49 protein-coding genes, 1 tRNA gene and 2 pseudogenes (1 of these 52 running past the window's edge) are annotated in these 57,671 nt (G+C 45.3%); 38 read left to right on the top strand and 14 right to left on the bottom strand.

What is annotated here, in order from left to right; genetic code table 11:
• From AB4Z50_RS32635 to AB4Z50_RS32605, 7 genes are all read left to right on the top strand, one after another.
• Window positions 1-275: the 3' portion of a GtrA family protein gene (locus AB4Z50_RS32635; protein WP_339204032.1), read on the top strand. The gene continues 172 nt to the left of window position 1, outside the view; only the last 275 of its 447 coding nucleotides appear in the window; the start codon falls outside the window, past its left edge; its stop codon occupies window positions 273-275.
• A 16-nt stretch (window positions 276-291) separates the two neighbouring features.
• Window positions 292-963: a class D sortase gene (locus AB4Z50_RS32630; protein ID WP_441885974.1), complete on the top strand. Its 672-nt coding sequence runs from the start codon at window positions 292-294 to the stop codon at window positions 961-963.
• A gap of 125 nt (window positions 964-1,088) precedes the next feature.
• Window positions 1,089-1,313, top strand: coding sequence for a helix-turn-helix domain-containing protein (locus AB4Z50_RS32625; RefSeq protein WP_006040330.1), 225 nt, complete (start codon window positions 1,089-1,091; stop codon window positions 1,311-1,313).
• A 266-nt stretch (window positions 1,314-1,579) separates the two neighbouring features.
• Complete coding sequence (locus tag AB4Z50_RS32620) at window positions 1,580-1,828, top strand: hypothetical protein (RefSeq protein WP_441885970.1); 249 nt, start codon at window positions 1,580-1,582, stop codon at window positions 1,826-1,828.
• The gene (locus AB4Z50_RS32615) at window positions 1,825-2,217 is read left to right on the top strand and encodes an aspartyl protease family protein (protein ID WP_441885967.1); all 393 of its coding nucleotides are present in this window, start codon (window positions 1,825-1,827) and stop codon (window positions 2,215-2,217) included. Before AB4Z50_RS32620 ends, AB4Z50_RS32615 begins: the two co-directional genes overlap by 4 nt.
• Before the next feature lie 164 nt (window positions 2,218-2,381).
• On the top strand, window positions 2,382-3,971 hold the full coding sequence (locus tag AB4Z50_RS32610; protein ID WP_441885964.1) for a sensor domain-containing diguanylate cyclase: 1,590 nt from the start codon (window positions 2,382-2,384) through the stop codon (window positions 3,969-3,971).
• 62 nt (window positions 3,972-4,033) lie between these two features.
• Window positions 4,034-5,344 carry a GHKL domain-containing protein gene (locus AB4Z50_RS32605; RefSeq protein WP_441885961.1) on the top strand — a complete coding sequence of 437 codons (1,311 nt, stop codon included), beginning with the start codon at window positions 4,034-4,036 and terminating at the stop codon, window positions 5,342-5,344.
• A 53-nt stretch (window positions 5,345-5,397) separates the two neighbouring features.
• On the opposite strand, the gene ptsP is transcribed toward AB4Z50_RS32605, so the two are convergent.
• The 6 genes and pseudogenes from ptsP to AB4Z50_RS32575 form a co-directional block, all read right to left on the bottom strand.
• Window positions 5,398-7,128: a phosphoenolpyruvate--protein phosphotransferase gene (ptsP, locus tag AB4Z50_RS32600; RefSeq protein WP_441885958.1), complete on the bottom strand. Its 1,731-nt coding sequence runs from the start codon at window positions 7,126-7,128 to the stop codon at window positions 5,398-5,400.
• 3 nt (window positions 7,129-7,131) lie between these two features.
• Window positions 7,132-7,407 (bottom strand): HPr family phosphocarrier protein, encoded by a 276-nt coding sequence (locus tag AB4Z50_RS32595; RefSeq protein ID WP_076270216.1) that lies wholly within the window; start codon window positions 7,405-7,407, stop codon window positions 7,132-7,134.
• A gap of 27 nt (window positions 7,408-7,434) precedes the next feature.
• Window positions 7,435-8,886 carry an N-acetylglucosamine-specific PTS transporter subunit IIBC gene (gene nagE / locus AB4Z50_RS32590; protein WP_076270215.1) on the bottom strand — a complete coding sequence of 484 codons (1,452 nt, stop codon included), beginning with the start codon at window positions 8,884-8,886 and terminating at the stop codon, window positions 7,435-7,437.
• Between the two features lie 43 nt (window positions 8,887-8,929).
• The gene (locus AB4Z50_RS32585; protein ID WP_339204025.1) at window positions 8,930-9,430 is read right to left on the bottom strand and encodes a PTS sugar transporter subunit IIA; all 501 of its coding nucleotides are present in this window, start codon (window positions 9,428-9,430) and stop codon (window positions 8,930-8,932) included.
• 12 nt (window positions 9,431-9,442) lie between these two features.
• Window positions 9,443-10,003 carry a PRD domain-containing protein gene (locus AB4Z50_RS32580; protein WP_441885954.1) on the bottom strand — a complete coding sequence of 187 codons (561 nt, stop codon included), beginning with the start codon at window positions 10,001-10,003 and terminating at the stop codon, window positions 9,443-9,445.
• A gap of 264 nt (window positions 10,004-10,267) precedes the next feature.
• A pseudogene (locus tag AB4Z50_RS32575) lies at window positions 10,268-11,833 on the bottom strand (catalase); the annotation flags it as partial.
• Window positions 11,834-12,057: 224 nt separating this feature from the next.
• On the opposite strand from AB4Z50_RS32575, the gene AB4Z50_RS32570 reads away from it, so the two are divergent.
• From AB4Z50_RS32570 to AB4Z50_RS32520, 11 genes are all read left to right on the top strand, one after another.
• On the top strand, window positions 12,058-12,732 hold the full coding sequence (locus tag AB4Z50_RS32570; protein WP_441885951.1) for a tetratricopeptide repeat protein: 675 nt from the start codon (window positions 12,058-12,060) through the stop codon (window positions 12,730-12,732).
• A gap of 125 nt (window positions 12,733-12,857) precedes the next feature.
• Window positions 12,858-14,612: a sensor histidine kinase gene (locus AB4Z50_RS32565; RefSeq protein WP_441885948.1), complete on the top strand. Its 1,755-nt coding sequence runs from the start codon at window positions 12,858-12,860 to the stop codon at window positions 14,610-14,612.
• Window positions 14,613-14,783: 171 nt separating this feature from the next.
• Window positions 14,784-16,394 (top strand): SWIM zinc finger family protein, encoded by a 1,611-nt coding sequence (locus tag AB4Z50_RS32560; protein ID WP_441885945.1) that lies wholly within the window; start codon window positions 14,784-14,786, stop codon window positions 16,392-16,394.
• Complete coding sequence (locus tag AB4Z50_RS32555) at window positions 16,391-19,291, top strand: DEAD/DEAH box helicase (protein ID WP_441885942.1); 2,901 nt, start codon at window positions 16,391-16,393, stop codon at window positions 19,289-19,291. The genes AB4Z50_RS32560 and AB4Z50_RS32555 overlap by 4 nt, the downstream gene beginning before the upstream one ends.
• A gap of 9 nt (window positions 19,292-19,300) precedes the next feature.
• Window positions 19,301-19,492: a hypothetical protein gene (locus AB4Z50_RS32550; RefSeq protein WP_441885939.1), complete on the top strand. Its 192-nt coding sequence runs from the start codon at window positions 19,301-19,303 to the stop codon at window positions 19,490-19,492.
• Window positions 19,493-19,685: 193 nt separating this feature from the next.
• A complete protein-coding gene (locus AB4Z50_RS32545) occupies window positions 19,686-21,056 on the top strand; it encodes an extracellular solute-binding protein (RefSeq protein ID WP_076270207.1) in 1,371 nt (456 codons plus the stop codon).
• Between the two features lie 94 nt (window positions 21,057-21,150).
• Window positions 21,151-22,032: a carbohydrate ABC transporter permease gene (locus AB4Z50_RS32540; RefSeq protein ID WP_076270206.1), complete on the top strand. Its 882-nt coding sequence runs from the start codon at window positions 21,151-21,153 to the stop codon at window positions 22,030-22,032.
• Complete coding sequence (locus AB4Z50_RS32535; RefSeq protein ID WP_441885934.1) at window positions 22,032-22,877, top strand: carbohydrate ABC transporter permease; 846 nt, start codon at window positions 22,032-22,034, stop codon at window positions 22,875-22,877. Before AB4Z50_RS32540 ends, AB4Z50_RS32535 begins: the two co-directional genes overlap by 1 nt.
• A 19-nt stretch (window positions 22,878-22,896) precedes the next feature.
• Window positions 22,897-24,708, top strand: coding sequence for a cache domain-containing sensor histidine kinase (locus tag AB4Z50_RS32530; protein ID WP_339204018.1), 1,812 nt, complete (start codon window positions 22,897-22,899; stop codon window positions 24,706-24,708).
• The gene (locus AB4Z50_RS32525; RefSeq protein WP_441885931.1) at window positions 24,705-26,345 is read left to right on the top strand and encodes a response regulator transcription factor; all 1,641 of its coding nucleotides are present in this window, start codon (window positions 24,705-24,707) and stop codon (window positions 26,343-26,345) included. Before AB4Z50_RS32530 ends, AB4Z50_RS32525 begins: the two co-directional genes overlap by 4 nt.
• Before the next feature lie 31 nt (window positions 26,346-26,376).
• Window positions 26,377-27,993 (top strand): glycoside hydrolase family 3 protein, encoded by a 1,617-nt coding sequence (locus AB4Z50_RS32520; RefSeq protein WP_441885928.1) that lies wholly within the window; start codon window positions 26,377-26,379, stop codon window positions 27,991-27,993.
• A 55-nt stretch (window positions 27,994-28,048) separates the two neighbouring features.
• Here the strand turns inward: AB4Z50_RS32520 and AB4Z50_RS32515 are convergent, their stop codons facing one another.
• Window positions 28,049-29,191 carry a YfbR-like 5'-deoxynucleotidase gene (locus tag AB4Z50_RS32515; RefSeq protein ID WP_441885925.1) on the bottom strand — a complete coding sequence of 381 codons (1,143 nt, stop codon included), beginning with the start codon at window positions 29,189-29,191 and terminating at the stop codon, window positions 28,049-28,051.
• 115 nt (window positions 29,192-29,306) lie between these two features.
• On the opposite strand from AB4Z50_RS32515, the gene AB4Z50_RS32510 reads away from it, so the two are divergent.
• From AB4Z50_RS32510 to AB4Z50_RS32500, 3 genes are all read left to right on the top strand, one after another.
• Window positions 29,307-30,284 carry a bile acid:sodium symporter family protein gene (locus tag AB4Z50_RS32510; protein ID WP_441885922.1) on the top strand — a complete coding sequence of 326 codons (978 nt, stop codon included), beginning with the start codon at window positions 29,307-29,309 and terminating at the stop codon, window positions 30,282-30,284.
• A 38-nt stretch (window positions 30,285-30,322) separates the two neighbouring features.
• Window positions 30,323-32,098 (top strand): two-component system histidine kinase PnpS, encoded by a 1,776-nt coding sequence (gene pnpS / locus AB4Z50_RS32505; RefSeq protein ID WP_441885920.1) that lies wholly within the window; start codon window positions 30,323-30,325, stop codon window positions 32,096-32,098.
• 109 nt (window positions 32,099-32,207) lie between these two features.
• Entirely contained in the window at window positions 32,208-32,930 is a 723-nt protein-coding gene (locus AB4Z50_RS32500) for a response regulator transcription factor (RefSeq protein WP_076270199.1), read from the top strand.
• A gap of 103 nt (window positions 32,931-33,033) precedes the next feature.
• On the opposite strand, the gene AB4Z50_RS32495 is transcribed toward AB4Z50_RS32500, so the two are convergent.
• The gene (locus AB4Z50_RS32495; protein ID WP_339204013.1) at window positions 33,034-33,900 is read right to left on the bottom strand and encodes an AraC family transcriptional regulator; all 867 of its coding nucleotides are present in this window, start codon (window positions 33,898-33,900) and stop codon (window positions 33,034-33,036) included.
• 174 nt (window positions 33,901-34,074) lie between these two features.
• Here AB4Z50_RS32495 and AB4Z50_RS32490 point away from each other — a divergent pair, with 174 nt between their 5' ends.
• A complete protein-coding gene (locus tag AB4Z50_RS32490) occupies window positions 34,075-34,926 on the top strand; it encodes a lipoate--protein ligase family protein (RefSeq protein ID WP_441885915.1) in 852 nt (283 codons plus the stop codon).
• A gap of 6 nt (window positions 34,927-34,932) precedes the next feature.
• On the opposite strand, the gene AB4Z50_RS32485 is transcribed toward AB4Z50_RS32490, so the two are convergent.
• From AB4Z50_RS32485 to AB4Z50_RS32470, 4 genes are all read right to left on the bottom strand, one after another.
• Window positions 34,933-35,409, bottom strand: coding sequence for a threonine/serine exporter family protein (locus AB4Z50_RS32485; RefSeq protein WP_441885912.1), 477 nt, complete (start codon window positions 35,407-35,409; stop codon window positions 34,933-34,935).
• Window positions 35,410-35,485: 76 nt separating this feature from the next.
• Complete coding sequence (locus tag AB4Z50_RS32480; protein ID WP_441885909.1) at window positions 35,486-36,244, bottom strand: threonine/serine exporter family protein; 759 nt, start codon at window positions 36,242-36,244, stop codon at window positions 35,486-35,488.
• Window positions 36,245-36,291: 47 nt separating this feature from the next.
• The gene (locus AB4Z50_RS32475) at window positions 36,292-37,479 is read right to left on the bottom strand and encodes a M20 family metallopeptidase (protein WP_441885906.1); all 1,188 of its coding nucleotides are present in this window, start codon (window positions 37,477-37,479) and stop codon (window positions 36,292-36,294) included.
• A 939-nt stretch (window positions 37,480-38,418) separates the two neighbouring features.
• Window positions 38,419-39,267 (bottom strand): helix-turn-helix transcriptional regulator, encoded by an 849-nt coding sequence (locus AB4Z50_RS32470; protein WP_083682407.1) that lies wholly within the window; start codon window positions 39,265-39,267, stop codon window positions 38,419-38,421.
• 121 nt (window positions 39,268-39,388) lie between these two features.
• Between AB4Z50_RS32470 and AB4Z50_RS32465 the strand changes: the two genes are divergently transcribed.
• The 14 genes from AB4Z50_RS32465 (at window position 39,389) to AB4Z50_RS32400 (ending at window position 56,167) form a co-directional block, all read left to right on the top strand.
• Window positions 39,389-41,458 (top strand): beta-galactosidase, encoded by a 2,070-nt coding sequence (locus tag AB4Z50_RS32465; protein ID WP_441885902.1) that lies wholly within the window; start codon window positions 39,389-39,391, stop codon window positions 41,456-41,458.
• A 235-nt stretch (window positions 41,459-41,693) separates the two neighbouring features.
• Entirely contained in the window at window positions 41,694-42,947 is a 1,254-nt protein-coding gene (locus AB4Z50_RS32460; protein ID WP_441885899.1) for a methyl-accepting chemotaxis protein, read from the top strand.
• A 100-nt stretch (window positions 42,948-43,047) separates the two neighbouring features.
• The gene (locus tag AB4Z50_RS32455) at window positions 43,048-44,043 is read left to right on the top strand and encodes a PstS family phosphate ABC transporter substrate-binding protein (RefSeq protein ID WP_441885896.1); all 996 of its coding nucleotides are present in this window, start codon (window positions 43,048-43,050) and stop codon (window positions 44,041-44,043) included.
• Between the two features lie 189 nt (window positions 44,044-44,232).
• Window positions 44,233-45,096 carry a phosphate ABC transporter permease subunit PstC gene (pstC, locus tag AB4Z50_RS32450; protein WP_256711019.1) on the top strand — a complete coding sequence of 288 codons (864 nt, stop codon included), beginning with the start codon at window positions 44,233-44,235 and terminating at the stop codon, window positions 45,094-45,096.
• Between the two features lies 1 nt (window position 45,097).
• Window positions 45,098-45,973 (top strand): phosphate ABC transporter permease PstA, encoded by an 876-nt coding sequence (gene pstA, locus AB4Z50_RS32445; protein WP_076270190.1) that lies wholly within the window; start codon window positions 45,098-45,100, stop codon window positions 45,971-45,973.
• A gap of 12 nt (window positions 45,974-45,985) precedes the next feature.
• Window positions 45,986-46,741: a phosphate ABC transporter ATP-binding protein PstB gene (gene pstB / locus AB4Z50_RS32440; protein ID WP_308999341.1), complete on the top strand. Its 756-nt coding sequence runs from the start codon at window positions 45,986-45,988 to the stop codon at window positions 46,739-46,741.
• Window positions 46,742-46,849: 108 nt separating this feature from the next.
• Window positions 46,850-47,509 (top strand): phosphate signaling complex protein PhoU, encoded by a 660-nt coding sequence (gene phoU, locus AB4Z50_RS32435; protein WP_076270305.1) that lies wholly within the window; start codon window positions 46,850-46,852, stop codon window positions 47,507-47,509.
• A gap of 190 nt (window positions 47,510-47,699) precedes the next feature.
• Complete coding sequence (locus tag AB4Z50_RS32430; RefSeq protein ID WP_441885893.1) at window positions 47,700-49,238, top strand: GGDEF domain-containing protein; 1,539 nt, start codon at window positions 47,700-47,702, stop codon at window positions 49,236-49,238.
• Window positions 49,235-50,455, top strand: a complete 1,221-nt coding sequence (locus AB4Z50_RS32425) for an EAL domain-containing protein (RefSeq protein ID WP_441885891.1) — start codon at window positions 49,235-49,237, stop codon at window positions 50,453-50,455. The genes AB4Z50_RS32430 and AB4Z50_RS32425 overlap by 4 nt, the downstream gene beginning before the upstream one ends.
• Window positions 50,456-50,559: 104 nt before the next feature.
• The gene (gene polA / locus AB4Z50_RS32420) at window positions 50,560-53,238 is read left to right on the top strand and encodes a DNA polymerase I (protein ID WP_441885888.1); all 2,679 of its coding nucleotides are present in this window, start codon (window positions 50,560-50,562) and stop codon (window positions 53,236-53,238) included.
• Between the two features lie 48 nt (window positions 53,239-53,286).
• The gene (gene mutM, locus AB4Z50_RS32415; protein WP_441885885.1) at window positions 53,287-54,129 is read left to right on the top strand and encodes a DNA-formamidopyrimidine glycosylase; all 843 of its coding nucleotides are present in this window, start codon (window positions 53,287-53,289) and stop codon (window positions 54,127-54,129) included.
• A 140-nt stretch (window positions 54,130-54,269) separates the two neighbouring features.
• Complete coding sequence (locus AB4Z50_RS32410) at window positions 54,270-54,992, top strand: MntP/YtaF family protein (RefSeq protein WP_076270184.1); 723 nt, start codon at window positions 54,270-54,272, stop codon at window positions 54,990-54,992.
• A 15-nt stretch (window positions 54,993-55,007) separates the two neighbouring features.
• Entirely contained in the window at window positions 55,008-55,604 is a 597-nt protein-coding gene (gene coaE, locus AB4Z50_RS32405; protein ID WP_441885881.1) for a dephospho-CoA kinase, read from the top strand.
• Window positions 55,601-56,167, top strand: coding sequence for a lytic transglycosylase domain-containing protein (locus AB4Z50_RS32400; RefSeq protein ID WP_441885878.1), 567 nt, complete (start codon window positions 55,601-55,603; stop codon window positions 56,165-56,167). The genes coaE and AB4Z50_RS32400 overlap by 4 nt, the downstream gene beginning before the upstream one ends.
• 107 nt (window positions 56,168-56,274) lie before the next feature.
• On the opposite strand, the gene AB4Z50_RS32395 is transcribed toward AB4Z50_RS32400, so the two are convergent.
• Window positions 56,275-56,493: an alpha/beta-type small acid-soluble spore protein gene (locus AB4Z50_RS32395; protein WP_053377233.1), complete on the bottom strand. Its 219-nt coding sequence runs from the start codon at window positions 56,491-56,493 to the stop codon at window positions 56,275-56,277.
• A gap of 143 nt (window positions 56,494-56,636) precedes the next feature.
• Here AB4Z50_RS32395 and nrdR point away from each other — a divergent pair, with 143 nt between their 5' ends.
• Window positions 56,637-57,119, top strand: coding sequence for a transcriptional regulator NrdR (nrdR, locus tag AB4Z50_RS32390; RefSeq protein WP_053377232.1), 483 nt, complete (start codon window positions 56,637-56,639; stop codon window positions 57,117-57,119).
• A gap of 43 nt (window positions 57,120-57,162) precedes the next feature.
• A tRNA-Ala gene (locus AB4Z50_RS32385) sits at window positions 57,163-57,238 on the top strand.
• Window positions 57,239-57,549: 311 nt separating this feature from the next.
• Here the strand turns inward: AB4Z50_RS32385 and AB4Z50_RS32380 are convergent.
• Window positions 57,550-57,671: pseudogene (locus AB4Z50_RS32380) on the bottom strand (FMN-dependent NADH-azoreductase); the annotation flags it as partial.

The following is a 57,671-nucleotide window of genomic DNA, read 5'->3' as shown; positions in this document are numbered from 1 at the left end:
TTAACAGCTATGTGCTAAATAGCCGATATACTTTTAGGAAGAGGGAAAATGAAGCTTCAAGCCCGCAGCAGCTAAATAGAGGTATGAGATTCATCGTTTGGAACGGTATCATACTAGGTATTACTTTACTGCTGCTTATGGCCTTGAACGAGTGGTGGGGTTTGAATGAGGTCGTCTCAAAGCTGATTGTAACGGTGGTAACCGTTGCGCTTAACTTTTACGGAAGCAAGAAATGGGTTTTCGAGGCGAAAGGACCACAGACTGAGGCCAGCTAGCGGAAGGTGGGGAAAAATGAAAAGAATACTCTCTTATGCATTAGTGATTGTAGGTATTCTCATATTGCTCTATCCAAAAGCGAATGAATGGTACGAGAACCGTCAGCAGGATAAGCTGATGGCTACTTGGGATGAGGCGAGCTTTGATGTGAGCGCAGAGCAGCAAGCGCAGCAGCAATATGAGCAATTGACGGATCTCTTCAACGAGCAATCCGCAGCGACCGAGTCGCCGATTCAATCACCGACGGATGCAGCTACACCAGAAGCAACCCCTACAGAGGCGCCCAAAGCACAGAAGATTGCCCCCATTGCAACGATTAAGATTGACAAAATAAAGCTTAAGCTGCCTGTCGTTGAGGGAGCCACCCAGAAGAATATGAAATCGGCTACTGCTCACTTAAAGGAAACAACAGCAATAGGCAAAGTCGGCAACGCAGCTATAGCCGGCCATCGGATGCGCTCTAAGGGAAGGCTGTTTAATCGGCTTGGGGAAGTTGAGGTCGGAGATAAAATCGTCGTGGATACAAAAGATGAAAGCTTCACATACACCGTTTATAAAGTATCCATTGTAGATCCGACAGACGTATCTGTTCTTAATTACAACAATAAAGATAGGCTGCTGACTTTGATCACCTGTGATCCCATAGTAAACCCCACGCATCGGCTCATCATTCATGCAAAAATATAATGGGCAGCAGAGCCCATTTTCCCTTCATAACAGCACCAATGGTATCGCCCCTTCATAGTATAAGTTGACTGTATCCCTTAACCTTGTTAAACCATAAAAACCCGCGCAAGGAGGGGTGACAAACATTGAAGGGTAGCGACCATAAGAGCAAGTTTTTATTGACGCATCGTGAACGCGAGGTATTCGAGCTGTTAGTACAGGACAAGACAACAAGAGATATTGCACAACAACTATTCATCAGCGAGAAGACCGTCCGCAACCATATTTCTAATGTCATGCAAAAGCTGAACGTAAAAGGTCGTTCACAAGCGGTTGTCGAGCTAATCAAGCTTGGTGAATTACAAATCTAACATAGCAACCTAATCGGACGGCACTGTAACAAGGTGCTGTCTTATTTTTTGTTTTAATAGTTGCTGAGCATGGTGACAAACATTGAAGGGTAGCGACCAGAAGAGCAAGTTTTATGCACATAACTATTTGTCAGCGGGAAAAGTGTCCGCAACCACTTTACAAATGAGATATGTTTTGAAACACATAACGAGCTCAATGTTGTCCCATGGGAGATGATTTTTTATGCTAAAATAAATACATAAATGACAGTAGGAGGGATGTAACGATGAAATGGCAGGAAGTCAGAGAATTGTTTCCCGACCAATTTGTTTTGCTTTCCATACTTGAATACAAAATACAAGAAGATAAAAAAATCGTAACGGAAGTTGCGCCAATAAAGACGATTCCGACGGAAGATGCGAACAAAGCGTTTTTTAGCGCAGAGCCTGGAAGTATTGTTTATCACACATCGAATGAGGATTGTGTAATTCATTTGCGTAAGGACCCGCTATTGCGAGTGAGGCGCGGTTCATGAAGATGAATGATGACGGACAGCTCCTAACCACTACAATCACTCTTTGTTATCGTGGGAAAACGTTACAGATCAGCGACATTATTATTGATACAGGCTCATCACACACGGTTTTCAGCCCTGATATCTTGGATGCTATTGGAGTAACATATGAAAATGGAGACGCTGTTTATGAGGCATATGGCATTGGTGGGACCGTTCCTTTTTATACAAAAGTAATGGATTATATCCAGCTTGATAATCTTAAAGCAGAGCAAATAGAGGTAGATGTTGGTATGCTTCCCAACTCTCATCAGGGGTTGCTAGGACTGGATATTCTAAAAACACATGGTTTTATTATGGACATGGACAAGCTTGAGCTCTACAAGCCTAATTCTAACATAGCAACCTAATCGGACGGCACTGTGACAAGGTGCTGTCTTATTTTTTTAAATCGATTAATGGGCAATTATTGAAATTGATTATCTAATTATGGAAAATAAACCAGCTAGGAAAGAGGTATTTGTCGAATCTCGTCGAATAATTAGTAATATCATAAATCAAAGAAGGTATCGCTGTGTCGCTTTTACATGTAAAACAAGCTATCCAAAAGAGAAAAGTGAGCCTGACGACACTAATGATTGGTTTAGTCTCTGTTTCGGTTTTACTCATGTTAACCATTTTGCTTTTTGCATCCTACCAGTCCAAGAAACAAGCGTTGTATGAAACAACACTTACACTTAATCTTTCAACCGCATCAAAAATGAGCATGACAATGGATTCATTATTTGAGTCGATGCGAAGCAGTCTTAAAAACGCGGCAGACTTTTATTCTTTGAATAGTGATATGAAGCAATCAGATTCCGGAAAATATCTTGATCTCATTCGCAATAGCAGCAACTATTTTAATTCGATTGTCGTAGTTGATGAGAATGGTGTCATGCGCACACTGTCCCCTTCGTCGATTGGCAAGGCAGGCGAGCCTATAAAAACAGCCGCTGCGAAGGAAGCATTGGCATCACGAAAGCCATATTTGTCAAAGCCTTATACGAGCGCGACAACAAAAAATCTCATGGTGTTTATTAGTGAGCCTTTGTTTGATCAAAAGGGTGTATACCGGGGCTATATCGGTGGAAGCCTCTATTTGCAACAAAATAACGTTCTAAATATGATATTCGGTAATGATAACCTTGACCATAACGGTTCCTATTTCTATGTAGTAGGTTCAGATGGCCACTTGATGTACGATCCTGATAAAAGTCAGATTGGAAAGAATAGCACCTCGAATCTGATCGTTCAGAAGCTGATTAAGGGGCAGAGCGGTCAAGAGCTCGCCGTAGATGAAAATGGTGTGAAATGGCTTGCCGGTTACTCCTACGTCCCTGAGAATCAATGGGGGGTCGTTGTGCTTTCACCAATAAGCATAGTGAAGGAGCAGTTGAACAATCATATACAAGCGATCCTATTATACACGCTCATACCCTTTATTCTTTTGATGCTCGTGACGACCTTTCTTGCCCGCCGATTGGCTAAACCTTTTGTAACGCTTGCGAATATCGTCAGCAAAATGGGGAAAGAAGAAGTTCCCATACCCGCCATGAAGCATCATTGGAACAGAGAAGCCGATTTATTAACGAGCACGGTCATACTTGCTATGAACGGTATTAAAACGGAAACGGATCGGTTGACACAAGCGGCTATGACGGATGCTTTGACCGGATTAAATAATAGAAGAACGTTAGAAACGATTATGAAAAAATGGATAGAAGAAAAGAAACCTTACTCCATTGTCGTCCTGGATATTGATCGCTTTAAAACCATTAATGATACATATGGGCATCAGGAAGGTGACAGAGTGCTTCAGCATTTGGCAGACATTGTCAGGTTTTCTGTAACACCTGATGACCTTTGCAGCCGTTATGGAGGGGAAGAGTTCGTTGTCCTGCTGCCGAATGCCGCGCCGTATGTTGCCTTTGAAACTGCTGAGCGGATTCGTACAACGATGGCGAGCAGCGAAAATCATCTCAAGCAGATGGTTACCGTTTCGCTTGGCGTAGCTCAGTTTCCTTCCCATGCACAAACAGCAGATGAATTATTTTCACTTGCAGATCAAGCTCTCTATAAGGCCAAGCACGCTGGAAGAAACCAGACGGTAATGGCTGACTAGTATGCTGCCTCTGAAATTTCTGATTATTATCAATTATTGATGTACTGAAAAGGAATAAGCTAATGAAACCAGACCTAGTGTATACAAAAAAAAGAATGATTTATTTTATCGTTTTATCCATTGCAATCATAAGTATGCTTGTTGGACTTAAACTCATCTCCACCTATCACTATACAACGAAGTCAGCGGAGATCACGCTGGCGAAGCAGTATACGGAAATCGCTACGGATGCAGCAAATGGTTTAGATAAAGTTGCTTATAAGCAATTTCTACTAACCAAAACGGATGATGAGAATCGCAAAAAAATAAAGCTGTATTTAGAGGAGTATCGGAAACGTATAAATGCGCTCTATATCTATATTCTGCTTTTAGATGATACCGATGTTTCCAAAGTAATGGTTAACGCATTTCCGCCTCATATAAAAGATATACCGATTGGTTTTCCTTGTACCGTTCCTACTAATCAAGTGGAGATGGCTAAAAAAGGGTTAAAATATTCCACAGGAGTGTTACATGATAGGATAAGCGAATCCTATATGTCCGTCGGGGTTCCATTCTTTGATGAGGATGGCACGGTGCTTGGTGTTGTGGGGATCGATATCGCTGCAAAGGATTTAGGCCATGTGGGCAAGTATGTTGTCCAAAATAATATGTTTATTTTCGGAGTGGATGTCCTGTTTGCTTTATTGCTGCTCGCTGGTGTATATGTGCTTAATAAATGGTACAAAGCCAGGCTTCATCAGGACATGCGTGAATCCGAGAAGCTATACATTTCCGAGTTGGGCAAAATTGTAGAGACCATCAAATCAAGTCGTCATGATCTCATGAATCATCTCCAGGTGTTGAATGGATTAATGGACATCCGAAGGTATGATAAAGCACATGATTATTTAAAACAGCTAACCGAGGAATCCAAAACGTTAAACCTATCGCTGCATATAAAAAATCCGATTTTAATGGTGCTGTTCCAGAGCAAGAGGGAGCTGGCGCATTCGAAAAATATAATCATCAGCTTCGCTACAGATTATGATGCATTCGATAAAATAGAGTCGATGGACTTAGTCAAATTATTTTCTAATTTGTTGGATAATGCGATTGAAGCGGTGGAATCAAATGCTGGGTATATATCGCAGGAGATTCAAGTGCAATGTAAAGTGGAACATGGAAAATATATATTTATAATCGAGAATCCAGCCGTGCTTACGGATGAGGAGCAAAAGTGTTTCTTCCAATATGGTTTTACTACGAAAGCGAAGGGTTCTGTTTTACGAGGAAACGGTCTCTCTATAGTAAGGAGAACGGTGGAGAAATATAAGGGTGAGCTTAAATTTCAATATGAAGAAGGCAAGGTTCGTATTCAAATCCGAATCTAAATAAAAGAGGCTGTACCGCATTCTGATGCAGTACAGCCTCTTTTGCTGAAATTTTATTTTAATCCAGAAACATGCTGCTCCACATACGCTTTAACCTCTTCAGCTGAGCTTAGTGCCAGAACGGCCTGCGCTATCTGCTTCATTTCCTGCTGAGATAGATTTGCGAGCAAAGCGCGAGCAGGAAGTATTGCACTTGCGCTCATACTAAACTCGTCTAAACCTAGACCGAGCAGAATCGGCAGTGCATGCTTCGAGCCCGCCATTTCACCGCACATCCCCACCCATTTGCCATGAGCATGAGCGGCTGTAATAACACGATTAATGAGCTGTAAAATAGCTGGATGAAGCGGATCGTTTAGATAGGAAAGCTTAGGATTCATACGATCTGCAGCAAATGTGTACTGAACTAAATCGTTTGTTCCGATACTGAAGAAATCAACTTCCTTGGCGAATAAATCCGCTAGCAGAGCCGCTGCTGGAATTTCGATCATGATGCCGGCTTCGATCCCAGAGTTAAAGGGAATACCTGCTTCGGTCAGTTCCTGCTTTGTTTCTTCCAGCATAGCTTTAGCTTGGCGCCATTCACCCAGTGTAGCAATCATAGGGAACATAATTTTTAAGTTGCCGTATGCGCTGGCCCGCAAAATCGCCCGAAGTTGTGTCTTGAACATATCCGGTCGATCCAAGCAGATACGAATGGCACGATAACCAAGGAAAGGGTTGTCTTCCTTAGGCAGGTTGAGGTATGCAATTTCCTTGTCTCCGCCAATATCTATCGTTCGAATGACGATAGGCGCATCGTTTCCAAACGCTTCTGCTGCTTTGCGATAAGCTTCAAACTGTGTATCCTCGGAGGGCAGCCCAGCTGCGTCCATATATAGAAATTCGGTACGAAAGAGTCCGATGCCTTCAGCTCCTGCCGCAGCGGCAAGCTCTGCATCCTTAACTAAGCCGATATTTGCAACAAGCTCAACCTGTACGCCATCGCTGCTTACGGAAGGCTGATTCATAAAGGTTTGATAAAATTGCTTGCTTTCAAGCTGCTGCTTCTGCAATTGTGAATATCGAGTTAATGTTTCATTATCCGGGTCCACGAAAATATGCCCATCTGTCCCGTCAATGATGACGGTTTGGCCGTTTTTCACTGCCTGCTCCATGGAGCTGCCGATTCCGACAATGGCAGGAATGCCGATAGACCTTGCAATAATGGCAGAGTGGGAAGTGCGTCCGCCTGCTTGCGTTGCGAAGCCAATCACTTTGCTTGGATCGAGCTGAGCCGTATCCGAAGGTGTTAAATCTTCTGCAAACAGAATGATAGAACCTGACTCATCGTTCAAGGATGTTGATGAAATGCCTTGCAGCTTGTTCAATACACGTAGGCTTACGTCACGAATATCGGCTGCTCTTTCCTTCAAATAGGGATCATCCAGCCCGCCAATCATTTCTGCAATCTCTTCAGAGGTGTTGAAAAAGGCGAATTCAACATTAATCCGTTCGGATCTGACGATCTCTTTCGAGCGGTCGATGAGTTCTTCATCCTCGAGCAGCATCAGATGCGCTTCAAATATTTCTGCCTCATGCTGTTTGTTCTGAGCAATCAGCTTGGCGTGGATGGCTTCAAGCTCATCATGAGTTGAAGCAATTGCAGCTTCAAAACGTTTAATTTCATCGTCCAATTGATTGTCTTCCAAGTGAACCTTCTCGATCTGGAGAGGTTTTGTAGACAATACTTTAGCTACGCCGATCGCATATCCAGGAGATGCGGCAATTCCTTGAAGCATCATCTCTTATTGCCCCTTTTCTGCATGCGCCTCAATAGAGACAAGAATCTCTCCAATAGCAGCTACAACAGCCTCAGCGTGCTCACCCTCAGCAGAAACGGCAATGCTGTCACCAAGTTTTGCCCCAACGGAAATGACATGAACTAGACTTTTGGCATTGAAGCTTTTGCCATCCTTCTCTAGTGTAACTGTTCCTGTGAATGCCTTTGCTGCTTCAACGATCTTGCGTGCTGGTCTTGCATGTATGCCAAATGGATTTTGTATAACAAAGCTGTTTTTCATCGTTTTTCACTCCTAATATGTTTGTTGTTACATTATTTTTTTAATTTCGTCTTTCAACTGCTCGGACTGCGTGCCGAATATAACTTGCACTGCGCCCTTGCCTAAACGGATAATGCCTGCTGCGCCCATGCCCTTGAGCTGTGTATCATTGACAATCGATTCATCCTTTACGACTAAGCGAAGACGTGTAATACAAGCATCTAGACCGACGATATTTGAAGATCCGCCGAGCGCATGCAGCACATTTTCTGCTTTACTGCCAGATGCGGCTGCAGTCTTTTCTTTGTTATCGGCTTTGTCCTCGGCTGTCTCATCTTCGCGACCTGGCGTCTTAATATTGAATTTGACGATGATAAAGCGAAATAAGAAATAATACACCACGGCAAAGGCAAGGCCCACCGGAATAATGAGCAGCGGATTCGTCGCGAGCTGATAATTGATCGCATAATCGATAAAGCCTGCTGAGAAGCCAAACCCATGCCTAACCTCCAGCTGGTAGAGGATGAAGCCGGATAACCCCGTTAAGATGGCATGAATGACAAATAGAAACGGTGCTGCGAACATAAAAGCAAATTCAAGCGGTTCTGTGATCCCTGTCAGGAATGAAGCGAATGCCGTACCAATAAATATGGAAGCAACGAGTTTGCGCTTCTCTTTGCGAGCTGTGTGGATAATTGCAAGCGCGCCTGCTGGCAGTGCAAACATCATAATCGGGAAGAAGCCAGTCATAAACATGCCCGCTGTTTTGTCTCCAGCGAAAAAGCGATACAAGTCACCGTGCACTACTTTTCCTGTTGCATCTGTATAGTCACCGATTTGGAACCAAGCGATGGAATTAATAACATGATGCAAGCCGGTAGGAATAAGCAGTCGGTTTGCTGTAAGAAAAACGAAGGAGCCGATTCCGCCAAAACCAACGACCCAGCGGCCAAAAGTATCCAGCGCCATTTGAACAGGACCCCAAACAAGACCGAGCAAGAGAGCAACGATAACCATAACGAGCGAGGTTATGATAGGGACAAATCGTTTGCCGCTGAAGAAGCCAAGCCAGTCGGGCAGCTTGATCGTATGGAATCTTTTATATAAGTACGCTGATATCAAACCAGCAATAATACCGCCAAGGACGCCCATGTTGAGTTCAACATCTTTTCCAACAATGTTGGTAAAGACGAGCGGCACTTTAATTTGAACGGTTACAAGCACTTGGTACGCGATAACGGCAGCCAGTGCGGCAACTGCATCACCAGCAAGTCCGATGGCAACACCGACGGCAAATATGAGCGGTAAGTTATCGAAAATTGCGGCGCCGCCAGCAGCAAGAAACGGTGCGATGTATTGATTAATAAACTCTCCTGCGCTACCCATGTGAAAGTCTTTCACATAGTCAATATTACCGAAACGAAGCAGGATGGAAGCCGCTGGAAGAGCGGCGACTGGAAGCATTAATGCTTTACCTATTTTTTGTAGGAAGGCTAGCATAGTTATTCGTCCTCTTTTCTTATCCAAGTGTAGGGGTGCTTCTTTAGCCGTTCATAGTTGCCTTAAGCAGAAGCTCCTTGCCAGCTGTAACAGAACCGCTGGTAAGCAAGTGTTCCAGTTGCTTCACATCATCCTCGTTTGCGACAACGATAGGTGTGATGGATGGATAACCTGCGGCTTCGATTTTGGCGCGATCAAATGTTATAAGTGCATCACCGGCTTGAAAGGTGTCACCTGAAGCTACATGAGCCTCAAAACCATCGCCATTTAGTGCTACAGTATTGATACCGATGTGAATGAGAAGCTGCAGGCCTGATGCATGCTCAATAATAATGGCATGATTGGTATGAATAAGATGAGATACAGTACCATCGAAAGGTGCGACGATTGTCCCTTCAGACGGCTCAATCGCAAGTCCGTCACCCATATGTTTGCCTGCGAAAGCTTCATCAGGAACAGCGGTTAACGGTACGACCTTTCCTGACAAGGGTGCTGATACTTCAATTGTTTTTTGTTTTGACTTTCCAAAAAGTTTAGATAGCATAATAATATCCTCCTAGTGTTGGTCTGCTTGTTTAATAAGTTGCCCTACCGGTACATTGTGAATTCCAGAATAAACATGAAACGATAAAAACCCTATTTCTTCTTCCGGGATGCCGACATGGAATTGCTCACTAATCCACTCAGCCAATTTGGCGGCAATTTCGAACGCTAAAGGAAAGCTCTGTTTCGTCTCGTTTAGAAAGGGATTTACAATATCCATGCCATTGTGAAGCCGATAAACAGCAAATTGGATGTGGCTCGGCAGTGTGAAATATAGTTTCGGGTTTACTTCGACACCCGTTTTCTGCTTGATGTAATCGGCTATTCGCTCTGTCATATCAATGATGGTTGGATCGATTTCTTCAAGATACGTGTGATATTTCTTCATTTGTTCGGAATCATCCAAACGAAATCGTTTTTCTATGCGGTTATCGGTTCGATCAATGATTTGTCCGGCTTTAAGACTGAACCCTAATCCTTTGCCAAAAATGACGTATTCTTTCTCTGTTTGCACATCAATTGTTAATAACACATTGTTGCCGATTGCGCGTTCAACCCGAAAGGCGCGAGCCATACTTGAAATCCCTCCTTTGTCATTAAGGTGCCCATCTGGCAAAAAAAAGAGCCAAGAAAAGAAAACCGTTCTAAAAGGAAATTAGAAGGTAATCAGTTCTTGGCTCATGCCTCTTTTAGTGAGTAACACGCCAATTTCATATGATTTATCGTTTTAATCGATAAAATGATGTTGAACACCATTCATTTGAATATTAACATCATAAGAATGTAAAATGCTTTCGTCAAGAGGGTATTCACTTGAAAAATATCACTTTCATCATTTTCAATAACCGTCAGTGGAGTGGCCGAGCTCCTCAGAAAGCTCCATTCCTTCGTTTGCAGGCGTGGTTCCAACGTGTTTTGTGCTGTTGCCGAGCTTATCGGTTGTCTGTAGTCCTTCCTTCACACGTTTGCCATATTCGGGATCCGCTTCTGTGAAATGTTGAATCATTTGATCACGAATAACTGTGCTGCATGTGCTGAGTGCATCTACCAAATTTTCGATGAGCTCATCCTTCTCCCAGTCCTCGAATTTACGATAGGTCTCCCCAGCTTGTTTGAAATTATTTTGGCGATCGATAGGCTGTTTTACAAGTTTTGCGGAATAGGAGGGCTCATGAGGCTCACCCGGCTTTGGGGCTTCCGTTAATCCGCCCATTGTAGACGGCTCGTAATTGACATGCGGATTTTGGCCGGGTGCAATGTCGATATAGAAAGCCATTTGCCCGTCACGCTGATTGGTCGCGACACGTTTCTTCGGTGCGTTGATCGGTAATTGAAGGTAGTTGGAGCCGACACGGTGACGCTGAGTATCGGAATAGGAAAACGTCCGGCCCTGCAGCATCTTATCGTCAGAGAAATCTAGACCATCAACGAGTACGCCTGTGCCAAAAGCCGCTTGCTCGACTTCTGCAAAGTAGTTTTCCGGGTTTTTGTTTAAGACCATCTTCCCAACGGGCAGCATCGGGAATAATTCAGGGTCCCAAAGCTTTGTGTCGTCCAGCGGGTCAAAATCAAGCTCTTCATGCTCGTCATCGCTCATCCACTGCACTTGTAATTCCCAAGCTGGATATTCACCACGTTCGATGGCTTCATATAAATCTTGGGTTCCGTGATTGAAATTTTTCCCTTGAATTTGCTCTGCTTCGCTTTGTTTTAGGTTGCGAATGCCTTGAAGCGGCTCCCAATGGTATTTGACGAGTACGCCTTCGCCTGCGGCATTAATCCATTTGTATGTATTGACGCCGGAGCCCTGCATTTGCCTATAGTTTGCGGGTATTCCCCAAGGCGAGAACAAAAAGGTAATCATATGGGTAGCTTCCGGCGATTGAGATACAAAATCAAAAAAACGTTCCATACTTTGTACATTGGTGACTGGGTCGGGCTTGAATGCATGAACCATGTCAGGAAATTTCATCGCATCCCGTATGAAAAATATTTTCAGATTGTTGCCGACAAGATCCCAGTTGCCATCTTCAGTATAAAACTTGGTAGCGAACCCGCGCGGATCGCGCAGCGTTTCTGGTGAATGGCCTCCGTGAATAACACTGGAAAAACGAACGAATACGGGCGTACGCTTGCCCGGCTCTTGAAATAGCTTGGCTCTCGTATATTTTGCAATCGGCTCTTCGCCAAGCTTGCCGTAAGCCTCGAAATAACCGTGCGCACCTGCGCCGCGGCCGTGCACAACACGTTCTGGAATACGTTCTCTGTCAAAATGAGATATTTTCTCGATGAAATGATAGTTCTCCAGTGTCGACGGACCACGATTGCCAACGGTACGAATATTTTGATTGTCTGAGATCGGGTGACCTTGCCGATCAGTTAATGTCGAATCTGGTGTCTCATTCGTCGCCATGATGTTTTCATCCTCCAATTTAATGCAATTGATATTTCTAGCGTGTAGTTTAAGTCATACAAGTTTTTATTATTCATACATTAGATATAGTAATGAAATGCTATTTTTGCTCGAAAAATGTGAAGATTATGGTATGATAGAACCATATTTGTACAATAAATGATGGATTTGCTTACGAATTGAATGTTTAATTACAAAGCATGCAGGAGGATCATATGTTAAAATTTAGTCTTTTAATATTTTTATTTTGGTTGTTTGGCAATCCGTTTATAGCCATTCTTGTCATGCTTCTCCTGCTGTATGTGCTTGATCGTCGTTTTGTTGGGTTAATGCCAAGCATATTTAAACCACTAAAAAGACTATCAAGAATAAAAAAACTAAAACAGCAAATTGATCGGTCGCCAAATGATGTGTCCTCCAAGCATGAGTTGGCTCGTCTTTTAATTGAGAGAAAGAAGTATAAAGAGGCTTTGACATGGCTTGTCCCGCTGCAGCCAATGCTTGATGAATCAGCTGAATTTTGGGATGACTTAGGGACTAGTTATTTATATACCGGTGATGAGGAAAATGGGGTAGCAAGCATACTTCGGGGGCTGGAGCTTAATCCACGCGTCAAATACGGTGCACCATACTTGAATCTAGCGGCTCATTTCTCGATTGGCCAAACAGAGCAAGCGCTTAAGCATATCCAATCCTTTCAATCGATAAACTCCTCATCTTGCGAGGCATATGATCAACTTACTACGATATATAAGAAATTAGGCAATACGGCTGAAGCTAAAAATGCCATTGAAGAAGGACTTCGAATTTATCGTATGCTTCCTCGTTACAAAAAGCGGCAGGAGCGCAAGTGGGCCGTTCGATTGTTTTTCAAAAAATGGACGGTTTAATCTAGAACGAAATACTAGCGCTTTGGTTGATATTCATGTATTTGTAATCATTTGTTAGTGATTGTCATATTGTCGTTTAGTTTAGGATGATCCATAATGGAAGCTATAATAAATAGAAGGGCAAGATGCTTGAGATGCAACGCAACATTTGGCTTGTGGCGATTAGTATTATCGTCGTTTTAGTTTTATTAAATAATACGGCTTATTATTTTCTCACAAAAAAAACGCTGGAAGATTCCTTTAATGAAGAGCTTCTAACACATGCCAAGCGGCTGGAGATTTCGCTCGAGCAATCCCGCGAAGGCTCGGAACAGTTTCAAAACCAGATTGGACGTGAACTTCGCGCCGCCTCGATTGCAATTCAATATGCGCTTGATCCCGATATTGAGAAAGTAACGACGGAGCAGCTCATGGAGCTGCGCGATAAGCTGGACCTAAGCCACATTACCCTTCTCAAAAAATTGCCTGATGACATTGTTTTATACAAATCATCCAATGCTAAGCAAACCAATATTAGTACAAAAGAATGGAAGCCATGGTACGAGGTGTTTAACCAGCTATTCGAAAACAAAAATGCATCGGTAAACTGGCTTGGACAATCCCTTCCGAACTTCTGGAGCGGACCTTATGAGGTATCTGCAACAAATGTGGATAAGCTTAACAAATGGGGTTACTACTACGACRGAGCTACAAACTATATTATTGATCCGTATGTAGATTATGAGCGACAACAAAAGTATGAGAATGCGACAGGTGTTCACCGCATGATTGAAAATTCAATTCAAAGCAGCGATTCATTGCTTGAAATTGCTTTTATTAATCCGGAGACATTTCCTGATGGGAAAAATACGATTAATCCGCAAGGCGAGGTTCAAGGCCATAAAGTGCAGGAACCGATCTTTTACGGCACGTATAATATTAAATCAAAGCAGGATACGAATTTAGTCCGCAAAGCTTACTTTTCTAAGAAGACGGTCACCTTAAGAGAGAATATCGGCGGCAAAGAGATTTTCAAAATGTATATTCCGGTATTTGTTAATGAGCATGGTATTAATATTACCGATCGTGACGGTCAGCCTATGAATAGCTATGTGCTAATGATGACCTCTGATTATCACGTCATTCAGGATAAGCTGGACTCTCAGTTTCTGAATTTGGGCATTATCATTTTAATTGTTACCTTTTTCAGTTTGTTGATAGCTGTATTTGCGATGAGATATTACAGGCATTCTCGCGACAAGGTTGTTCGCGTCACGCAGGAGACCTATGTGGACGAAATTAATCAAATGTTCCAGTCTATTCGAGCGCAGAGGCATGATTTCTTGAATCATGTCCAGACCATTCACTCTCTCGCAGAGCTTAACAAATCGCATGAGCTCGTTGCTTATACGAAGGAGCTGACCGGTGATATTCGATTAATGAACGATATTATCAATATTGGCAATCCGGCCATAGCAGCTTTGGTTCGTTCCAAAATTTCACAAGCGGAAAGCAACAAAATTCAATTTAGCTGCTCCTTTACCGGACTGAATATGCAGGAAATGGGCGTTAGAACGCTTGATGTCAATCGTATGCTTGGCAATTTGATCGATAATGCTTTTGATGAGGTATTGAAATACTCGGAGGATCGACGCCATGTTACGCTTATCGGCAAACAAACGGCGGATATGCTGGAATTTACGGTAACAAATAATTGTGACGATGCGGAGCTTGCCATTTCGAATCCTATATTTGAAGCGGGTTATTCCACTAAGCAGCAGGATCATCAAGGCTTAGGCTTATCGATTGTAAAAACGATTGCGAAGCAATATAAAGGTGATGTTTATGTGGCTGCAGAGCCGGCTGGGAAATTAACGTTTACTGTGAAGATGCCATTATAATATTGTTTTGCGCCTTGCCGAGCGGAGATCTTCGCCGGTAAGGCTTTTTTTTTTTGCTGCTGCTTATTTCATTTGCAATTGTAATCCAGCTTTTAACGTCAAATGATGGCACCAGCCTTATTGGCTTGGTATAATAGTAAGAATGCAAGTGAACGGAAAGGAAGCGGGTGAATGTCTATGATGCACCTCAATGAAAAGCTGCACGCGCTAATTGAGCAACAACTGAACGTCCATGTTGAGACAACGATTATGAAGCGGGGCTGGCATTATTACATGGAAGGTAAAGTGAACAGCGCGAATGAGGGAAGCCATGATCATCTTTATGGGGTCGTGCAAGGATCGGATCTTTATGCGGTCATCCTTGATGCTGGTCAGCTGCGTTATAGCTCATGTACTTGTCCCTATACAGGATTTTGCAAGCATATGGCTGCTGTTTATTTTCAATATTGCAGTCAGCAGGAGGGGGGACATACACTGGCGGAGCGATCCTATTTTCGCTTGCTGGGGTTGTCTTCCGCGAGTGCGCTGCTCAAAAATACACAGGCTGCTGCACCACCTCCCGAAGCAGCGCCTGCTTTGCCTCGCGAGCCCGGTGAACAAGCTTCAGCTGAGGAGTGGCTGGAATGGATGGAAGCGACACATGGCGACGTATGGCGGAAATGCCGGCACTCTCTCCATGCGCTTCAACCATTATTGTCCTCATTAAAGGGGCTTGCTAAGGATTGGGAAAAAAGGATGCAGCGTTTGCATTGGTCAACAGCCATCATCTTTGTGCTGGAGCAAGCAGAGCGAGCGATTAATACGGTGGACTCGTTCAGCAGATATTATCATGAAATGTCGTTCATCCGGATGGCAGAGCCTTGGGTGGAGCATTTATATACATTGGTATCCGAGCTAACTCCCGAAGCAATGGAGCTGCGGGAAGAAGCTTGGGCGGATGCATTAATCGCTCGAGTGAAAGTATGGGCATCGAGTACCGAAAAGCAGCTTTTTGACTGGGAGTATATCTATTTAGTTTTATGCGAGAAGCTTTCAGAGAGCCGCAGCTGGTTTGAGCGGGAGTTAGCTTCGATGGTTGAGCTGTCGATGAATGAAGATGTCGAAGACGTCAATAAGGCATTTTTGCATACTGCGATTGGCATCATGTATTTTTTTGACAAACAGGATGAGAAGGCAATTGCTCATTTTGCATTAACAAGCTTTGAGCGCTCTCAGAAAGTGATGTATCCTTGCGCCGCACAGCGGATGGAAGAAGGGAAATGGGAGCTTGTAGAGCAGTGGATGAGCTTCTTGTTCGAGCGAATCAATAAATTGAAAAATGGCCGTTCGGTGGGACCGTTCGTTACATTATGCCGAAGAGCAGATCTTGACCGGCCTGAAATGCCGATATGGACCGATTATATGAAGCAATTGCTGCCCCATTCTTATTCAGAATTATCTGACCATTGGCTCGACCAGAAGCGTTATGATGAATGGGCTGATTTACAAATGCTGATTGGATCAAGCCCTGAGGATGTCGGCGCTCATGCGCTTCGAGAAATTGCTAAGCTTGCGCCTCGCGCGCTAATGCCCATGTATCATCAATCGGTTGAATCGTCCATCCAATCACGGAACCGTCAAGGCTACCGAATTGCGGTTAAGCAGCTTAAGAAGCTGGAGCGGTTATATAAAGCGGATAAAGATGAAGTGAGATGGAATCAATATATTTCTGGACTTGTAAGTAAGCATCAGCGATTGCGAGCATTTCAGGAAGAGCTGTGGAAAGGGAAAATAGTTACATGAGAACTTACATTGGCGCGCGCAAGTTGACGATAGACGGATTTTGGAATGAAGAAGAGGGTACGTCCATTTGGTTAAGCGCTGTCGATCGAAAGGATTCTGCGGATGGCAAGCTGCGATCCTTATTGTTCGCATGGCACAAGGCATCTTGGTATGGAGCGGATGTCGAGGAAGTCAGTGTAGGTGAGCGTAAGATGCTGAAGGTTCCGCCGCTCCTTGCCATTGATTATTTATCCTCGCCTCAGCATGTTCGCCTGCTTCAAGTAGAGTGGACGGAGCGTTTGACGGTCTTGATGCAAATGGCAGAGTTCATAAGAATTGCGCTTCTTAATGGTTGGTATATGCCTGATTGGGAGCGTTGGACGGAAGAGAAGCGAAGCTGGAGAATGGCTATTCCTGAGCAGGATACCGAGCGCAACCAGCAATGGAGTGCTATTGTAGCAGCTGCTAATCAGAACGGCGATAAAGGAATTGAACAGTGGATTAGCGGAGCAATTGAGCAAATGATTGAAGAAAACGAACAGGCTGCACAGGCTTGGAGGGAAATAGGCAATGCTTCTGGAGAAGCGGTGCTGAGGAGAAAAGCAGTTGATGAGGAAGATTGGCTCATTGCCATTGGGCTTAGGAAGGATGTCCTTCCATTCCGAATTGCGCTTCAGCTAGTGGAGCCGCAGGAGTCATCCATTTGGAGGCTTCGACCCGCTCTGCAAAATCGTGATGGTGGACCGTGGCTGCCTATTCGCCAGAATATTAGTCAGGATGGCTGGGAAGCGGATACGGATGATGGACAAATCATTCCGCAAGAATGGCTTCCGCTTCTAGATGGCAAGCTGGCTAAGGAGCAGCAGAAATGGATGAATGCTCTTCCTGATCTAACAGAAGCGGAAAACGACGGCAAGCTAAGATACACCTTATCGGATAATGAAGCATGGAAGTTTCTTGAGCATGCAAGCGTTCAACTGCTGGAGGCAGGTTGTCCGGTCTTATTGCCTAGCTGGTGGGAAGCGGTTCGTAATCGCAAGCTTCGTTTGAAGGCAAAGATGAAATCTTCAGTAGGCTCAGCGGCTCAGCCCATGTTTGGACTTGATCAAATCGTACAATTTGATTGGAAGCTGGCTCTTGGTGATGTGAATTTGACCGAAGCCGAATTTCTGCAGTTGGCAGAGCAAAACCGTCGTCTCTTCAATGTCGGCGGCGAATGGGTTCATTTGGACCCACAGGATGTGACGCAAATTAAACAGTGGCTGAAGCGGATGGGTAAACGCAAAGGACTATCATTCCGTGATGTGCTGGAAATGCATTTAAGAGGCGGCATCCCGCTCGATGACAGCGGTGAGCTTGATTCGTCTATGGACACGGAAGTTGAGCTGAATGACCATTTAACGGCATGGCTCACGCAGCTGCAGCAAATTAAGGAAATACCGCAGGCGGAAATTCCAGCTACGTTTTTGGGAGAGCTTCGACCATACCAGCATGAAGGCGTATCGTGGTTGCTTTTTCTTAGGAAATTCGGGCTTGGCGGTGTGCTTGCAGATGATATGGGACTCGGAAAAACGATTCAATTTATGGCTTACCTTGTCTATATTAAGGAGAAGAAACTTCAAATGGGAGGGCCTTCGCTGCTTATTTGCCCAACTTCAGTAATAGGCAACTGGGAGAAGGAGCTCGAGCGTTTTGCACCTTCGCTTAATGTCATGCTGCATTACGGCAACAAACGGGAGAAAGGCGAATCATTCCGCGATTCCGTTTCAGGGGCAGATTTGGTCATAACTTCTTACTCCTTGGCACAGCTGGATGAAGATGATTTGTGTTTAGTGGATTGGGATGCTCTTTGCCTCGATGAAGCGCAAAATATTAAAAACGTATATACAAAACAATCTACAGCAATAAGGAGGCTGCCTTCGAATCATCGCCTGGCTCTGACAGGAACGCCGATGGAAAATCGATTGACAGAGCTCTGGTCGATTTATGATTTTATAAATCCGGGTTATCTTGGCAATATGACCGAGTTCCGCAAGGAGATCGTCACACCGATAGAGAAAACACGAGATGAGAAGCTTATTGCTGGCCTTCAAAGCTGGGTAAAACCATTCATGCTGCGAAGAATTAAGAAGGACCCTTCGATTCAGCTGTCTTTGCCGGATAAAAATGAAACGAAGCTGTATATGACGTTGACAGCTGAACAAGGCGCGATGTATGAAAATTTAGTCGCAGACCTCCTTGAGAATTTGGATAAACTAGGTCCAATGCAGCGCAGAGGGCTCATTCTTGCAGCTTTAACCAAGCTGAAACAATTATGTGATCATCCTTCCCTGCTTAATCATGAGGATACCGCTGCTTTATGGGAAATAGAACGTTCGAATAAAGTAGCAAGGCTGCTTGAAATGTGCGAGGAAATAGCTGCCGAAGGTGAACGCTGCCTTATCTTTACCCAATATATCGATATGGGGCACCAACTGAAGCAGCTGCTTGAGGAGCGAATAGGTTTGCCGGTTCCTTATTTGCATGGCGGCGTGCCTAAGGTGAAGCGGGATCAAATGATTGAGCAGTTTCAAAATGCGGAGGAGCCGTGCTCTGCATTTGTCCTTTCACTAAAAGCGGGGGGAACGGGTCTTAATCTGACCGCTGCAAACCATGTTTTCCATTTTGACCGGTGGTGGAATCCTGCCGTTGAGAACCAAGCGACCGACCGGGCATTCCGAATCGGCCAGACGAAAAAGGTTCAGGTGCATAAGTTTATTACACTCGGAACGCTTGAAGAGAAGATCGACGAGATGATTGAGCGAAAGCAGTCGCTTAACGATCAAGTGGTCGGTCAATCGGAGCAGTGGATTACGGAAATGTCTACTGAGGATCTTAGGGAGCTTTTTGCACTGCGAAAAGGCTGGCTAAAGGGATGAGGGATATAATTGTCGGATGGCAGTTTACGTGCTAAGCAAGAAAAATTGCAGCTTGAAGCTCAAATAACGAATAGGGAAGATAAAATATCACATAATGAAAACAATATTATAGTGGAAAATAACCATATACAAGGTTCTATTCCAGAGTGGCAGCGATTTTATGAGGTTGTTAGAGGGATAACGAAGGATATGCGTCACTAAAACGTAAGATTAATTTACATAGCCCGTCGGGAAAAGTAACCCGACGGGCTATAAGATTTTATCCCTCTTTTGAAAAATGAGAGAATTGTCTCCCTAACTCGTCGTTTTTTTGACCTCCTTTGAATTGGTTCTGCAGGACTATAATAAATGTGCGAGGCAAACAAGCAACACCATAAACGAGGAGGTCTTCCCAATGAAAAAGAGATCTACACTAATTGCCACTACGCTGCTTTCCCTTATGATTGTCGCATCGGCGTGCGGCGGTAACAATGCTGGTAAAGGAAATGAAGGCGCTGCAACAAATGCCCCAACGAATGCAGCAACGGATGCTCCAGCAACCGATGCACCAGCAAAGGACGTAACATTGTCCCTTCGACACACTCAAATTAAAGAAACAAGCAAAACTCGTTTGAAAATTCTTGAAGATGTTGTTGCAAAAACACAAGACGAAAATAAAGGTCTTACTTTCAAGCTTGAAGGTATTGACGAGATCGTTAACCGCGATCAAAAGCTGAAAGCTGAAATGGCTGCTGGCAACCCTCCTGATATTTTTGAAGTATTCGGTGGAGCAGACCTTAACCTTTATGTAAAAGCTAACCGCATGCTTGACTTGACACCAATCATTGCAGAACTTGGTCTTACAGACAAATTTGCAAGCTTGGACGAGTTCACTGTAGATGGCAAAGTTTATGGCCTTCCTTTCGGCGGCTATAGCGAAGCGATTTTCTACAACAAGAAAATTTTCTCTGAGCTAGGCTTGGAAATTCCTACAACTTGGACGCAATTGGTTGAAATCTCCGAAAAAATCAAAACAGCTGGCTACACACCACTTGGTTTGGCTGCTAAAGACGGCTGGGTAAACGGTATGCTTTGGAACACAGTTATGGAGCGTAACGTTGGTATCCAAGCATTCAGCGATGTTGTTGCTGGTACTGCAAAATGGACTGATCCTAACTTCGTTAAAGGTCTAACTTCATATGCTGAGCTTGTTAACAAAGATTTCTTCACTAAAGGTGCTCTAGGTCTTGCTTATGCTGATCAAGGCGCGCAATTGCTTTCTGGTAAAGCTGCAATGGTATTCACAGGAACTTGGGATGCTAACCGCTTCTCAGGCGACGAAGCTGGCGATCTTAAAGGTCAAATCGGTTACTTCGGCTTCCCGTCAATCGAAGGCGGCGCTGGCGACCAAACATCAATCAACGCATCATACTCAAACGGCTTTGGTTTCTCTGCTACGCTAACTGAAGATCAAATTGCAGCAGTTAAGAAATTTATCGCTAACTTCTATTCCGAAGAGGTTCAAAAACGTACTTTGGTAGAAGACAAATTGCTTCCTTCTTTGAAACTAAGCGATCTATCTGGTGTTGACCCGCTTACAACTGAAATCTTGACGGTTATGGCTAACGCTTCCAGCTCATGGAAAGCTTATGATGCAATCGTTCAACCAGCAGTAGGCGCTGACATTAACGTTGGTATTCAAGAGCTTATCGGTAAAGTAAGCACACCAGAAAAAGTAGCTGCAAAAATTCAAGCATCGCAAGATAAAGCGAACGCAGCTAAGTAATCGCAACACATTACATTCGATCCTGCTATGCAAGAGGGTGTGCTTCCTTCCTGGAGGGCACCCTCTTTTAACGCTAGGACAAAAGGAGGACATTATGAACAGAGCGCTCAAAAATCCGATTACTTACGTGGCGTTCATTATTCCGACGCTTGCTTTATATGCTTTGTTTTTTGTTTATCCCGTTATCGTATCTTTTTTTTACGGTTTCTTTCGTTGGGATGGCATTACTGAGAAGGTGTTTATCGGATTTGATAACTTTACGAGATTGTGGCAGGATGAAATTTTTAGAAAAGCACTTTTAAACAACTTTTATTTCATGGCGTTTTCCCTAATCGTGAACATTCCGCTCGTCTTCTTGATTTCGATCATTATTAGTAAAGTTAGACGGATGCGTGACTTTTACAAATCGGCCGTGTTTGTGCCGGTTGTTATATCGACGGCTACTGTTGCCATATTGTTCGGCGTTTTGTACAACTATGATTCTGGAATGATCAATCAATTAATTCGTCTTGTTGCACCAGAAAGCTGGGCGCGCGAATGGTTGTCGGATCCTAAGCTTGCAATGCTCTCGATTCTTATCGCGAATGCATGGCAAAATATCGGCTTCTTCATAGTACTTTGTTTGGCAGCAATTCTAAACATTCCGAAAGAAATTATCGAAGCTTCTAAGCTGGATGGCGTAACCGGCTGGCAAGAAACATGGATGATCACATTGCCGCTTGTTAGACCAATCCTATTTGTAATGCTGCTTCTTTCTGTTTCGGGAACGATGAAGGTGCTTGATATCGTACAAATCATGACGAACGGCGGTCCTTTCCAATCCACAGAAGTTATGGCGACTTATATGCTTAAAGTTGGCTTCCGCTCTCTTGAACTTGGATATGGCAGCGCGATCGGTGTTGCGATGTTCATTATTATTTTGATTCTTACCGGTATTTTACAGCGCATCACAAAAAGCGAGGAGGTGCAGTACTAATGGAACGTTCCCGAGGCACACAATGGTGGATGCATACATTTTTAATGGGGTATGTTGCAGTAGTGCTCTTCCCTCTGTTATGGTTATTCATGTCATCATTCAAAACAAACCGTGAAATAACAGTAAATACATGGTCTTTGCCAACTAGCTTTAACTTCGATAACTATATCGCTRCTTGGGAAACGGCTAATATTGGCAAATATGCGCTGAATAGTACAATTGTAACCGTTGCAGCTTGTGTATTGACGCTCCTTTTTGCAGCGATGACTTCATTTGCGATTGCGCGGATGAAATACACGAAGATGAATAAAGCTGTTTATAATTTCATTTTACTTGGCTTAATCGTCCCAGCGGGTGCATTGTTTATCCCGTTGTACCGTTTAATTCAAAAGATCCATTTGTTTGGACAGCCATTATATGATACACATTGGTCATTAATTTTGGTATACACCACATATGCTTTGCCGATAACCGTGTTTATTATTTATGCATTTATGCTTTCGATTCCAAATGAGCTTGAGGAAGCTGGCATTATGGACGGGCTAGGCGCAAGCGGTCTGTTCTTCAGAATTATTATTCCGATTTCGATGCCGGCACTAGTTACTGTATTTATTTTAAATTTCATTGGCAACTGGAACGAATATATTTTGTCCCAACTATTTATAACATCTGAATCACTCAAAACACTGCCAACAGGTATGGCAACCTTTAATGATGGCTATCGCACAAACTTTGCATCGCTGTCTGCTGCGGTAATCATAAGCATTATTCCGGTCCTGGTTGTGTATGTGTTCTTGCAGCGTCAAATCATTGAAGGTATGACGGCAGGCAGTGTGAAGGGATAAGAAAGAAGGAGCCTCCTAGATGAACTTGAGACCGAAATTGATGCTTGCATTCATATTTCTGATCGTCATTCCGATGATTGGCCTCGGCATATTCTCATTTATTAACTCTGAGACGCTGCTGGAGAAAAAGTATAGCGAGCAAACCGAAATTTCGCTCAGGGCGGTAGGAGGCAATATTCATTATTTCTTTCGAGAGCTTGATCAGCTATCCGATGGTAATTTAACGAGCACAGAGGTGCAGGAAACACTGAAATACAGCTCGTATAATTCCAATGATGCCGGTACACTCATTCAAATTAACCAAGCAGAGAAAGAAATGAAACGGATTTTGTTCCAACACCCTGCTGTCAGCTTTGTTGTGCTGTATGCGAAGGATGGGACGATGTTCCGCTCTTACCGCAACGATCCGACGACGTTCAAGCCTATTTCCTTTGATATGCTCAAACAGCACTCTGTCTATAAGGATGTTATGAATCTTGGCGGACGTCCGCTTTGGATTGGACCTTATGAACAGCGTGAGCTGACAGGTGTTGAACCACCTCTATTTACACAAATTCGAGTCGTTAAGGACATTGAGTCATTTAATGATTTGGGCGTAATGATTACGCAGTACAAAACGGAAGAAATATCGAGCATGCTCAAAACCTTTCAAAACCCGCAATCCAATGCAGCTGAAACAAGATACCTCATTGTCAATAAAGCAGGCCTTATTATGCTAGACAGCAAAAAAAAGATGGATGGTCATAATATAAATGAACAGACCGATTCATTGCCGCAGCACACGAATAACTACAACAGCTCGCGAGAAAAGTTTGAAGGTATAGACAGTCTTGTTTCTTCCTATCAATTGGATCGCAATGGTTGGATACTTGTGTCCATAAAGCCATGGGATTCACTTACTAACGAAAATGTTCGGTTTGTCCAGTGGATTGGGATGATTACGGTCCTTGGTTTGCTATCAGCGGTGTTGTTCAACGTCTTTTTTGTTAACCGAGTAGCGAAAACGATCATTAAAGTTGTTCGTAAAATGAGATTGGTTGAGCAGGGATTACTTGATATTCGAGTAACCGCTCAAGGTAAGGATGAAACCGTTCTACTGGCCAACAGCTTCAATAGTATGGTTGAGCGAATCGGCAATTTGCTTAGTGAAGTGCGCAGAGAGCAGGCACGTAAGCAGCATGCGGAAATGATGCTTATGCAGGCACAGATTAAACCGCATTTCCTATTTAATACGCTTGAATCGATTAATGCTCTTGCAGCACAAAATGAAGGCGCAAAAATTATGTTGATGGTGCGCAGATTAAGCAATTTGCTTCGCACAAGCATGCATCAATCCGAAGAAATAAGGATCAGCCAAGAAATTGAGCATGTCCGCAGTTATTTGGAAATACAGAAATACCGCTTCGAGGAGCTTTTCTCATACGAATTGAATGTCCCGGCAGAAGCACTTGATTTCTCCATACTAAAGCTTTCGCTTCAACCGCTCGTAGAAAATAGCATTCAGCATGGGTTTGATGGTTATGAAGACGGACAAGGCAGGATATCAATTGATGTAACTGCTGAGCCTCATCAGATCGTCATTATGGTTCGTGACAACGGATTAGGCATGAGCTCCAGAGTGCTGACTAAGCTGTCAGCAGAGTCAGACTCTGAAAGCAAGCAGACGGATGCTGCGCAAATGGGTGAGAGAAGAGGACTTGGATTACGAAATGTTGCAGATCGCTTGCGCATACATTATGGTCCTGCGTTCGGTTTGTGGATTTGTAGTCAAGAAGGCAGCGGGACCGTTATTCGCTGTGTAATTCCGAAGAGCAGAGGTGATCAGCTATGACGGGTAAAGTACTCCTAGTTGACGATGAGGCACATATTACGAGAAATTTAGAAAAAGTTATTCCCTGGGAAATGCTAGGGCTTTCCGTTGGCGGTACAGCTAAAAATGGTGTTGAAGCGTTAGAGCTTATGGAGCAGCAACACTTTGATTTATTGCTGTGCGATATTCGCATGCCGGTTATGGATGGTTTGGAGCTTGTTCGGCATATCCGTGATAAAGCGATGGCTTGCGATATTATTATGCTGTCGGGATATCAGGATTTCGCTTATACACGAACAGCAATTCAATTTGGCGTCAATGATTATGTGTTAAAGCCTATACCTTATGATGAATTGACTGGTGTTATTGCTAGAGTAATGTCTACTCAGCGCAGTAAGCAGAAGCTGCAGCAGGAAGAGAAGCAGAAGCTTGGCCGGATGATCGATCTCGCTAGCGAGAAAATTTTGTACGATATTATTATGGATTATACCGATGTTACTGCAGATAATTGGCTCTTGACCGGAGATGAACAGCAGCTCAAGCGGCAGCAGTTCGTCTTAATTGTGCTTGATCTTGATGTAAGCTCGGAGAAGACAAAGGATTGGCGTGACTGGTCCGATAAGGAAAGAAAGCTGTGGAATTTTGCTGTATGTAATGTACTGCGTGAGAAGCTGCAGCAAAATGGGCTGCATCATGCGGTCATTCAAATTCGAGATGGTGAGTGGTGTGTACTCATTGAAACGGAGAAAACGGCTGAATTTGATATTGCCTTCATTAAAAACTGGGCAGACATGTTGTTGTCTGCGATTAAGAGCCATGTAAAGCTGAATTTATTTGCAGGTATTTATCATAAGTTTGCAGCGGTTGCTGACTTATCCCAAGCCTATAAGCTAGTACAGCAAGGGATGCAGCTTACGCCTGTCCATGACATTATCGCTATTTATCCATCCGCTCAGCAAAAATCATCGCAAGCAGATCAAGCGTTTTGGGATACTGCGGAGAAATTAATTGGAGCGGTTAAACGCGGGGATACGATAAGCGTAGACAGCGAGCTTCAAAGTATTACGCTGCTGTTGCAGCGAATGAATGAGCCTTCATTAAATCGTGTCAAGCCGCTGCTTCATTTCTTTGTCCTGCATCTTATGCGTGAGATGAAAGAAATGGGCGTATTTACTCGCGAGCAAGAGGATATGCTTTGGCGCAGATTGGATCGCCGCTTTGGGATTAAGGATTTATTATCAGTTATTCGTCAAGTTACGAATACGGTTTCGGAGAAATCTATGGATAAGAAAAAGCAATCGRAACGTTCAATGGCTGAAGCGAAAGCCTTTTTGGACCGCAATCTTTATCGCGATTTAAGTGTCGAAGAAACGGCAACTCATGTCGGTTTAAGCACCTCTTATTTTAGTTTATTGTTCAAGCAGACTTTTGGCGAAACGTTTATCGAATATGTAACGCGGCAGCGGATGGAGCGCGCGAAGGCAATGCTTGGGGAATCACTCAAGAGCGTTGCACAAATCGCGAAGGAAGTCGGTTATGCGGAGCGGCGATATTTTACAAAAGTATTTATGAAATATACAGGTGAGAATCCTACCGATTATCGTACGAGACGGCAAGAGGGCGGACAACATAACGAGGCTTTGAATGAGCCGTCGTAATAGGGTTGATAAGTGAAGGGACGGGGAAGCATTGACGACAACGCGTGAGTGGGACAACTGGAGCTTGAAGAAGAAGGTTGGACAATTATTTGTATTTGGTTTTCATGGCTTTGAGCCAACGGCGCAAATCAAGCAGTTAATTGAAACGAGCGGCATTGGCGGAACGATCTATTTTTCCCGCAATGTGAAGGATGCTAAGCAGGTGCACAAGCTTAGCGGCGAGCTTCAAAGCATCGCAAGAAAAGCTGGCAATCCGCCTCTATTCGTAGCGATCGATCAAGAAGGCGGCATGGTTGCAAGACTAGTTGACGGTGTAACGCTTATGCCGGGCAACATGGCACTTGGTGCAACCGGCGATAAGGAGAGCGCTAGAGAGACAGCTTTTGTATGTGGTGAAGAGCTTCGTCAATTGGGTGTTACGATGAATTATGCGCCTTGTATTGATGTTAACAATAATCCGGATAATCCTGTTATTAATGTACGTTCGTATAGCGACCGTTCTGATGTTGTTGCGGAATTCGGAGCAGCCGCAGTAGCTGGCTATCAAGCTGCACGAGTTGCTGCAACAGTTAAGCATTTTCCAGGGCATGGCGATACGGCGGTGGATTCCCATCATGCGCTGCCTATATTGCTGCATGGGCGTGATCGGTTAGACGCGATTGAGTTGAAGCCGTTCCGCGCTGCGATTGAAGCGGGTACGGATTGCATTATGACAGCGCATGTTTGCTTGCCGGCGCTTGATCCATCAGGCGTGCCGTCGACTTTGTCTGAGCCTGTCATCACGGGATTACTGCGCAAAGAGCTTGGTTATGACGGGATTGTTGTGACAGATTGTTTAGAGATGGATGCGATTGATAAAACCTATGGTCCAGAGCAGGGCGCTATTAAAGCGCTGCAAGCGGGAGCCGATATGGTGCTGATCAGCCATACATTTGATAAACAATGGGCTGCCCTTGAAGCCGTTGTGCGTGCTGTTGAGAACGGTGAGCTTGCAGAAGCTCGTATTAACGAGGCGCTTAATCGGATTATGACACTTAAGGAGAAGCTTGTGCTTGAGGAGCCTTTGCTGCCGTGGTCACAAGTGGAATGGGAAATTGGTACGGAAGTAAATCGAGCGGTTGCAATTAAATGGAGCGAGGCTTCAGTTACATTAGTAAAAGACGATGGGCCATTGCTGCCATTAAGCCGCGAGAAAAGCACGCTCGTATTGTGGCCCCAAATTGTCCCTGTTTCGGTGGCTGACGAAATGCTTTCAGGTGACGGCTCATTAGGTCACTTTCTTGGAGAGTATGGAGCTAATATCGTCGAGCGTCAAATGGATGATGACCATCCACTCGCTGATTTGGAAACATTCTCACAAATCGTCGTTGTCACTTATGACGCTTCCAAGCATCCGGTAGAGCGTGATATTGCACGCGAGGTCGTAAGATTGGCACCGGAGCGTACGATAGCTGTGTCGGTTCGGAACCCGCTTGATCTATTGCTATACCCGGAAGTAAAAACGTACATGGCAGTGTATGAGTGTCGTCCACTCGCGCTAGCTGCTGCTGCGAGAGTATTGTTAGGTGATCTTATGCCGCAAGGCAAGCTGCCGTTAGAAATATCGGCTGCATACCCATTCGGCTGGAGTGCTGCTGTTCATAGCTAATATAAACCAAAGCTGGGCCGCGAGATATATCTCGCGGCCATTTTGTATGCAACACTTATTGTCCAATTAAATTGGAATAGGTTAAGTCATGCAAAATATAGGCAAGGAAAAAAACAACACAGTCATTCTCATAGCGATGCTGAACCTTCACCAGCTGGTTATAATAAGTATCAGCGTAATGAGGGTTATTTCGCATCTCAAGGCTTGCTTTGATTAAGGCGTCCAGCTTGTCGGAAATATCAACGAGCTCGCCATTTGCATCTGCTGACTTGCTGTGCACAATGAATTCGGTCATATCTTCATGAAAAAACGATGGAAGCTTATTAATCATGAACTGAGCGGTTTCTTTCTCGTATTGCTCGAAAGCGTGTTTAATGTCTGGATTATTGTGCTTGAAATTCGATACAACATCGCCGGATAAAGCTTCAGGCAAATCATGAAGGGCAGCTTTGGCGAGCAGCTTATAGAGATCGATATTTTTATTGCCGAAGCGCTCGATTTCAAGCAGCCCATTAAACAAAGCAAGTGAAGCGACTCGGAAGGAATGTGTCGCATCATTGTCTGGAACGAGATTATAGCTGCCGTTCCATCTTTTTACGGTATCGAGATTCATAATGTATTGGATAAATTCATAAAAGCCATCATGTTTATCGTATTCATCGAGCAGCCAGTGTATGGGTCGAAGCTCTGTGCTTCGCAGCACTTGTTCGAGCTCCTTATATTTGGCATGAAAAAAAGGATTCGTGTCATAACGAGATTCTCTGTGACAATACAAATAGGCATCCAGCGTATCGATGGCATCAACTAATTGTCCAATAGGTGTATCATCTTGCGCATGGACGATAAAATCGAAAGCTTGAGCCTGTAGAGACTTGGATAGGTACGAGACAATCCCCTTGCTAAGTTCCATTTCGAAGTCTCGGATATGATTCATAACGAGCGATTCTTTTTTGGTGACATGCTTAATGGAGCCGGTGCCCGTGTTTTTGAGATCACCCCATAAGCATCTTCCTACAAGCTTCAGCTTATCTAACGGCTGCTTGAATATTTTTTCTTCAATAATACCAATCAAAATAGACAATGCAGCGCATCTAAAGCTATGAGCGGAGGCGTTATCCTCAAATCGTGGAGCATATTCGCTCCATCTAGGTACATATTGCATCCGAATAATCGTATTGGTGAATTTACCGTTTTTCATAAATCGGGCTCCTTTTTAGTCGAAGTTCAAGAGTTTCCGTTCATGTGCGGAGTGTCTATGTTATTATATAGCTTATGTACAAAATCGACTAGAAGAGGTAAATGAGGGAAAGTTCATGCGTGAATGGGGTTTAGCTTTTAACCAGCAATTTGAGAGATGGATGTTCATCATTATTCCAGGATCGTTGATACTTGGCTTTTTATTTGCAACACAGCTTCAGCCTTTTATTGAAATGGTTCCTTACTTATTTGCCTATGTCACGCTAACGATGGCCATTGGCTGCGGATTAGGACAATTGCGAGAGGTATTGAAGCGGCCGGGCATTATGGGGCTTACCTTTTTGATTGCTCATGTCGTATCTCCGCTGGTAGCCTATGGACTTGGGGCGCTCGCATTTGGTGCGGATTCGCCTTATGTGGTGGGCCTCGTTTTGTTTACGCTTATACCAATCGGAGTGTCCACCGTGCTATGGGTTGGCATGTCAGGAGGCAGTGTTCCGCTTATGCTTGCCATGGTTGTGCTCGATTCAGCGCTTAGTCCACTGGTAGTTCCGGCGGGTATCCATCTGTTTTTTGACTCCGCTGTTGAAGTGAAAGCAGGACCCATTATTGTTGATTTGCTCGTTATTATTGTACTTCCTACGATCATTGGCGTTGCCCTCAATCAAATGAGCCGAGGACGTATTCAAAGTATCGTGCAGCCCTTTACAGCACCGCTTTCCAAGCTCTGTTTCGTGGGTGTTGTCGCATTAAATGCATCGGCTATCGCGCCGCATTTAGGAGAACTGAAGCAGGATATGCTGCTGCTCGTTCCGATTGTTGTGCTGCTGGTTAGTGCTTGTTACACCTTCGGCTACATTGGAACGGCGCCGCTTCGCAAACGCGAGCAGCAGGTGACCGTTTCCTATGCAACAGGAATGCGCAACATTTCTCTTGGCATTGTGCTAGCGCTCGGTTATTTCAGTCCAATAGCTGCTGTGCCTGTTGTGTTGTCGATTCTTATACAGCAGCCTTTAGCAACCGTGTACCATTATGTTTTACAAAAACTTAATAATCACAAGGGTAGCGAAAGTACTGCGACGCATGTACCATAAACGATGTGTGCATGATTAAACATAAGGAGTGAATGTTAATGAACAGCTTTCGCACTAGGCTGACGCTCATCATGATTGCGATGATCGCATTATCGGTCAGTGCAGCAGGATTATTTATGGTCAAAACGTTCAAAGAAAACCATATCAACGCGCTTGAAGACAATATGGTTCGTGAGATGCAGATCATCTCGGCAAAAATGAATTGGAAATCAGGTGAAATTTCCTCCTTATATGACTATTATACAGATGAGGCAAAGGAGCTCCAGCGTTATGCGGGTGCTCGAGTAACCTTTATTCGCAATGATGGTGTGGTGTTAGGTGATTCAAATGGAGATCCTCGGGATATGGACAATCATCTAAACCGTACCGAAGTTAAGGAAGCATTGGCTACAGGAACAGGAAGATCGATTCGGGCTAGTGAAACGGTTAGACAAAATATGATGTATGTCGCTATTCCTGTAACGGTGGTGCCGGGTCAAGCGCCTGATGTGATTCGCCTTGCGATGAGTTTGAAGGAAGTTGATGAAAGCATACGTCAATTGACGATGATGCTGTTCTTAGGATTGCTTGTACTTTTCCTTATTGCAGCTTTTATTAGCTACCGCCTTGCACTTGGTCTGACAAGGCCGCTGGAGCAAATTACGAAGGTTGCTAAACGCATTAAAAATATGGATTATTTGGCAAGAGTAAAAGTGATGAAGCAAGATGAAATTGGTGAGCTTGGAAATGCTATTAATGCGATGGCAGACAGCTTGCAAGTTCAAATGACGCGTATCCAGCAAAATGAGAATCAGCTTGAGAGTGTTCTTGATAATATGATTAACGGAATCGTCATGATCGACCTAAATGGAAAAATCGTCTTGATGAACAGACGTGCAGAGGAAGTGCTCGGCTTCTCCGCTCGTGAGCTCGTTGGCCGTCATTATGCGGAAGCGAAGCAGCAATACGAGCTGTCGCAAATGATTCAAGAGGGTCTTAAAAGCAAACAGCATCTGCGTGAGGAAATTACGTTTTATTTTCCAGAGGAGAGGCTGCTGGAGCTTAATCTCGTGCCGATTCATCCGGAGGGGAATGATTTCTCTGGAGTACTGCTTGTATTGCAGGACGTTTCCGCTATTCGCAGACTGGAGAGGATGCGCAGTGAATTTGTCGCAAACGTCTCCCRTGAGCTGAAGACGCCGATTACCGCAGTAAAAGGTTTTGCTGAGACGCTGCTTGGCGGAGCGGTTAACGATGAGGAAACAGCCCGTTCTTTCTTGCAAATAATATTTGATGAGTCAGATCGGCTTAACCGATTGATCGGAGATATATTGGAGCTGTCCAAAATCGAGTCACGGCGAGTGCCGCTTGTCTTCTCGCCTGTAGAAGTGGATACGTTCGTTCACAAATCGATTAAGCTGATGGAATCAGAAGCGGTACGCAAAAGAATTGAGCTCAGCATGAACATCGAGCCGGGACTTTATGTTGAAGCCGATGAGGATCGTTTGCGTCAAATCATTATGAATTTGTTATCGAACGGGATTAACTATACGCCTGAAGGAGGCAGAGTATCCTTAAAGGTTGAAGGTTTAGGCGATGATCATATTCGCATCCAAATTAGCGATTCCGGCATCGGTATTCCGAAAAAGGATCTGCCGCGTATATTTGAACGGTTTTATCGCGTAGACAAAGCACGTTCGCGCAGCTCAGGCGGTACGGGGCTTGGATTATCGATCGTTAAGCATCTCGTTGAGCTTCATAAAGGTACAATTACAGTAACAAGTGACGTTGGTGTAGGATCTACATTCACGATCGAGCTGCCTGTACTGCAATAGAAAAAAAGATTTACCTATTCTTCATGAATCCGTGATAAACTAAAGCTAAACGTTCTAAATATGCGGATGCGGCGTCTTTGGCGCCGCCATTCGCCAGGTTGGAGGTAACATGTCGCATAAAGTGCTCGTCATTGAAGATGAACCGACATTAGCAAGGCTTCTGTCGTACAATTTGACCCAAGAGGGCTATGAAACGACCGTTATCGATCATGGCGGGGAAGGCTTGCAGACGGCTTTGCAGCGTAATTTCGATTTGGTCATCTTAGATATCATGCTTCCTGGCATGAACGGCTTTGAAATATTAAACCGTCTTCGCCAAAATGGCGTAAGAACACCGGTCATTATTTTAACAGCTCGCAATGCGGAGGAAGAGGTTGTGCAAGGACTGAAGCATGGTGCTGATGATTATATTACGAAGCCGTTTGGCGTGGCTGAACTTCTAGCACGCGTATCCGCGGTGCTTCGTCGGACACAGCTTGATGATAGCAAGCCGATCGAGTCTTCAGAGAAAGTCATCACAGCTGGTGATTTGTCCATCTATCCCGAGAAGTATGAGGTCATCTTAAACGGCGATACGATTCCGCTTAGACCGAAGGAGTTCGAGGTTCTGCTTTATTTAGTACAGCGTCCAGGCATGGTAATTACGCGGGATGATCTTATGAATGTCGTGTGGGGCTTCGATTATATCGGCGGCCAACGTACGGTTGATGTTCATGTGAGCTCATTGCGGAAGAAGCTGGAGCTTGGTCAGCAATCTGTACAAATCGAATCGATCCGTGGTGTAGGTTATAAGCTCGTTATGCCAAAAAAGCTCGTTACCCCGAAATTATAGGGTGGACGAGCTTTTTCTAATATTTATACTTATCTTATATTTCTCCGTCAAAGCTGCTTCAGCATCCAAAGGACGCTGAAGGCATTATTGCTTGATAAGCAGACTATTGCCGGTTAAGCACAAGCATCTTACGCTGGAATTGCTTAGGCGAGCAGTCGTTGTATTTTTTAAACATTTTATAAAAATGTGCCATATTCGGCATCCCGATTCGCTCGCCAACCTCCGATATGCTCAAATCCTTCGTCAGCAATATTCGTTCAGCCCACTTCACTTTGCGATAATTCACATATTCCGTAAAAGAAAGCCCGATCGTTTTTTTGAAATATTTTACGAAGTAATAATAGCTCATATTGGCGATCTTGCAAACCTCTTCAACTTGGATACGATCCGTCAGATGATTTTCGATATAATCGAGCACCGGTTTCAGGCGAATGCGCTCAAAGTTATCTTGCTCAATCAACACTTTGCGGCTATCGTTGCGAAGCAAAAGCAGCAATATTTGCTTAACTAAAACGCTGACTGCCAGCTCATAGCCTGTTTCTTTATGTGTCGTCTCGTGCAATAGCTGATGAATGTAAGAGACAGCTTGCTGCTTTGCCGTGTTGTTTTCTTGGAAAATATAATTCGCTTTACTGAGCGGTGTTTGGGTTTCTGAGAAGTACCGCATATAGGGAATCGTGCTTTGATCAAAAAACGGTTCCAGATCGAATTGAAGCACAATATAATCGAGCAAGTTATGGCTGCGGTCGGAGTGCAGCTCCGAAGCTCCGATAAGCACGATGTCGCCAGAAGTCAGGTGAAAGCTTTCTTCATCGACGTAAACGTCCAGCTCACCCTCAAGAATGAGCAGCAGCTCAACCTGTTTATGATAATGCCAGTTTGTATAACCGTCCAGACTGCGAATGGGGCGAAAAACGCGCAGCGACAGCAATGGGTTTTCGTATGCGACTTTTTCATTTATTGCTTCCAAATCTAATGTTACCCCCTTGGCGCTGCATGACAATATCCTTATTGTAGTGAATGCTTTCACCATTAGCAATAAGGGAGCGGTATAAATGATGCGCGATTGCTCATTTATCGTTAAAATAGATATAACTTAGCAAGTATACGGAGTAAGGGATTAGCAGAGAGGGCTGGACGACATATGGAACGGGATTCGATAAGGGATTATGGTTTGGAAAATGTGCTGCTGCTCGACCGCATGAATGAGCTGAATGAATTAGATGTGTTATATCCCTTTGCGCTGGATGAGCTGCTTTGCAGAAAAACAGGGCAGGGAGGTCCAGCCATTTGCCATATTTGGCGTCACCCAAGAGCGTTTGTTATGGGGCTGCGCGACAGCCGATTGCCAGGCGCTGCCGACGCTGAAAGGGCTCTTCAATCGGAAGGCTGGTCTACTGCTGTACGCAATTCGGGAGGAGCTGCGGTACCGCTTGATTTGGGGGTCATTAATATATCGCTGATCATGCCGAAAAAAGCGTTGGACTCCTTTCATTTTCATGATGATTTTGAAAAAATGTATGGGCTGATTCGTCATGCATTACAGGAGACGGGCTGCCAAGTAGAAAAAGGGGAAATCAAAGGCGCTTATTGTCCTGGCGAATTTGATTTGAGCATTGGCGGGTATAAATTTTGCGGCATCGCACAGCGTCGGCAGACGCATGCCTTTATTGTACAAGCTTTTATTGTAGCGGATGGTTCTGGTCAGGAGCGGGCCAACTTCGTTCGATCCTTCTATGATAAAGCTGCGCAGGGGGAAAACGAAAACGATTATCCGCTTGTGGCTGCTGAAAGCACGGCTAGTTTGGAGCAATTGACACCGCTTGGCGCAGGAGCCGGAGATGCTTTTGTCAAAGCGGTCAAACGAGTCATAGCTTCGCAGCAGACGGAAGCGGGTATGAGAGAAGCAGAGTCGAAGCTTGTAATGCCGACAAAAGAACAAACCATGGAAATGGCCAACTTATTGCGTTCTAGGTATGCGATTCCATCTCAATAAATTACGCTAACGTTCCGTTTTACGGATGAGCTGGTTGACAACCTCTGAGAAAATAAGACCAATGGCAATGGCTCCTGAGAGCATGAATGCTTTTACGGCTAGCTGCACGGCAATGTCATAGTTGTCTTCAACGACGTTTCTCATTGCATCGTAGGCGAGTCCGCCGGGAACTAAAGGAATAATGCCGGATACGCTGAAGACGATGATGGGCGTTTTATATAGCTTTGAGAATAGCTGGCTCACTACGGTTACGATAAAAGCAGCAATTAACGTCGCAGGAATGGTATCCAGCGACAGCTCTGTGCAGGAAATATAAATGAACCAGCCTATCATGCCAACAACGCCGCAGTGCACAAGCGTTCGCTTCGGTACGTTGAAGATGAGGCCGAAGGCTGCTGAAGCTATAAAGCTAGTGACTAGCTGTTCTAATATCGACAACGTAATACACCTCCGAATTTTACGAAATTTAAGAAAGTATATCATTTTCTATTACTTATCTTATATTTCACCGTCAAAGCTACTTCAGCGTCTAAAGTACGCCGAAGGCGTTTTTGCTTGATTAATAAAACGAGAGCACCGCGGCGATACCCGCACCCACAGCGAATGCTGTAAGAAAAGCTTCTGCTCCCTTCGAAAGCCCTGATACAAGGTGGCCTGCCATCAGGTCTCTGACTGCTGCTGTAATATGCAAACCGGGCACAAGAGGCATAACAGAGCCGATAATAATTTTATCGAGGTCAAATCCATATCCTTTATGTACAAACAGCACGGACAAGGTGCCGATCAGCAAAGCCGTAATAAACTCGGAGAAAAACTTGATCGGCACGATTCGATGCAGCTTAACTGAAAAACCGAAGCTAATGCCGCTGATGAGCACAACAGGGATGAAGTCGCGCCAGCTGCCTTGGAACATGATAAGAAAACAACCGCTCGCTATAGCTGCAGCTATGATTTTCATCCAAACCGGATAAACGAAGGCGTTAGAGTCTATTTCCTGTAAAAGTCGGTGTGCATCGCCAGCAGCCAGCGTGCCGGTGCTAATTTTTCTGGAAATATCGTTGACTAAGGATACCTTAAGCAAATTCGTCGAACGCTCGGAAATACGAATGAGCTTCGTCATCTGGGATGAACCGTCAATGGCAAATATAATACCGGTCGGCGTGACGAAGCTATGGGAGTTCTCTATGCCGTAAGCAGCTGCAATTCGGGACATCGTATCTTCGACACGATAGGTTTCGCCGCCGTTTTGCAAAATGATTTTGCCGGCCAATAAACAAATTTGTGTAATCTCGTGGCTATTGATGATGCTTTTATCCATTGCGGCCTGCCTCCCCAATCCGAGCGAAGTTGTTCTTTATCCTGTTCTTACTTGCTGCTTTTGGTTTGATGCTCGAATTCAGTCCGAATACGAGCAAGCAGTGCAGGATCGGCAAATACGTCGTATGCGGTTGCTGCTAGCATTTTGGCACCAAATAACATGCCGTCCAGCGCATATTCGGTCATTGCCGCATCACGAAACGCCTCCGTATGAAGCAGCAAACGATCTTGTACCACCTTGACGTAAGGATGAATAGCTGGACAGCGAACGGAGACGTTGCCTAAATCAAGCGAGCCATGATCCTTGCCGATTTCCATATCCTCAGGGCGAATGCCTGCCTCGATCAGATTCGTATTGAACTGCTCGGACAATGCTTCATTAGTAAGCAGCTCGTCATAAGAGTATTCGAAATGATTTGTTGTAACGGTGCAGCCCGTCTGCAATGCGGCCCCTTCTGCACAGCGCAGCACTTTCGCAGTGAGCTCGTTTGTATAAGTGCGTGAAGCCGAGCGGACATAAAATTTGGCCGATGCATAATCAGGAATGATGTTCGGCGCCTTGCCGCCGTTGTCAATAATACCGTGAATGCGCGCATCGCTGCGTGTTTGTTGGCGCAGCGCATTAACGCTATTGAACAGCTGAAGAACAGCATCCAGCGCATTAATTCCTTCATATGGACTTGCAGCTGCATGCGCGGCTAGACCATGAAATTCAAACTGCACAGCATCCAGTGCAAGAGATTCACCTGAACGTTCAAACGTATAGTATGGATGCGCCATTAAAGCGAAGTCGCAGTCATCGAATAAACCTGCCTCTGCCATTGGTACTTTCGCTCCGCGTGTTTCCTCAGCTGGCGTACCATAGATGCGAATTTTTCCGCCAATGCCGCTGTTTATCAAAGCCGCTTTAAGTCCGACAGCTGCCGCCATGCTCATTGAGCAGATGAGATGATGTCCACAAGCATGTCCGATTTCTGGTAGAGCATCATACTCGCATAAGAAGCCAACTGTCGGGCCTGGGCTTCCTGTATCATAAACACCGATAAAAGATGTCTCAATGCCTAAAATACCACGTTCAACCTCAAACCCGTATTTTGCAAGCTCCGTACAGAGCAGCTCAGAAGCAAAAAACTCCTCATGGCCAAGCTCTGGCCGGCTGCCCACCGATCGTGATATCGTGCGAAAAGCGTCCGCATATAGATCAATTTCATTAAATATAAGATTTTTATCGGTCATTATATTTTTTTACCTCCTGAAATGAAGTGAAACCTATGAATTCGGCTGTATGTTCGGAATAGGTCGGCTCCCAACAGCGGAAAGTCTGCTATTAGCACGTATGTGTTCTTACAACCTCCGAAGTAGCCTAGCTATGTGCCTGTAAGAACCTACAGGTTCTTATGGAGCCCGTCAGGCGTGCTGCCAGCAGCGGAAAGTCTGCTGTTAGCACGTATGTGTTCTTACAGCCTCCAAAGTAACCTAGCTATGTGCCTGTAAGAACCTATAGGTTCTTACGGAGCCTGTCAGGCGTGCTGCCAACAGCGGAAAGTCTGCTGTTAGCACGTATGTGTTCTTACAAGCTCCAAAGTAACCTAGCTGAGCGTCTGTAAGAACCTATAGGTTCTTATGGAGCCCGTCAGGCGTGCTCTAGCAGCGGAAAGTCTGCGGTTAGCACGTATGTGTTCTTACAACCTCCGAAGTAACCTAGCTGAGCGTCTGTAAGAACCTATAGGTTCTTATAGAGCCCGTCAGGCGTGCTGCCAGCAGCGGAAAGTTTGCTGTTAGCACGTATGTGTTCTTACAGCCTCCGAAGTAACCTAGCTGAGCGTCTGTAAGAACCTATAGGTTCTTATGGAGCCCGTCAGACGTGCTGCCAATAGCGGAAAGTCTGCTGTTAGCACGTATGTGTTCTTACAACCTCCAAAGTAACCTAGCTAAGCGTCTGTAAGAACCTATAGGTTCTTATGGAGCCCGTCAGGCGTGCTGCCAGCAGCGGAAAGTTTGCTGTTAGCACGTATGTGTTCTTACGGCCTCCGAAATAACCTAGCTGAGCATCTGTAAGAACCTATAGGTTCTTATGGAGCCCGTCAGGCGTGCTGCCAGCAATCAAAGGATCATCGCTGCAAGCACCTATGTGTTCTTACGGAGCCACCCCCGAGCCGCCTAACTGCCCCCACATCAGCGCATGCCGTGAATTTTTTTAAACTGCTCCGGGCTTAACCCTTCAAGCCGCCTAAAGACGGAGCTGAAGTAGCTGGGGGAGTCGAAGCCGACGCGCTGGGAGATTTCGTGCATCTTGATCTCGCTTTCGCGGAACATAAGCTCCTTGCTCCGATTGACGCGCTCTCGGTTTACGTATGCCATTGGTCGCATTTTCAAAGCTTTCTTAAAAAGCAAGCATAGGTACTGCGGCGTTACATCGATACAGCCTGCTAAATCCTTTATCGTAATAAGCTTGCTGTAATTAGCTTCAATATAATGAAGAACAGGCTGCAGCTTCAAGTAGTTTTGTTCTACCGAGTGTGAGCTTACAAGAATAACCTTCATTAAATCAAGTAAAAACATGTAAACCAGCTTTGAGCATTCGAGCCCGAGAAAGGATCGGCCGGATTGCGTCATTGCGTAAATGTTTTTCATGTGGGTAACAATCATATCATGATCAGCAGTCGAATAGACACCGGATTGTGTAATTCCAGCCTGCCTAAACAGCTTGTCGGACAAATCGCCTCTAAAGCTCATCCAAATGATTTCCCAAGGCGCTTGTATTGAAAAATATTGATGCTGCTCGTTTGGAAACAGGCAGAACCCTTGCCCAGCCCGAACGGTCATTTGTTGATCGCCAACATGGAGCTCGCCCGAGCCGCTAATGACTTGCAGCCATTGAAAATGAGGATAGCCGTTTGGACGGTCAATCGGCTCTTGATCGCTCCAATGCCCGATACTCGTGAGATAAACCGGGAGTGTCTTGTCCGTCTCTGTCAAAATCGGAAAAACCATCGTGTCGATAGCGGTGGCCTCCTGTTTCATATTTTTATAATGATGCGAAAATACTGTTATATAGTTGGTTCGATGTACAAGATATAATATGAATATCATTATAGTATAACCAATAATAGCTGCAAGCAAGACGAAAATGGAGGCAGATGAGATGAGTATGAAATTTCCCCCGATAAGTGCAAAAATTCCGCAAATGCTGCATGGTGCAGATTATAATCCAGATCAATGGCAGAAGTATCCTGAGGTGTTGGAGGAAGACATCCGCCTCATGAAGCTTGCACATTGCAACGTGATGTCTGTAGGCATTTTTGCATGGATGGCGATCGAGCCTGAGGAAGGCGTATTTACATTTGAATGGCTGGACACGTTGCTTGATAAATTTGCTGCTAACGGCATCTATGCCTTGCTTGCTACACCAAGTGGAGCACGCCCGGTATGGATGTCTCAAAAATATCCGGAAGTGCTGCGCGTTGCACCTAACGGAATTCGTAATTTGCATGGTGCGCGTCACAACCACTGCTTCAGCTCACCTGTATATCGCGAGAAGGTAACGATCATGAACTCGAAGCTGGCAGAACGTTATTCGGATCATCCTGCGGTCATCGGCTGGCATATATCAAATGAATATGGTGGCGAATGTCACTGCTCGTATTGTGAAGACGCTTTCCGCGACTGGTTGAAAAATAAATACGGTACACTAGAAGCACTTAACGATGCTTGGTGGACGACGTTCTGGAGCCATACGTATACCGATTGGAGCCAAGTCGAGTCGCCAACCGAGCGTGGCGAGAAAGCGGTTCACGGCCAGAATGTTGACTGGAGAAGATTCGTTACGGATCAAACGGTTGATTTCTGCCACAACGAAATAGCTCCGCTGCGCGCCGCTAACAGTGAGCTTCCGATTACGACGAACTTTATGCTTGATTTTGAGCCGCTTAACTATTGGAAGTTTACAGAGCTGCTCGATATGATATCGTGGGATGCTTATCCAACTTGGCATGACAATGGCGGAGATGACAGCGAGCAAGCGGCGTGGATTGGCTTCAACCATGATGTGTTTCGTTCGCTTGGCGGCGGAAAGCCGTTCATGCTGATGGAAAGCACGCCGAGCATGACGAACTGGCAGCCGATCAGCAAAGTGAAGCGTCCAGGCATGCACATGCTGTCATCGCTTCAAGCGGTTGCACATGGCTCAGATACTGTTCAGTATTTCCAGTGGCGCAAGAGTAGAGGCTCAAGCGAGAAGCTGCATGGTGCAGTAGTGGATCATGTCGGCCATGAGCATACTCGCGTTTTCCGCGATGTGGCTGAGCTTGGCGAAGCTTTGGAGAAGTTGACCGAAGTAGTAGGTACAACTGTGAAGCCTGAGGTAGCGCTTATCTATGATTGGGAAAATCGCTGGGCAGTAAAGGATTCGCAAGGCCCGCGCAATAGCGGTCTTCATTATGAAGAAACGGCTAAACGCCATTATCGTCCGTTCTGGGATCTGGGTGTGCCAGTGGATATTATTGATTCGGAATGCAGCTTTGATTCGTACAAGCTCCTTATTGCTCCTATGTTATATATGGTGCGTCCGGGTGTAGGCGAGCGCATTGAACGTTTTGTTGAAAATGGCGGTACTTTCATCGCTACTTATTGGACAGGTATCGTCGATGAGAACGACCTATGCTTCCTAACAGGTTTCCCAGGACCGCTGCGCAAGACGCTTGGGATCTGGTCCGAGGAGATCGATTCGCTGCATGATCATGATTCCAATCAGGTCGTGCTGAAGGACGGAAATAAGCTTGGACTGAGCGGCCAATATACAGCACGCGAGCTGTGTGATCTCATCCATCTTGAAGGTGCGGAGGCACTTGCTGTTTACGGTGAGGATTTTTATGCGGGTCGCCCTGCCTTAACGGTAAATCATTTGGGTGCAGGCAAAGCCTACTATGTTGCATCGCGCAACGAAGCATCTTTTACAAACGATTTTCTGACTCGAATTATAGAGCAAGAGGGGATCAAGCGAGTTCTTGATTCCGAGCTGCCGCATGGCGTAACTGCACAATTAAGAACAGATGGCGTGAACGACTACGTCTTTGTATCCAATTTCAGTGCAAATGAATCTTCGGTTGCTTTAGATGCTCAGCAGTATACAGATTTGTTGACGGGTGCGGCTCTAAACAACAGTGTTGAATTGAAGCCTTACGGCTGCCGGATCTTGAAACGAGCTTCGAAATAATACTAGCCTCATAGAAAAGCTGTGTGAAGCGTACAGGAAACTGTATGTGGATCACAGCTTTTTTGTTGTTTAGTCATAAAGACTCTCTTATCGGAAAATTCAATAGGCATGTTTTTACGGAAATTAAAAAATATATTGTCGAATTTAACATTCCGATAACATTTCTACCTAATTCAATTGATGCTTACGACCTATAGTGAGTGCATAAGGAAAAAGAAGGAAGGGTGAGGGTGAAGTGACAGCGACTGTTCTAGATAAAGAAAAACAATCAGCTATCGAGAAAAATGAGCGTACTGCTCCAAACACACCACTTAACGGAAACGTACAACAATTAATTGAGGTAAAAGGAACCGATGAAAGGACTGTTAAGCAAGCGGAGCAGCGTGCTGATGAAAGAACAATGCATCCGGTAAAAGCAGAAGCAACGCGCCTGCATCATTTTTTGCGTCAGGCTCCAACAATAGACGCAGAGCATACATGCCGGCAGACGATCGCTGTGTTTAAGAAGCATCCGGAAAGTGAGTGCATTATCGTAACTGGGGAGCAAGGGGCTCCTATCGGTCTGATGATGCGCAATCGGTTCTTCCTGAAGCTGGGCCATCGCTTTAGCGCAGATTTGTATGATGACAAACCAATTACAAAGCTTATGGATGCGAGTCCGCTCGTAGTCGATTATGATTATGCACCGCAGCAGCTCATTGACAGCGCATTAAGCCGCCACGAGAGTGTGCTTTACGATTGTGTCATCGTTACGTTAAAAAATAAGCTTGCAGGTATATTGACTGTGTCGGACATGCTCAAGATTTCCCGGCTGCTGCAGCAGGAAGCCGTTGATGCACAAATGAGTACGATTCGCTCAGCAGAGCAGCGGGTGAGAGAGATCGAACAAGCCGTCAGCAGCGTTCGCAAGTCAACTGAACATGGCGAGTCAATGTCTGTAGATATGGTCGATTTGACCCTAACCGGCAAAAACGAGCTGGATAAAGTAACAAAAGCTTTTAACGCCATGACGCTGAATTCTGAGCTTCAGGAGAAACGGATGAATGAGCTTCAATCTGAGGCGGGGTCAATCAGCAAAGTTTCTTTATTAATAAAAGAACTGGCAGAGATGAGTAATCTACTCGCGCTGAATGCTTCTATAGAAGCAGCCCGTGCAGGGGAGCATGGGCGCGGGTTTGCGGTAGTAGCTGGTGAAGTGATGAAGCTGGCTGGCCAAACGAAGCAATTTGCGAATGAAATTACGACGTTAACAAAAACGATAGTTGATGCCATTACGCAAACGACAAGTCTTGCTCATTCGGGACGAATGGAGACGATCGCAAGCGAAGCGAATATCAATGAAGCCGTGGAGGTGTTTAATCATCTTTTCCGAGCGGCAGCTGATAATCGCAATAGCGCGAAGCAAATTGGCGTTTTATCGGAGCAGGCACATCAGCAAGCCGTTCATATCGCAGTCGAAATGAAAAAATTACAGCAATCTTATTTTTAACATGGAGTTTACAAAAACAGAATACGAGGTTTACAAACGGCTAGTAGTATAAGAGGCACGGGGATGAACCCTTACAGACATAATAAGAGGAGTGGTAGAGTTGTTAAAGAAAAAAGGGTTTAAAGGAATTCTAATGTTGTCGATGGTGACGCTGCTCGTATTCGCAGCTGCATGTGGTAATAATAGCGGAAATAAAGGTTCTGAAAATACAGGATCTAAGAATAACACTGCAACTAACGCACCAGCTGGTGAAGATGTGAAATTGTCAGGCGAAATTAAAATTGATGGTTCAAGCACAGTGTTCCCACTTACAGAAGCAGCAGCTGAAGAATTCAACAAAGAGCACAAAGATGTACGAGTACCGGTTGGCGTATCTGGCACAGGCGGCGGCTTCAAACAATTTTGCGCAGGCGAAATTGCCATTGCAGATGCTTCCCGTCACATCAAGGATGAAGAAGCAGCAGCTTGTAAAGCAGCTGGCATCGAATATACAGAGCTTTCTGTAGCATTTGACGGTTTGTCTGTTGTTGTAAGCAAAGACAATGACTTCATCGACCACTTGACAGTTGAAGAGCTGAACAAAATCTTTACAACTGGCAGCACAGTAACAACTTGGAAAGATGTTCGCGACACTTTCCCTGCTGAGCCGATCGTAATGTTCTCACCAGGCGCTGATTCCGGAACTTATGACTATTTTAATGAAGCTATTCTTGAAAAAGCAGGCATTCGCAATGATAAAGCAATCAGCTTCTCTGAAGATGACAACGCACTTGTTCAAGGCGTAGCAGGCAGCAAATACGGCATTGGCTACTTCGGTTTTGCTTACTTTGAAGAAAACCAAGATAAATTGAAAGTTGTTCCTGTAGACGGCGGCAAAGGCGCTATTGCACCAACTTATGACACAATTAAAGACGGCACTTATGCTCCATTGTCCCGTCCGCTCTTCATCTATGCAAACAATAAAGAGCTTGAGCGTCCAGAAGTGAACGCATTCGTTAAATACTATATCAACAACATCGGTACTTTTGCTGGCGAAGTTGGTTATGTATCCCTTCCAGATGAGCAATACGCAACTGAAGCAGCAAAAATTAAATAAGTAACAAACGACCTGATGAAAATGTGTGGTGTCTCGAGGGACATCACCTTTTTATCGGCACAAATGTAAACGAATTGTAAAGGCAAGAAGGAGGACGCTGCAATGCCAAGCCAAGGGCTGCAAACGGTCAGTAAGGCTCAAACAAACAGCAAGGAAGTCTATGATTTCAAAAATAAACGCGTAAGCATCATGAACAAATTGATGCCAATCCTATTGTTCCTGTGTGCATCCGTATCTGTTCTAACTACAATAGGTATTGTCGTCACACTCATCTCAGAGACCTATCAGTTTTTTCAAAAAATACCGATTTTTGATTTCTTGTTTGGGACCAAATGGTCACCGTTAATTCCGCCCAAAAGCTTCGGCGTTTTGCCGCTCCTGTCAGGCACGCTCATGATTACGTTTATCGCTTGTTTAGTCGCTATCCCTCTAGGGCTTGCAAGTGCCATTTACTTATCAGAATATGCACCGAAGCGGGTTCGTAAAGTAATTAAACCGATATTGGAGGTACTCGCAGGAGTTCCAACCATCGTATATGGTTACTTTGCTCTTAGCTTGGTTACACCTCTTATTCAAAGTATTTTTCATAGCGCCGGCGTGTTCAACGCATTAAGTGCCGGTATTGTTGTCGGTATTATGATTATTCCTATGGTTTGCTCGCTAAGTGAGGATGCGATGTCCTCTGTACCGCGCAGCTTGCGTGACGGCGCTTATGCGCTTGGCGCAACACGGTTCGAGGTTGCTTTGAAAATCGTTGTGCCAGCAGCCTTCTCGGGTATCGTGGCTTCTGCCGTACTTGCTTTCTCAAGGGCGATCGGCGAGACGATGATCGTTACGGTAGCGGCAGGCTCTACACCTAATATGACGGCTAATCCGCTCGAGAGCATCCAGACGATGACCGCTTATATCGTTCAGGTCAGCCTTGGGGATACGCCGCATGGAACGGTTGAGTATGGATCGATCTTCGCGGTCGGCATGACGTTGTTCGTCATTACATTCCTACTCAATATTCTTGCCCAGTACATTGCAAGAAGATTCAGAGAGGAGTACTAAGATGAACATATTTCTAGATGCAAACCGCAAGCAAATTGCTAATCGGCGGAAAAAGGATTGGATGCTTCATATCCTGTTCGTCGCCGCCACTTCCATCGGCGTTCTCGCGCTTTGCGCGTTAATCGTAGATATTTTGATCGACGGTATTGCAAGGCTCCAGCCTGATCTATTCACGAACTTCCCGTCTCGCAAAGCGGACGGTTCCGGAATGAAGTCGGCGCTGGTTGGTACGATTTACATGCTGCTTATTATGGCGCCTATTTCCTTTATTTTTGGAGTAGGAGCTGCGATTTTCTTGGAGGAATATGCGAAAAAGGGCCGGATTACCCGGATGATTCAGCTTAATATCAGTACACTAGCGGGCGTTCCGTCCATCGTATACGGTATTTTGGGCTTAACCTTGTTCGTACGACTGCTCGCTCTTGATCGCAGCCTCATTGCAGGGGCGCTCACGATGACGCTGCTTGTGCTTCCTATTATTATCGTATCTGCACAAGAAGCGATTCGTGCCGTTCCGAAATCACGCCGTGATGCTTCGTTCGCTCTAGGCGCGACCAAGTGGCAGACCGTTTCTCGCTCTGTTATGCCCTCAGCTCTTCCGGGCGTACTAACTGGCGTCATTCTTGCTATGTCTCGTGCAATTGGAGAAACGGCACCGCTAGTTATGATTGGAGCATTAACGTATGTTGCCTTTTTGCCAGAAGGTCTTAAGGATTCGTTTACGGTTATTCCTATTCAAGTGTACAACTGGTTGTCCAAGCCACAGCTTGAATTTAAGGAGCTTGCGGCCAGCGGTATTATCGTTTTACTAGCGCTGCTGTTGCTAATGAACTTTTCGGCTATTTTGCTTCGCAACAAGTATCAGAAGAATATTTAGGAGGAAAACGATATGGAAGCACTTATTAATATTAACAAGCTGAATTTGTTTTACGGCGCTTTCCACGCTTTGAAGGATGTAACGCTAACGATACCTGAGAAAGCAATCACTGCATTCATCGGTCCATCCGGTTGCGGAAAGTCAACTTTGCTTCGTACACTAAACCGTATGAACGATATGATTCCGGGCACTCGGATTGAGGGAGGTATCGCCATTGGCGGTACTGAAATTTACTCGAATGAAGTGGATGTTGAAACACTGCGCAAAAAGGTCGGCATGGTATTCCAACAGCCGAACCCATTCCCGAAATCGATCTATGATAACGTGGCATACGGTCCTCGCCTGCATGGTATTACTAGCAAGCGCGAGCTCGATGAAATTGTAGAAACAAGCTTGAAATCCGCGGTATTGTGGGATGAAGTAAAGGATCACTTGAAACGTTCCGCGTTCGGTTTATCTGGTGGACAGCAGCAGCGCCTTTGTATTGCCCGCGCACTTGCAGTAAACCCAAATATTTTGCTTATGGATGAGGCGACATCAGCGCTTGACCCGATTTCCACGCTGAAAATTGAAGAGCTTGCTCAAGAATTGAAAGATAAATACACAATCGTGATGGTTACTCACAATATGCATCAGGCAGCCCGCGTATCCAATCAAACGGTGTTTTTCTTGAATGGCGAGGTCGTTGAATACTCGGATACGGAGAAGCTGTTCTCCAATCCAACCGATCAGCGCACAGAAGATTATATAAGCGGACGTTTCGGCTAAGCCAAACGGATCGTGGGAGAAAACTTCTATTCAAGAGGTTGAATCATATGATTTTGGCCTTGCGAATGATGTTGTTTTACAAACCTTGTAGGGGGAATGCCGTTCATGATGACCACGCGTAAAGAGTTTGACCAAGGACTAGAGCATCTTCATAATTTGCTGATTGATATGGGTACTTTTGTTGAAAAAGCGCTCGTAGAATCGATGGAAGCATTAAAAACCGTTGATGTTGACCGTGCGAAGCAGGTCATAAAGCTGGACCCGTCGCTTAACCAAATGGAAGAAAAGATTACGGAAATCGGCTCGAAGCTGATCGCTACGCAGCAGCCTGTTGCCAAGGATTTGAGAAGAATTCTGTCCTCGTTTAAAATCGCAAGCGATTTGGAGCGTATGGGCGATCTCTCCGTTGATATTGCTAAGGTTGTATTGCGTTTAGAGGGTCAGGAGCTAATAAAACCGTTAATCGATTTGCCGCGTATGGCAGAAATTGTTCAGCTTATGACATACGAGTCCATTCAATCGTTTATTCAAGAAAACGTAGACCTGGCTTACAAAATGGCGAAGGACGACGATCAAGTTGATGCCCTGTATGGACAAATTACGCGCGAGCTTTATTCCCTTATGATGGAAAATCCTCGCAATATTACACAGTCATCGCTTCTCACTCTCGTCGGACGTTACCTCGAAAGATTCGGTGATCACGCAACGAACATCGGTGAGAGCGTCGTTTATCTCGTAACGGGCAATCGTCCGGATTTGAACGTATAACCTACTTAAAACATACTTAAGACCGCCCACGCTTAGCTGCTGGACGGTTTTTTTGTTTAGGAGAAAAGAACTAAGAAAAATGTCGAATTTTACCGCAAGTTAATCCTTTTATGCATCTCCATTCACAATTGGCTGGTAAAGTAATACATAAAGGAACTGAAATAGACGATAGTCGATTGAGGGGATTGGCATGAATGGAGTCGGGGTTGGTTTATTCAATCGAGATATGCTCCGCAGCATAAAAGAGCGCTGGCATGAAGGCGGAATTGGTGTCATTTACGTCCGTTTTCGCCTCGGGAACACAGCAGCAGAATCAGCATTGCAGCTATGGGAGGGCACGGAGGCAAGGCTTTTCTGGCGTCAGCGCCTTGAATGGGATTACTTTTATTTATTTGATCGGCAGCAGAAGGATGAACCGATCATTCGAGTGGTCGAGAAAGCGATGGAGCGGCTTATTGATAGGCTAAGGAAGTCTGATGCAAAAAAGGAAGACGGGGCTTTCTCAGACATCGATCTGGAGGTAAGCATAGGTCTTTCAACGGCATACCCTCCAGCAACCGGCCGTTCCTCGGAGTCGGTTGTTTATCGGATGATTCTTGATGCGATGGAGCAAAGCGCATATAACGTTACTCTCGGAAGGAACCGCCAAGAATCTCTATCCGAAGGCAAACCGAAAATAGAAAACTACGGTCAGATCATCGGAGCAGGCGAGCCAGTGCAGCAGCTGCATTTGCCGGGGAACCATAGCCGAACCGTTCGAATTGGCGGGCTTGCTGCACCTTTTCCGATATTTCCTGCCCGGGCCAGGGTGTCCGAGGTTGCTTATTTTTTCGATACGAATGCGAAGGCGCAAGGCGCGGTCATTGTCGATAAAGGCAGACCGATAGGCATCTTAATGAAAGAGAAGCTGCATCAAATGTTAGCCGGACAATTCGGGCTGCCTCTTTATTGGAACAGACCGATTGAGCGGATTATGAACAATCAACCGCTTATTGTGGATGAGCAGCTTACTGTCGAGCATGTATCTCAGCTGGCAATGGCAAGGGATTTCTCACAGCTATACGATGTCGTTCTTATTACGAAGGATGGACAGATGGCAGGAGCAGCTACGATCAGGTCTATCTTGGAATGCATGACGGCGCTTCGCACAGAGGCAGCACGAACAGCTAATCCGCTTACGGGGCTGCCGGGGAACGAGGAAATTCAGCTTGAACTGAGCCAGCGGATCGGACAAGGTGAGCCGTTTGCTGTCGTTTATGCGGACTTGGACTATTTTAAATGGTATAACGATTCCTTTGGTTTTGGGCTCGGAGATAATTTGATCCGCTATTTGGGAGATATTCTGCGTATGGAGCTTGATCAGCTCGGAGCAGGCGACGATTTTGTCGGACATATAGGCGGAGATGATTTCATCGTGGTAATGAGAGCAGATTCGGCGGAGCAACTATGTCAGGCGATGATAAAGCGTTTCGATAGCGGGATTAAAGCATTTTACGGCGGCGTTGAAGTAACGACAGTTGAGGATCGAGAGGGCAATCTCATTGATCAGGAGGGTGTAACGCTTTCTTTGTCACTCATGTTATGGGATGGCAGAGTAGCGCTTGCGGCAGATGATATTCCGAGGATTGCGGCAAAGCTGAAGAAACAAGCGAAAGCACTTAAAGGCAGCGTCTATGTCATGGATCAAATTATAGGAATGCATCATGGAGAGGAACGGAACGGAAATTGAGACAACTACGGGACATATGGCGGCTAAACGATACGGAAAACGTGAGCTCGGGTCATCTTGGTATTATTTATTTATCATGGCAGTTTCCTACGGATGTTCGGAAAAATCACTTATCCTCGCAGCATGAGAAATGGCGTGTTTTTGCAGAGAATGAGGTGAAGGCTGCATTTGGAAGCTCTTTACTATATGAAGGGCTGCAATGGATGAAGGAGGATTTATTTATCCATATGCGTTTGCCGGCCGGGCATCAAATGCTGCAGGAGGACTGGCTGCTTGAGCTGGCCTATAAGCATACCGCTGATTGGGAGAAACAATTTGCAGAGGAGATTTGCTATGAGGGGCTAGCTGATGTGCTTGGGAAGCTCCATATTGGTGTATCTGTCGTACCCAATGACAATGACCCTGTGGATGGCCTCGTCTGGTATGATGCGATGAAAAAAGCAATTTTGCACGGGCAATCCGCCGGATCGATGGAGCGAAGCTTGAAGCGCCGAGCGCTGGAACGAGTCATTAGCGAGCGGCTTATTCAGCCAGTATATCAGCCTATCGTATCGCTGCTGCGCGAAGGAGAGGTATTTGGCTTCGAAGCGCTATCGCGTACGCAGGATCAAACTTGGTTTGCCGGACCTATGGAGCTCTTTCAGTGTGCTGAGCAGGAAGGTTTGACTTATAGCTTGGATAGACTGGCTAGAGAAAGGGCGATAGACGGCTGTCTGCGGCTCATGCCAGGGCAAAAGCTATTCATCAATGTGATGGCGCAAATTATGGAGGATCCAAGCTTCTCGCCCGGCCAAACGCTCAGTCTGCTGGAGCAGCATAAACTATCGCCCCATCATGTCGTATTTGAAATTACAGAACGAAGCTCAATCGCGGATTTTGGCTCTGTAAAGAAGGCGCTGGAGCATTACCGGAGCCAAGGTTATCAAATTGCAATTGATGATGTTGGAGCGGGTTATTCGTCATTGCAATCTATCGCTGAGCTGCGACCTGATTATTTGAAGGTGGATCGGTCGATTATTCATAATATCCACTTGGATGAGATGAAAGAGCATATTTTGTACACACTGGTTCAGATTGCAGCAAAAATGGATATTTCCATAATTGCCGAAGGCATAGAACTTGAAGCGGAGCTTGCGAAGGTTCGTGAGATGGGGATTGAATATGCTCAAGGTTATTTATTAGGCAGGCCTGCTCCATTTCATTCCATGATGATGTAACCGATACAAAAAAGGGCTAACCCATCGCAGCGATGCTTGGGAATAGCCCTTTTTGTGGTATACTTAAAGGTATGAATGTTACATAAAGAAGGTGTTGATTCCTTATGGAAAAATGGATGCTAATTGACGGAAACAGTATAATCTACCGTGCGTTTTTTGCTTTGCCGCCGCTTACGAATTCGGCGGGCAATCACACGAATGCGATTTTTGGGTTTACAACGATGCTGCTTAAGCTGCTTGAACAAGAAAAGCCGACTCATGTGCTGGTTGCATTTGATGCCGGCAAGGTCACTTTTCGCCATGAAGGTTATGCGGAATATAAAGGCGGAAGACAAAAGACACCGCCAGAGCTGTCAGAACAATTTCCAGTGCTTAAGGAGCTGCTTCAAGCCTTTAGCATTTCGCAGTTTGAGCTGTCCGGTTATGAGGCCGATGATATTATCGGTACGCTAACGAAGGCAGCTGACGAGAAAGGTGTAGAAACTTTTGTCGTTACTGGAGATAAAGATATGCTGCAGCTTGCTTCAGACAAAGTAACCATTGCGGTAACACGCAAAGGCGTTAGTGATGTTGAACTTTACACACCAGAGACGATCCAAGAGAAATACGGCCTTGTGCCGATGCAAATTATCGATCTTAAGGGGCTCATGGGGGATACCTCTGACAACATCCCTGGTGTTCCGGGCGTAGGCGAAAAAACGGCGCTTAAGCTGCTTCATGAGCATGGATCCGTTGAAAGCGTGCTTGATAACTTGGACAAGCTGAAGGGCAAGCTGAAGGAAAACATTGAGAGCCATAAAGATGATGCTACGATGAGCAAGCGCTTGGCGACGATCTTCCGTGAAGTGCCTATAGAAAAGTCTATCGATGACATTCGTTATGCCGGGTATGATGGTTCGAAGCTGGCTGAGGCGTTCCGCAAGCTGGAATTCAAATCATTAATTGATCGCCTGGAGCTAGGTGCTGAAGCGGGTGATATGGATAAGGAAGCCGAAGCTGCTGCAGCTGATTTGAATATTAATGTGATCGAATCAGAAAAAGACGCAGAGATGCTGGAGAAGCTTATTCAACTGCTCCAGAAGTCGGACAAAAATGGCTTGTATATCGAAGCCATTGGGGAGAATCCGCATCATGCCGAGCTGATTGGCCTTGCTATCGCTACTGATGAAGCTGTGTTTGTAATGCCATATTCAGTGCTTAAGCAGCCTTTCGCAGCGAAGCTTCGCGACTGGCTCGAACAAGCGGACAAGCCGAAATACGGCTTTGATCTCCATAAGGTGGAGCTGGCACTCAAATGGAGCGGAATCAGCTTCGAGGGTTCTGCTTTTGATGTGCAGCTGGCAGCATATTTGCTCGATCCTACAGAAGCAAGCCAGACATTAAGCGGCATTAATGAGAAGCAAGGCTTGTCGACACTGCCGCCGGATGAAGCTGTTTATGGCAAAGGCGCGAAATTCAGAGTGCCTGATGCCGATACGCTTTACCGCCATTTATCGCTGAAAGCGGAAGCGGTTCGGAAGCTCGTGCCTCTGTTAACCGAAGAGCTAAGCAATACGGGCATGAGCAAGCTTTATTTTGACATGGAGCATCCATTGTCCCGCATTCTTGCAGGGATGGAGTTTCAGGGCATTAAAGTAAAGTCGGAGGAGCTGGAGGCGCTTGGCCGTAATTTGGAGAGTAAGCTGACAACAATCATTAGCAGCGTGTACAAGCTTGCTGGTACGGAATTTAATATCGGATCGCCAAAGCAGCTGGGTGAGATTTTATTCGAGAAGCTTGGCCTGCCTGCTAAGAAAAAGACGAAAACAGGTTATTCGACGGATGCTGAGGTACTGGAGGAGCTTGCTCCTTATCACGAGATTATTCCGCTTATCCTGCATTATCGTCAGCTCTCGAAGCTGCAATCTACTTATGTAGAGGGCTTGCTTAAAGAGGTGCGCAAGGAAACAGGCAAAATACACACGTATTATCGCCAGACCATTGCAGCTACCGGTCGTCTAAGCAGTCAGTTCCCTAACCTGCAGAACATTCCGATTCGTCTTGAGGAAGGACGCCAAATTAGGAAAGCCTTTGTACCGTCCGAGCCGGGCTGGTCCATCGTAGCAGCTGACTATTCACAAATTGAGCTTCGTGTGCTCGCACATATTGCTGATGATGAGAATATGAAGGAAGCGTTCATTAAGGACATGGATATTCACACCAAAACAGCGATGGATGTATTCGGCGTAACTGCCGAGGAGGTTGATTCCAACATGCGTCGTTCGGCAAAAGCGGTCAACTTCGGCATCGTGTATGGCATCAGCGATTTTGGCTTATCGCAAAACCTTGGCATTTCCCGTAATGAAGCTGGAAAGTTTATTGCGGATTACAAGGAGGTTTTCAAAGGCGTTCGCCAATATATGCACGATATCGTTCAGCAAGCGAAGCGCGACGGGTATGTGGCCACACTGCTTGAGCGCAGGCGTTATCTGAATGACATCAATGCTTCTAATTTCAATTTGCGATCCTTTGCTGAACGTACAGCGATGAATACACCGATTCAAGGTACTGCGGCAGATATTATTAAGCTGGCCATGGTCCATATGGACGCTGCGCTGCGCGAACGCAAGCTGAAGAGCCGCATGCTGCTGCAGGTGCACGATGAGCTCGTGTTCGAAGTGCCGCAAGAGGAGCTGGAGCTGATGAAGACGCTTGTACCTGAAGTGATGGCTGGAGCGCTCAAACTTGATGTTCCTTTGAAGGCCGATATGAGTTTCGGTGACAATTGGTATGAAGCAAAGTAACCCACTGGCGGGCAGTTTCGGGTATAATGGTTGTTGAGGTGAGGAGAAATGCCTGAATTGCCAGAGGTAGAAACAGTTAGAAGAACATTAATTGAACTTGTAGCGGGAAAACGTATCCAATCAGTAACCGTTAGACTCCCGCGTATTATACAGCGTCCAGCAGAACCTGAACAGTTCGCGGATGCGCTTGTCGGACATACGATCCAGACGGTTGAGCGACGCGGCAAGTTTTTGCGGATCATCTTGGACGGGCTCGTACTTGTATCGCATTTGCGAATGGAAGGCCGATATGGGGTTTTCCCATCGGAAGAGCCGATTGAGCTGCATACTCATGTTATCTTTCATTTCGAAGATGGCACGGATTTGCGTTATAAGGACGTTCGCCAGTTCGGTACGATGCATTTATTCCAAGAAGGGCAGGAGCTTGAGCTTCCGCCGCTTAACAAGCTTGGTATAGAGCCGCTTGAGCCAGCCTTTACGCTAGAAGCGCTTCGCGGGAAACTCGAGAAACGCGCGACTAAGATTAAGCCGCTATTGCTTAATCAAGAGCATATTGTCGGTTTGGGCAACATCTATGTAGACGAAGCTTTATTTCAAGCACGTATACATCCGGAGCGAACACCTAGCACATTGAAGCCGGCCGAATGGAAGCGACTTTATGAAGCGATACGTTCGACACTGGGAAATGCGGTTGAAGCAGGCGGTTCGTCTATTAAATCGTACGTTAATGGACAAGGCGAGATGGGAATGTTTCAGCATCAGCTGCTTGTATACGGCAAGAAGGATGAGCCTTGTCCAACCTGTTCAAGACCGATTCATAAATTTGTTGTTGGCGGCCGAGGTACCCATATTTGCAATAAATGCCAGACACTGCACGCATCAGGAAAATAATACGAACTGCAGCAAATGTTAACCAGCATGCACAGTCAAATACTCCCCGCATATGATAAGTGTGTTACGAACAATAGGCGGATGTCTACTTACAGCTTCTTGTAAGCCGGATCGCCGCTGTGCGGGGAGGGACTAAAACATTGTTCGCGCATGTAGTTTCACTATTAGTTCTTGCTGTTGCTGTTAGCGTAGACGGTTTTGGTGTTGGCGTTACTTACGGTTTGCGGAGGATCCGCATACCGATCGTGTCAATACTGATTATTGCTTGCTGCTCTGGTATTATTATTTATTTGTCCATGCAGGTTGGCGGATTGATAACCACGTTCCTGTCTGAATTCGTTGCGCGTCTCATTGGCGCATGTGTCCTCATGCTGATTGGTGTCTGGGCGCTATTGCAGCTTAGACGAAACAAACAGCAGCAGGATGATGTGAGGCATGAGCACGTAGAAACCGCAGTACAAGAAAGTGCTGCTTCGGCAGAAGCTGGCGCAAAAACACATGCCGGAGAGATCGCGAGTGCTGCGCTTGTCGTTATGGTAGAGCTGAAGCGTCTAGGGCTCGTTATTCAGATTTTGCGCACGCCACAGTCGGCTGACGTCGATAAATCAGGCACCATCTCTGCATCGGAGGCCGTCATGCTTGGCTTTGCATTATCACTTGATGCATTTGGAGCTGGACTTGGGGCTGCGTTGATCGGATTGCCTTCCTTACTTACGGCTTTAACGATAGCGGCGGCAAGTGCGCTTTTTCTTGTTGGCGGTATCCGTTTTGGCTTTCGTTTCTCCGCTTGGAAAGGCATGCAGACATTAGCTATGCTGCCAGGCATATTATTAATCATAATCGGAATCATGAAGCTGTTATAATTTGAGGTGAAAAGGATGATAATCGGATTAACCGGCGGTATTGCCAGCGGCAAAAGCACAATCGCAAACATGCTCGTCGAACGCGGTGCGCTGCTGGTCGATGCCGATCAAGTCGCAAGGGAGGTTGTACTTCCCGGGGAACCAGCATTAGAGGCAATCGCCTCTACGTTTGGACAAGCTGTCCTTGAAACAGACGGTTCTCTTAACCGCAAAGCTCTCGGCGAAATTGTGTTTCGCGATAAACAATCACTAGCAAAGCTTGAATCCATAACCCATCCAGCTATACGGGCGCGGATGCAGCAAACCATACATACTTACGCAGAGCAGTATCCAGAACGATTAGTAGTAGTTGACGTGCCGCTGCTATACGAGACGAAGCAGGAGCATCTGTACGAGGGCATATTGGTCGTATATGTACCCGCGGAGCTTCAAAAAAAGCGCTTAATGGAACGAAACCAATTGCCTGAGGAAGAAGCAAGCCGGCGCATCGCATTGCAAATGGATATTGAGCAAAAGAGACTGAAAGCGGATTGGGTCATCGATAACAGCGGATCGCTGGAGGAGACGCAGCATCAGCTGGATGAATTTTGGAAAAGTAAGTGTATGCCATGAGGGTATTCCAAAAGAAAAGGGTGCTGCTCGTCCTGCTGCTTGGTTTATTGACGATTTTATTTCTCAAATCAGATTGGCTTGCGGAGTGGATGTATCCGGTTCATTACAAAGAAGACATTCGTGCAAGTGCTTCTAACTATGGCGTTGAGTCGCATTTAGTGGCCGCGATTATTCGCAGTGAAAGCAATTTTCAGACAGGCAAGGAATCGAAGAAGGGTGCACTGGGCTTAATGCAAATTATGCCTGATACGGCTGCATGGGTCGTTCAAAAAGCAGGATTTCAAGCCGTAACGGATGACATGCTAATGAATCGTGCAGACGTTAGCATTGAGGTTGGTGCGTGGTATTTAAGATCTCTTAATCAACAATTTGATCAAAATAAGATAGCTGCAATTGCTGCATACAACGCGGGTCCAGGAAATGTTCGCAAGTGGCTTGATTCGGGGACTTGGGATGGAACAATCGAATCGGTTAAAGAAATTCCGTTTGGAGAAACTAGACACTATGTGCAGCGAGTCATTTACTATTATAATAAGTATAAGGACTTATATCCTAGTCTTTAATGGATGATCCTTAACGATAACGAAAATAAATGAAGCCTTGGAGGCTCGTCTCTTCATGGACGAGCCCTGCCAAAGCTTCGGTTATTCATACAACTTTTAATGAATCATTATTTGTATTGACCAGCAAGGGATTGCTCGGCAATTTGCACTAGGCGACGGGTAATGTATCCCCCGATGGAGCCTGCGTCTTTTGTAGCCATGTTGCCGTAGTATCCGTCTTGCGGAATTGCGATGCCTAGCTCTTGAGCAACTTCATATTTCATTTGGTCAAGGGCAGCTGTCGCTTGTGGCACTACCAATTGGTTACTGCTGCGGGATGCGCTCATGTATGTTCACCTCCTTGCGGTTGGTAAAAGTATTATGTGCAAAAATCTGAACTTCATTACAGGAATTACATGGAAATTAAAATTTTTTTTCGAAGAGTCCATTTTTGAGGCTCAAGCGACTAAGAAAGGAGGCAATACGCATCATGAAATGCCCATACTGCGACTATGCCGGAACGAAAGTATTAGATTCAAGGCCCGCCAACGAAAACAAATCCATTCGCCGCCGCCGTGAATGCGAAAAGTGCAGCCGCCGCTTCACGACATTCGAAATGATTGAAGAGACGCCTCTGATCGTCATCAAAAAAGATGGCAGCCGTGAAGAGTTCAGCCGTGACAAAATATTGCGGGGTCTTATCCGCGCCTGCGAGAAGCGTCCGGTTCCAGTGGAGCGCCTAGAGGTAATCGTATCCGAGGTTGAGAAGGAGCTGCGCACAACGGCACATGCCGAGGTTGATAGCAGCGATATTGGTGGAATCGTTATGAACGAGCTTTATCCTGTAGATGAGGTAGCTTATGTCAGGTTCGCATCTGTTTATCGCCAATTCAAGGACATCGATATGTTCATGAAGGAGCTCAATAATTTGCTGTCCAAACACCCGCTCAATGGTATGATAGATAAAGATTGACAGTTTTGACGACCCTATGCTAAGATCAATCTTGTCGTCATTTGGGGCCTTAGCTCAGCTGGGAGAGCGCATCGCTGGCAGCGATGAGGTCAGGGGTTCGATCCCCCTAGGCTCCACCATAATAAACCATTCAAACCACTTCTGTTGAAGTGGTTTTTTTATTATTTGGTGGAGCCTAGCAAGGGGCAGATCGCGCGCACGAAGCGTCAGTGTAGGAGCACGGCATCGAAATTTACCGCTGAGCAGTGCATCATTGAAAAAGCTTCTGTGAAAGTTTAATCAAAATTTCGATACCCCGAGGTTCAGTCCGCGCGGACGTAATGAAGTGAGTGGGCATCGAAGGAAAGTAGTAAGAAAAGCCAATAAAAAAGCAGTACCACCACTATAAAAGTGTTGATACTGCCATATTCAGTGGTAATTGTTTTACTAGTTAGAATTTACTTGCTACTTTAAGAGCTTTTTCAAGACCATCCGCAATGATCTCTTCTGCTTTTTCTGGGAATTGATTGTGGCCTTCTATCACAATTGTCTCTGTATCATTTACTCCGAAGA

The organism is Paenibacillus sp. 2TAB26 (genome assembly GCF_052115145.1).
Taxonomy (GTDB): Bacteria; Bacillota; Bacilli; order Paenibacillales; family Paenibacillaceae; genus Pristimantibacillus.
This window is presented reverse-complemented; position numbering and strand designations above follow the sequence as displayed.

Bases quoted from the DNA above. Each gene is read 5' to 3' on its own strand.
- AB4Z50_RS32630 (WP_441885974.1), top strand. From the start codon at position 292: ATGAAAAGAATACTCTCTTATGCATTAGTGATTGTAGGTATTCTCATA.
- AB4Z50_RS32620 (WP_441885970.1), top strand. From the start codon at position 1,580: ATGAAATGGCAGGAAGTCAGAGAATTGTTTCCCGACCAATTTGTTTTG.
- AB4Z50_RS32615 (WP_441885967.1), top strand. From the start codon at position 1,825: ATGAAGATGAATGATGACGGACAGCTCCTAACCACTACAATCACTCTT.
- AB4Z50_RS32605 (WP_441885961.1), top strand. From the start codon at position 4,034: ATGAAACCAGACCTAGTGTATACAAAAAAAAGAATGATTTATTTTATC.
- ptsP (WP_441885958.1), bottom strand. From the start codon at position 7,128: ATGATGCTTCAAGGAATTGCCGCATCTCCTGGATATGCGATCGGCGTA.
- AB4Z50_RS32595 (WP_076270216.1), bottom strand. From the start codon at position 7,407: ATGAAAAACAGCTTTGTTATACAAAATCCATTTGGCATACATGCAAGA.
- nagE (WP_076270215.1), bottom strand. From the start codon at position 8,886: ATGCTAGCCTTCCTACAAAAAATAGGTAAAGCATTAATGCTTCCAGTC.
- AB4Z50_RS32585 (WP_339204025.1), bottom strand. From the start codon at position 9,430: ATGCTATCTAAACTTTTTGGAAAGTCAAAACAAAAAACAATTGAAGTA.
- AB4Z50_RS32580 (WP_441885954.1), bottom strand. From the start codon at position 10,003: ATGGCTCGCGCCTTTCGGGTTGAACGCGCAATCGGCAACAATGTGTTA.
- AB4Z50_RS32570 (WP_441885951.1), top strand. From the start codon at position 12,058: ATGTTAAAATTTAGTCTTTTAATATTTTTATTTTGGTTGTTTGGCAAT.
- AB4Z50_RS32560 (WP_441885945.1), top strand. From the start codon at position 14,784: ATGTCTATGATGCACCTCAATGAAAAGCTGCACGCGCTAATTGAGCAA.
- AB4Z50_RS32555 (WP_441885942.1), top strand. From the start codon at position 16,391: ATGAGAACTTACATTGGCGCGCGCAAGTTGACGATAGACGGATTTTGG.
- AB4Z50_RS32545 (WP_076270207.1), top strand. From the start codon at position 19,686: ATGAAAAAGAGATCTACACTAATTGCCACTACGCTGCTTTCCCTTATG.
- AB4Z50_RS32540 (WP_076270206.1), top strand. From the start codon at position 21,151: ATGAACAGAGCGCTCAAAAATCCGATTACTTACGTGGCGTTCATTATT.
- AB4Z50_RS32530 (WP_339204018.1), top strand. From the start codon at position 22,897: ATGAACTTGAGACCGAAATTGATGCTTGCATTCATATTTCTGATCGTC.
- AB4Z50_RS32515 (WP_441885925.1), bottom strand. From the start codon at position 29,191: ATGAAAAACGGTAAATTCACCAATACGATTATTCGGATGCAATATGTA.
- AB4Z50_RS32510 (WP_441885922.1), top strand. From the start codon at position 29,307: ATGCGTGAATGGGGTTTAGCTTTTAACCAGCAATTTGAGAGATGGATG.
- AB4Z50_RS32500 (WP_076270199.1), top strand. From the start codon at position 32,208: ATGTCGCATAAAGTGCTCGTCATTGAAGATGAACCGACATTAGCAAGG.
- AB4Z50_RS32490 (WP_441885915.1), top strand. From the start codon at position 34,075: ATGGAACGGGATTCGATAAGGGATTATGGTTTGGAAAATGTGCTGCTG.
- AB4Z50_RS32485 (WP_441885912.1), bottom strand. From the start codon at position 35,409: ATGATATACTTTCTTAAATTTCGTAAAATTCGGAGGTGTATTACGTTG.
- AB4Z50_RS32480 (WP_441885909.1), bottom strand. From the start codon at position 36,244: ATGGATAAAAGCATCATCAATAGCCACGAGATTACACAAATTTGTTTA.
- AB4Z50_RS32475 (WP_441885906.1), bottom strand. From the start codon at position 37,479: ATGACCGATAAAAATCTTATATTTAATGAAATTGATCTATATGCGGAC.
- AB4Z50_RS32470 (WP_083682407.1), bottom strand. From the start codon at position 39,267: ATGAAACAGGAGGCCACCGCTATCGACACGATGGTTTTTCCGATTTTG.
- AB4Z50_RS32465 (WP_441885902.1), top strand. From the start codon at position 39,389: ATGAGTATGAAATTTCCCCCGATAAGTGCAAAAATTCCGCAAATGCTG.
- pstC (WP_256711019.1), top strand. From the start codon at position 44,233: ATGAACAAATTGATGCCAATCCTATTGTTCCTGTGTGCATCCGTATCT.
- pstA (WP_076270190.1), top strand. From the start codon at position 45,098: ATGAACATATTTCTAGATGCAAACCGCAAGCAAATTGCTAATCGGCGG.
- pstB (WP_308999341.1), top strand. From the start codon at position 45,986: ATGGAAGCACTTATTAATATTAACAAGCTGAATTTGTTTTACGGCGCT.
- phoU (WP_076270305.1), top strand. From the start codon at position 46,850: ATGACCACGCGTAAAGAGTTTGACCAAGGACTAGAGCATCTTCATAAT.
- AB4Z50_RS32430 (WP_441885893.1), top strand. From the start codon at position 47,700: ATGAATGGAGTCGGGGTTGGTTTATTCAATCGAGATATGCTCCGCAGC.
- polA (WP_441885888.1), top strand. From the start codon at position 50,560: ATGGAAAAATGGATGCTAATTGACGGAAACAGTATAATCTACCGTGCG.
- mutM (WP_441885885.1), top strand. From the start codon at position 53,287: ATGCCTGAATTGCCAGAGGTAGAAACAGTTAGAAGAACATTAATTGAA.
- coaE (WP_441885881.1), top strand. From the start codon at position 55,008: ATGATAATCGGATTAACCGGCGGTATTGCCAGCGGCAAAAGCACAATC.
- AB4Z50_RS32400 (WP_441885878.1), top strand. From the start codon at position 55,601: ATGAGGGTATTCCAAAAGAAAAGGGTGCTGCTCGTCCTGCTGCTTGGT.
- AB4Z50_RS32395 (WP_053377233.1), bottom strand. From the start codon at position 56,493: ATGAGCGCATCCCGCAGCAGTAACCAATTGGTAGTGCCACAAGCGACA.
- nrdR (WP_053377232.1), top strand. From the start codon at position 56,637: ATGAAATGCCCATACTGCGACTATGCCGGAACGAAAGTATTAGATTCA.